The sequence below is a fragment of the Streptomyces sp. NPDC000348 genome, assembly GCF_042898795.1.
GTDB lineage: Bacteria > Actinomycetota > Actinomycetes > Streptomycetales > Streptomycetaceae > Streptomyces.
The window spans coordinates 1-56,270 of record NZ_JBIAZD010000003.1; the positions used below are offsets into that span (position 1 = coordinate 1).

Below are 56,270 nucleotides of genomic sequence, written 5' to 3' on the forward strand. Positions count from 1 at the left end.
GGGGGGGGGGGGGGGGGGGGGGGGGGGGGGGGGGGGGGGGGGGGGGGGGGCGGGGGGGGGGGGGGGGGGGCCCGGGGGGGGGGGGGGGGGGCCCCCCCCCCCCCCTCGGCCGGGTGAGGCCGTGTCAGCCGTTGCGCTTCCAGCGCGGCTTGTCCTCGCGGCGGCCGAAGGAGCCGCCGCGGTGGTCGTCACGACGGCCGTACGGACGGTCGTGGGAGCCGGAGTGGAAACCGGGGCGGTCGCCCTGGCGGTCGCGGTTGAACGGACGGTCGCTGCCGCGGTGGCCGCCGCGGTCGTCACGGCGGAAGCCGCCACGCTCACCGCGGTCACGGTCACGGTTGAAGCCACCGCGGTCGTCACGACGGTCGTCACGGCGGAAGCCGCCGCGCTCACCGCGGTCACGGTCACGGTTGAAACCGCCACGGTCGTCACGGCGCTCGAAGGAACGCCCGCCACGGTCGTCACGACGGTCGTCACGGCGCTCGAAGGAACGCCCGCCGCGGTCGTCACGACGGTCGTCACGGCGGAAGCCGCCGCGCTCACCGCGGTCACGGTCACGGTTGAATCCACCGCGGTCGTCACGGCGCTCGAAGGAACGGCCACCACGGTCGTCACGGCGCTCGAAGGAACGCCCGCCGCGGTCCTCACGACGCTCACGCCGCTCGTACGGCGCCGGTGCCTCCGTGCGCTCCACGCGCTCGGTCCGCTCGACGTCCCGCGCGGTGGGCTGCTCCGGCAGCGCGGCCTCGGCCTCGGCCGCCTCGGCGACCACCGTCTCGACGTCCTCGCCCCGCTCGCGCGCGACCCGGGCCAGCAGCCGGTCGGCCTCCTCGCGCAGCTCGGAGGCGCGGCGCTGGGCCCGCTCCAGCTCCTTGGTGAGCTGGGAGACCTCGCGCTCGGCCTGCTGCGCCGCGTTACCGGCCGACTCGGCCTGCACCTCGGTCATCGACCGGGCGCCGGTGATCTCGGCGACCTCGGGCTCGAAGGCGGCGCCGCCCTGGATGATGTGGCGCGTGGCGTCGACGCCCGCGTCCTCCATCAGCCGGAAGATCTGGCGCCGCTGGTGCGGCAGGGACAGGGAGACGACGGTGCCGGTGCGGCCGGCGCGCGCCGTGCGGCCCGCGCGGTGCAGGTAGTCCTTGTGGTCGCCGGCCGGGTCCACGTTGAGGACCAGGTCGATGCCGTCGACGTGGATGCCGCGCGCGGCGACGTCGGTGGCGACCAGGACGTTCACGTAGCCGTCCTTGAAGTCGGCCAGCGTGCGGGTGCGCGCGCCCTGGGTCATGCCGCCGTGCAGCGCGTCCGCCTTCACGCCCGCGTCCCGCAGCTGCTCGGCGACGCGGTCGGCGCCGAGCTGGGTGCGGACAAAGATGATGGTGCGGCCCTTGCGGGAGGCGATGGCCGCGGTGACCGGCGCCTTGTCCTTGGGCTTCACGACGAGGATGTGGTGCGACATGGTCGTCACCGCGCCCTGCGCCGCGTCGACCTCGTGGCTGACCGGGTTGTTCAGGTACCGGTCGACGAGGGTCTTGATCTCGTTCTCCATGGTGGCGGAGAACAGCATCCGCTGGCCGCCGGCCGGAACCTGGTCGAGCAGCTCGGTGACCTCGGGCAGGAAGCCCAGGTCGGACATCTGGTCGGCCTCGTCGAGGACCGCGATCTGCACGTTCTCCAGGGAGCAGGCGCCGCGGTTGATGATGTCCCGCAGACGGCCCGGGGTGGCGACCAGGATGTCGACGCCGCGCTCGAGGGCGTAGATCTGGTTGCCCATCGAGGTGCCGCCGCAGACGACCTTCATCTTCAGCCCGACGACGTCCCCGTACGGCTGGAGCGCGTCGGCGACCTGCATGGCCAGCTCGCGCGTCGGCGTCAGGATGACGGCACGCGGCTTGTGCTTCTCGGTCCGGCCGCCGGCCAGCGTGGCCAGGGTCGGCAGACCGAAGGAGAGGGTCTTGCCGGAGCCGGTGCGGCCCCGGCCGAGGATGTCCTTGCCGGCCAGGGCGTCCGGGATGGTCGCGGCCTGGATCGGGAAGGGGGTGGTCACGCCGTTCTGCGCGAGCTTGCGCACGACGCCCTCGGGCAGGCCGAGGTCGGCGAAGGTGAACTCGGGGGCCGCCACCTCGGTGGTGACGTCGATGTCGGTGTCCTCGGTGTTCTCGGGCACGACGACGTGATCAGTACTGGCGATGGGCATACGAATGCGAAACCTTCCGGAGTCTCTTCGGCACGCGCCCGTCAACTCCGTGATTCGCGATTCGCAATACGACCGCCTCGATGCGGTCCACCACGGCAAGGGAGAGAGTACGCGCCACACGGCGCGCTCTGCAGTGGCGCCGGGCAAATAGGATCAAACGATCTGCCACCATACGCACCCGGGACCCCCTAAGGCAAACCGGCAGGTGAGAGCGGGGTCCGGCGGGTGGGGAAGCGCGGGGAGAAGGGGCTCAGACGGGCTCCCCCGCTTCCGGCGCCGGTTCCCGCTGCGCCAACTGCGTCTCGGGCGGCTGGTGCGCCGACGAGGAGGGCTCCGCCTGCGTCGGCTCCGGTGTGACCGACGGCTCGGGCGGTGTCGGCGAGGGCTGCGGATCCGGCGTCCGCGAGGGCTCCGGAGGAACGGGCCCCTCGCCCGGGGCCGGCCCCGCGGGCCCGTCCGGCCCGTCGCCGGCCGGCGCGGACCGGCTCGCCCCCGCGGACGGCGAGGCCGCCGCGGACGCCGTCCTCCCCGCCCCGCCCTTCTTCCTCCTGGCCTCGCGCCCCTTGCCCTTGCCCTTGCCGTCCCCGCGGGCCCCGTCGGCCGACGCGGCGCCGTACCCGGCACCGCCGTCCGACACCGCGGCGCCCCCGTCCGGCGCCTCACCGCCCGGCCTCTCCTCGGAGTGCGACGGTCCGGCACTCCCGCCCGCACCGTCCTCACCCACGCTCATGCAGCCGGCGGCAGCGGCGACGGCCACGACCGTGGCGGCCAGGCGGACGGGTACGTACAAGCGGCGCACGGGGCCACCTCCGATGGGAGTACGGGGTCAACAACCCCAACTCCCACCACCCGCAAGAAGACACGCGCACGACCCGGAGGGTGTCGTTCGGATCCCGCCGCGGACACGGGGTCCGGCACCGACGAGGTGGTGCCGATTCCCTGCGGCCCGATCCGAACGACACCCCCTATCCGTAGCCGAGCGCGTGCAGCCGGGCATCGTCGATCCCGAAGTGGTGCGCGATCTCGTGCACCACGGTGATCTCCGTCTCGGCGACGACGTCCTCCCGGGACTCGCACATCCGCAGCGTCGGCCCCCGGTAGATGGTGATCCGGTCCGGCAGCACCCCCGCGTACCACTCGCCCCGCTCCGTCAGCGGAGTCCCCTCGTACAGCCCGAGCAGCTCCGGATCGTCCGCCGGCGGCTCGTCCTCCACGAACACCGCGACGTTGTCCATCAGTCGCGTCAGCTCCGGCGGGATCCGGTCCAGCGCCTCGGCGACCAGCTCCTCGAACATCTCGCGCGTCATCTCCAGCACAGGGCCATTGTCGGGCACGAGCCGTCCGTACGGGTCGCGCGCGAGCCCCGCATATCCGGCCACCGACGTGGGCATACGGGACCAATGGCCCGCGTCCCCTCCGCCGTCCCGAACATCCTCCTTCGCCTCCCACGGGCCCCGCGGGCCCTCACCCGCCGCCGCTCCCGCCGGCCCACCACCGCGACGCTCGTCCTCGCCCCGCAGCCGCGCCCCTGGACGCGCGCGGCCGGCCTCGTCGCCGTGGTGGTCCTCGGCGCCTGGCTCGGCCTGCTGATCGTCGGCAACGTCCGGGTCCCCGTGGGCCCCATGAACACCACCATGACCCTGCGTCCCTCGGTCACCGGCGGCACGAAGATCAACATTTCCCCGCTGGGCGCCCTCCAGCTCGACAGCCACATCGCGCCCGTCCGCCTGGACGTCAACGTCGACCAGCTCGACCCCGAGCGCTCCCAGGCTCTCGTCGACCATCCCGAACGCCTCTCCGGCCTCCAGGACGAGGTCACCCGGGACATCACCCACGGCACCGCCGACCTCGCCGTGCGCTCCTGCGTCGCCGTGGTCACCGGCGCCACCGCCCTCGGTCTCGCCGTCTACCGCCGCCCCCGCCGCGCCCTCGCCGCCGGCGGCCTCGCCCTCGGCCTGCTGGCCGCGTCCGGCGGCACGGCGTACGCCACCTGGAACCCCGACTCCGTCCTGGAACCCAGGTTCTCCGGCCTGCTCTCCTCCGCCCCGTCCCTGGTCGGCGACGCGCGCAGCATCGTCACGGAGTTCGACGTCTACCAGAAGGAGCTGGCGCGCCTGGTCACCAACGTGACCAAGCTCTACGACGCCACCTCCACCCTCCCCGCCTACCAGCCCGACCCGACCACCATCCGTGTGCTGCACGTGTCCGACATCCACCTCAACCCGGCCAGCTGGAAGATCATCGCCTCGCTGGTGGAGCAGTACCGGGTGGACGTGATCGTCGACTCGGGCGACACGATGGACCACGGCACCGCCGCCGAGAACGGCTTCCTGGACCCCGTCGAGGACCTGGGCGCCCCCTACGTCTGGGTCCGCGGCAACCACGACTCGCTCGTCACCCAGCGCTACCTCGAGGGCATGGGGAACGTCCACGTCCTCGACGACGGCAGGGCGAAAACCATCGCCGGCCTGCGCTTCGCCGGCATCGGCGATCCGCAGTTCACCCCCGACCGCTCGAAGAGGACCGGGGCCGAGCAGTCCCAGGAACTGGCGGGCGCCCGTCTCGCCTCCGCCCTGCGCGACCAGCGGACCGCCGGCACCCCGGTGGACGTGGCGATCGCCCACGAACCGTCCGCGGCCCGCGAGGTCGACGGCACCGTGCCGCTGGTGCTGGCCGGCCACATCCACCGCGAGGAGACGGAGGTCATGAAGTACGGCACCCGGCTCCGCGTCGAGGGCTCCACCGGCGGCAGCGGCCTGCGCGCCATCGAGGGCAGGTACCCGGATCCGATCGAGACGTCAATCCTCTACTTCGACCGCGACACCCGCCGCCTCCAGGCCTGGGACTCGATCGAACTGGGGGGCCTCGGCCTCACCACGGCGGAGGTCAGCCGCCACCTCCCGGAGGAGAACCAGCCGGGCGCGAGCACCTCGCCGTCCCCCTCCTCCGGGACCCCCTCGGCCACCCCGCGGACGCCCGCGCCGTAAACCGTTTTGGCGAACCCTCCCGCCATCCCATATGCTTCTCACGTCCCCGACGCGCTGAGAAGCGCCCAGGCGGGCCGATAGCCCTCATCGTCTAGCGGCCTAGGACGCCGCCCTTTCAAGGCGGTAGCACGGGTTCGAATCCCGTTGGGGGCACGCACCACCCTGTGCGACACTGTCGTACGACACGCTTGGTCCTGTGGAGCAGTTTGGAGTGCTCGCCACCCTGTCAAGGTGGAGGCCGCGGGTTCAAATCCCGTCAGGACCGCTGGTGTTTCACGTGAAACACCGCGGCTGGGTAGCTCAGTTGGTACGAGCGATCGCCTGAAAAGCGATAGGTCGCCGGTTCGACCCCGGCCCCAGCCACAGCAAAGGCCCCGATCCTCGATCGGGGCCTTGTTGTGTGCCCCGGCAAAATCATTGGCCGCGAATTTTCGCGGGATGAGATCCTGGAGTCCGTATGTCTACGCACTCTGCCCCCGCTCTCGGCTCCCTCGCCTCCCGGCTCACCGAGTTGTCGCTGCGCGACGCGCACCGGCTCGGACGCAGGCTCGAAGGCGCCCGCAAGATCCGTAAGCCGGAGGCCCGCGCCGCCGTGCTCGCCGAGATCGAGGCGGAGGTCGCCGCCTCCGAGGAGCGGATGGCCGGGCGGCGCGCCCGGGTGCCCGCGGTCACGTATCCCGAGCAGCTGCCCGTCAGCCAGAAGAAGGACGCGATCGCCGAGGCGATCCGTGATCACCAGGTGGTGATCGTCGCGGGTGAGACCGGGTCCGGCAAGACCACGCAGATCCCGAAGATCTGCATGGAGCTGGGCCGGGGTGTCCGGGGCATGATCGGGCACACGCAGCCCCGCCGGATCGCCGCACGCACGGTCGCGGAGCGGGTGGCGGAGGAGCTGGACACGCCGCTGGGCGAGGCCATCGGCTGGAAGGTCCGCTTCACCGACCAGGTGAATCCGGACGCCACGTTCGTCAAGCTGATGACCGACGGCATCCTGCTCGCGGAGATCCAGACCGACCGCGAGCTGCGCGCCTACGACACGATCATCATCGACGAGGCGCACGAGCGGTCGCTCAACATCGACTTCCTGCTCGGCTATCTCGCGCAGCTGCTGCCGAAGCGCCCGGACCTCAAGGTCGTCATCACGTCGGCGACCATCGATCCGGAACGTTTCTCCCGGCATTTCGGGGACGCGCCGATCATCGAGGTCAGCGGGCGTACGTATCCGGTGGAGGTGCGGTACCGGCCCCTGCTGGAGGAGGACTCGGAGGACGCCGACCGCGATCAGATCACCGCGATCACGGACGCCGTCGAGGAGCTGATGGCCGAGGGTCCCGGCGACATCCTGGTGTTCCTCTCCGGCGAGCGGGAGATCCGGGACACGGCGGACGCGCTCACGAAGAAGCGGTACCGGTCGACCGAGGTGCTGCCGCTGTACGCCCGGCTGTCGCACGCCGAGCAGCACCGGGTGTTCCAGCAGCACAGCGGCCGCCGGATCGTCCTGGCGACGAACGTGGCCGAGACGTCCCTGACCGTGCCGGGGATCAAGTACGTCATCGACCCCGGGTTCGCCCGCGTCTCCCGCTACAGCCATCGCACCAAGGTGCAGCGGCTGCCGATCGAGCCGGTCTCGCAGGCCAGCGCCAACCAGCGCAAGGGCCGCTGCGGCCGTACGTCGGACGGCATCTGCATCCGGCTGTACAGCGAGGACGACTTCCTGGCCCGTCCGGAGTTCACGGACGCGGAGATCCTGCGCACCAACCTCGCCTCGGTCATCCTGCAGATGACCGCGGCCGGCCTGGGCGAGATCGAGAGGTTCCCGTTCATCGACCCGCCGGACCACCGCAACATCCGCGACGGCGTGCAGCTGCTCCAGGAGCTGGGCGCGCTCGACGCGGCGCAGAAGGATCCCCGCAAGCGGCTGACGCAGACCGGGCGGAAGCTGGCGCAGCTGCCGGTGGACCCGCGGCTGGCCCGCATGGTGCTGGAGGCGGACAGGAACGGCTGCGTCCGTGAGGTGATGGTCATCGCCGCCGCGCTGTCCATCCAGGACCCGCGGGAGCGGCCCGCCGACAAGCAGACGCAGGCCGATCAGCAGCACGCCCGGTTCCGGGACGAGTCCAGCGACTTCCTCGCGTACCTCAACCTGTGGCGGTACGTCCGCGAGCAGCAGAAGGAGCGCGGCTCGTCGTCGTTCCGGCGGATGTGCAAGCAGGAGTACCTGAACTTCCTGCGGATCCGCGAGTGGCAGGACATCTACACGCAGTTGCGCACGGTCGCCAAGCAGATGGGCATCCACCTCAACGAGGAGGACGCCCCCGACGACCGCGTCCACGTCTCCCTGCTGGCCGGTCTGCTGTCGCACATCGGCATGAAGGACGTGAAGGAGTCCAAGGACTCCGGTGCGGGCGCCGGCCGCAAGGACGGCGGGCGCAACGAGTACCTGGGCGCGCGGAACGCCAAGTTCGCGATCTTCCCGGGCTCGGCGCTCTTCAAGAAGCCGCCGCGGTTCGTGATGTCGGCCGAGCTGGTGGAGACGTCCCGGCTGTGGGCGCGGGTCAACGCGAAGATCGAGCCGGAGTGGGTGGAGCCGCTCGCGGAGCACCTGCTCAAGCGCACGTACAGCGAGCCGCACTGGGAGAAGGACCAGGCGGCCGTGATGGCGTACGAGAAGGTGACGCTGTACGGCGTGCCGATCGTGGCGCAGCGCAAGGTGAACTACGGCCGGATCGACCCGGTGGTCTCCCGGGAGCTGTTCATCCGCAACGCCCTGGTCGAGGGCGACTGGCGGACGCACCACAAGTTCTACGCCGACAACCGGCGGCTGCTGACCGAGGTCGAGGAGCTGGAGCACCGCGCCCGGCGCCGGGACATCATGGTCGACGACGAGACCCTGTTCGACTTCTACGACCGGCGGATCCCCGAACACGTGGTGTCGGGGGCGCACTTCGACTCGTGGTGGAAGCACAAGCGGCACGAGCAGCCGGACTTCCTCGACTTCGAGCGCGAGATGCTGATCCGCGAGTCGGCGGAGGCGGTCACCAAGGCGGACTACCCCGACTCCTGGCGGCAGGGTCCGCTGAAGTTCCGGGTCACGTACCAGTTCGAGCCGGGCGCGGACGCCGACGGTGTGACGGTCCACGTTCCGCTCCAGGTGCTGAACCAGGTGACGGACGAGGGCTTCGACTGGCAGATCCCGGGGCTGCGCGAGGAGGTCGTCACGGAGTTGATCCGTTCGCTCCCCAAGCCGATCCGGCGGAACTACGTGCCGGCGCCGAACTACGCGAAGGCGTTCCTGGAGCGGGCGGTGCCCCTGCAGGAGCCGCTCACGGTGACGATGGCCCGTGAGCTGAAGCGGATGGTCGGGGTGCCCTTCGAGGCGGAGGACTTCGACTGGTCCCGGGTTCCGGACCACTTGAAGGTGACGTTCCGGATCGTCGACGAGCGGCGCCGCACGATCGCCGAGGACAAGGACCTGGAGGCGCTCAGGCTCCAGCTGCGGCCGAAGGCCCGCAAGGCGCTCTCCCAGGCGGCCGCCGCGACCGCCCAGCGTCAGGGTGGCGAGTCCCTGGAGCGCAGGGGGCTGACGGACTGGACGATCGGTTCGCTCACCCGGGTGTTCGAGACCCGTCGTGCCGGTCAGCCGGTGAAGGCGTATCCGGCGCTGGTCGACGACGGTGACACGGTGTCGGTCCGGCTGTTCGACACGGAGGCCGAGCAGGCGGAGGCGATGTGGAAGGGCACGCGCCGGCTGATCCTGCTGGGGATTCCGGTGAACCCCGCGAAGTTCGCGTCCGAGAAGCTGACGAACGCACAGAAGCTGGCGCTGTCCGCGAATCCGCACGGTTCGGTGCAGGCCCTGTTCGACGACTGCGCGACGGCCGCGGCGGACAAGCTGATCGCCGACTTCGGCGGGCCGGTGTGGGACGAGGAGTCCTACCGGAAGCTGTACGACAAGGTCCGCGCGGAGATCGTCGACACGACGGTCCGCGCGGTGGGCCAGGTGCAGCAGGTGCTGGCGGCGTGGCAGGCCTGTGAGCGCCGTCTGAAGGGCGTACGGAGCCCCGCGCTGCTGCCCAACCTCCAGGACGTCCGGGAGCAGCTGGACGGGCTCGTGCGGCCCGGTTTCGTGACGGAGGCGGGGCTGCGCCGGCTGCCGGACCTGATGCGCTATCTGGTGGCCGCGGACCGGCGCCTGCAGCAGATGCCGACGAACGTGCAGCGGGACACCACGCGCATGGCGAAGGTGCACGAGATGCGGGACGAGTACGCGTGGCTGCTGGAGCAGCTGCCGCAGGGGCGGCCGGTGCCGCGGCAGGTGCTGGACATCCGCTGGATGATCGAGGAGCTGCGGGTCAGCTATTTCGCCCACGCGCTCGGTACGGCGTACCCCGTGTCGGACAAGCGGATCGTGAAGGCGATCGACGCGGCGGTGCCGTGACGGGTCCCGCACACAGGGTGAGTTCGACCAGGAGGCTCCACCTCCTGTACAGTCCTTCTCGCAGCGCAACGCAGGCGGAATCCGATCGAGACTCCGTCGCGTGAAAACTGCGAAACCTGGTCCTGTGGAGCAGTTTGGAGTGCTCGCCACCCTGTCAAGGTGGAGGCCGCGGGTTCAAATCCCGTCAGGACCGCAGTTCGGAAGGCCCGCATCCCGCAAGGGAATGCGGGCCTTCCGCATGAGGGCACGGCCGGGGCCGCGCCCCGCGGCGGAGCCGCGATCGGACGCGGCACATCCCGTCAGGACCGCGGCCGGCGGAAGAGCCCGGGCCTTACGGACCCGGGCTCTTCCTCGTGCGGGGCGCACAGGGCCCCGCTGCCGCCTTGACGGGTTCGCCGCCCCCCGGTACTCCAGGAAGCGGGGCACCCCTCCGTGCGGTCCCTGGAGGTGGCACATGACGGCATCCGCCGGGCACGGGACACGGGCACCGCTCCGGGCACACCTGTCGACCGCGTCGTCGTACCGGCACCCCACCCGCCACTGCCCGATCCGCCACCACCTCCTGCGGCCGGTGACGGACTCCGCGCCCGAGCCCTCGGACACCCCCGGCCCGCCGGGGAACATCCCGGCCTCAACGCCCTTTCCCTCTAGCGCATATGCCACGGGCTCAACAAGCCGACTGGTATGTGACGGGTGTCACCGCATAAGTTTCGGGATGCTCGGTGCTTACACCTCTCCTACAACAGGTCAATTTAATATGTGCAATTGCACCACTCGAAGAGGTCCGCGCCGGCCTGCGCACAGGTGATCCCCCACTCGTCCCCAGAGTCCGACAAGCCCGCGCACAGAACGTTCTCCGGATGCCGTCAGGGCCGAGCCGGTCCCCCAGGAGCGCACAAAAAAGATCGCGCTGGACCCGGCGGGGTCCAGCGCGATCGACGACGCACCCTTGTTCAGTCGCCCGGAAGGCTCTGACCGGCTTGGGCGAGGGGCCTGTTGGGGCAGTCCCCGCGTCGCTTGGAGCCAGGGTTCCCGGGCGTCCCGGCCGGTGGGGGACCAGCCGGTCGTGCCCGGTTCATGCGGTTGTTCAGGCCTCGCTGCGCTGCTGCGGAATGCCCGCGAGCAGTGCGCGGACCTCGGCCTCGCGGTAGCGGCGGTGCCCGCCGAGCGTGCGGATCGACGTGAGCTTGCCTGCCTTCGCCCAGCGCGTGACCGTCTTCGGGTCGACGCGGAACATGGTGGCGACCTCAGCCGGGGTCAGCAGCGGCTCGGCATCAGGGGTGCGAGCGGTCATGAGCGGCCTCCTCGGGAGAACCGAACCTTCTCGGTTCTTTCCTCTAAATTCTGCACCTTGACCCGCGTTGCCCGAAATGGCGGACGCGAGTCGAGTCGGTTATAGGACGAACGGCTTGTCCTCGGCACTACAACTACACCATCTGTCCAGCCACGTCGGCCAAACCGATGGAATTGCCCTCCCAGGTGTTCATCAGCCGCGGAAGCCGATGGACCATGCCATAGCGGACAGTCACGCTGTTGTGACGATCAGTCACAGCAACGATCAGGAGTCACCGGACCCCCCAAAGCACGCAATACCGAGATTCCGCCCACAGTCGAGCACATCAGGACGGAGGAGCCCTCCCCGGACTCCTTGTCCTATTTTGGCATGAGGGTGGGCAAGGGGCGCAAGGGCCACGTAAGTGCGGTCCGTCACGCTTGACACGCTTGGGACTTACGCCCGGATCGGCGGCTACGTCCGTTCCCGGACGCGCGCTGACGGAACCTCAGACACCTCAGGGCGAAGACAAAACCCCAAGAAGGGCGTTTGGTCAAACGTCAGTTCGCCGAGCGCAGGTCGCGGACCGACCGCCAGCGCTCCACGAGGCGCCCGTAGGCGGCTCCGGCGCCCTCCTCGTCACCGCGCCGCAGCGCCGCGATCCCCTCGGAGACGTCCGCCGCCGAGTGGTCGCCCTCGAGCGTGCCGGCCGGCAGGGCGTGCACCAGTCCGCCGTAGTCCAGCTCGACCAGCGAGCGCGGGTGGAACTCCTCCAGCCAGCGCCCGACGTCCACGAGGCCGTCGATCAGCAGGCTCTCGTCCATGGCGTCCCTGAGCGCCCGCAATCCCCGCGCCACCCGTCGGCGGGCCTGGACCATGGGGGTCCGGTAGCGCAGGAAGGGCGCCTCGTCGGTGGAGCCCTTGCCGTACTCCCGCTCCTCGTCCGCGAAGAGCACGAACCAGTTGATCGGCACCTGCCAGGTCGCGGTGCGGATCCACGGCCGGGCGTCGGGGTGGTCGGCCAGCCAGCGCTCGTAGTCCCGGGTCGCCTGGTGCCGCACGACCGGGGGCAGGAGCGCGTCCAGGACCGGCAGCGGGAAGTCCTCGGCGAGCTCGCCCAGGGCCTGCCAGCCGCGCAGCCGGGTGCGCCAGGGGCAGACGCAGACCACGCCGTCGGCCTCCAGGACGAACGCGTCGTCGCTCTCGTGCACCGGCACCGGCACCGGCGGGGTGGGCGCGAGGTCCGCCAGGGCCCGGCGGAGTTCGTCCTGGTACGAGGGGCGGTCGGGCCGGCGGGCGTAACGGGCCCAGTGGCCGCGCTCCGGCTCCGGGAAGGCGGCCAGCGGTTCGTACACGCGCAGGTAGGTCGCGTAGGGGACGATCACCGAGGACACCTTGGGCACGCCTGCTCCCTCCCCCGAGGACCGTCGCGAAAACCTGCCGGGCCCCCGCCCGGACGGGTGGGAAACCCCGCAAACCGCCGCACGGCGGTACTCCGGACGGAGGTGATCCGGGACACGGTGCCGCCGGCGGGCGCGTGAGGATCTAATCTCGTGCCACAGCCCCCGCCACCTCTACGGGGACCGACCCCACCCGCCGCTACTTACTCAGGAGTCACCACAGTGACCGACGTATCTGACGGCGTCCTGCACACCCTGTTCCGCTCGGACCAGGGAGGCCATGAGCAAGTCGTGCTCTGCCAGGACCGTGCCACCGGCCTCAAGGCCGTCATCGCCCTCCACTCCACCGCACTGGGCCCCGCCCTCGGCGGTACGCGCTTCTACCCGTACGCCTCCGAGGAGGAGGCCGTCGCCGACGCGCTGAACCTCGCGCGCGGAATGTCGTACAAGAACGCCATGGCCGGGCTCGACCACGGCGGCGGCAAGGCCGTGATCATCGGCGACCCGGAGCGGATCAAGTCCGAGGAGCTGCTGCTGGCCTACGGCCGGTTCGTCGCCTCGCTCGGCGGCCGGTACGTCACCGCCTGCGACGTCGGCACCTACGTCGCCGACATGGACGTCGTGGCCCGCGAGTGCCGCTGGACCACCGGCCGCTCCCCGGAGAACGGCGGCGCGGGCGACTCGTCCGTGCTCACCTCCTTCGGCGTCTACCAGGGCATGCGGGCCGCCGCCCAGCACCTGTGGGGCGACCCCTCGCTGCGCGACCGCAAGGTCGGCGTCGCGGGCGTCGGCAAGGTCGGTCACCACCTGGTGGAGCACCTGCGGGCCGAGGGCGCCGAGGTCGTGATCACCGACGTGCGCGAGGACGCCGTGCGGCGGATCCTCGACCGGCACCCCCAGGGGGTGTCCGCCGTCGCCGACACCGAGACGCTGATCCGCACCGAGGGCCTGGACGTCTACGCCCCGTGCGCGCTCGGCGGGGCGCTGAGCGACGACAGCGTGCCGGTGCTGACCGCCGCGGTGGTCTGCGGCGCCGCCAACAACCAGCTCGCCCACCCGGGCGTGGAGAAGGACCTCGCCGACCGCGGGATCCTCTACGCGCCGGACTACGTGGTGAACGCCGGCGGTGTCATCCAGGTCGCCGACGAACTGCACGGCTTCGACTTCGACCGGTGCAGGGCGAAGGCCGCGAAGATCTTCGACACCACGCTCGCCATATTCGCACGTGCGAAGGAGGACGGGATTCCGCCGGCCGCCGCGGCCGACCGGATCGCCGAGCAGCGGATGGCGGAGGCGCGCCCGGTGCGGTGACGCGTGCACGGGCGGTCCGACCCGGGACGCTTTCGCACATATGAGCGGTACCCGCCGGAGGGCACTTGGAGAGAACTCTCACTTCTCCCGGCGGGTCGACCGTCCAGAAGTGGTTAAAATCGCGGTTGACCAGCGAGGACGGGGCGCCTCGAAGGTCCTGGGCGCGGGCACGTCATGCGGGCGACGTACCGTATGGGCGCGGGCTCAGGTACCGTGGAAGCCCTACGGACCGGACTCTCCGATGAGAGTCCGTTCTGGACCATGAACGCGTGTCAAGACTCTGGGGCCGTCGAGCCCCGTCGTTGAGGGGGTCGAGCCATGGGGCGCGGCCGGGCCAAGGCCAAGCAGACGAAGGTCGCCCGCCAGCTGAAGTACAACAGCGGTGGGACTGATCTCTCACGCCTGGCCGAGGAGCTGGGCGCATCGCCGTCGAACCAGCCACCGAACGGTGGCCGTTTCGAGGACGATGAGCAAGACGACGACCTGTACGCACGGTACGCCGACCTCTATGAGGACGACGACGAGGACGAGGACGGCCCGTCCTCGCAACAGCGTCGCGGCGCTTGACCTTGCGCTGAAACACCAGCCCGGTCGGTGACTCCGGTCACCGACCGGGTTTAGTGCTGCCCCGGCCGGCCGTGGCCGTCCGATGGGCCGCCCGCACGTTCACCGCGCGGGCGGCGCACCGTCGCTCACTTCGCGTAGTCACCGACGAGGGCCGCGCCCGTGGTGTGCTCGCCGCGGTCGGTGATCTCGCCGGCCACCCAGGCCTCCACCCCGCGGTCGGCCAGCGTCGCCAGCGCCACGTCGACGGAGTCCTGCGGCACGATCGCGATCATGCCGACGCCCATGTTCAGCGTCTTCTCCAGCTCCAGCCGCTCGACCGAACCGGTCCGGCCGACCAGGTCGAACACCGGCGCGGGGGTCCAGGTGGAGCGGTCCACGACCGCGTGCAGCCCGTCGGGGATCACACGGGCCAGGTTGGCCGCGAGCCCGCCGCCGGTGACGTGGCTGAAGGCGTGCACCTCGGTGGTGCGGATCAGCGCCAGGCAGTCCAGCGAGTAGATCCTGGTGGGCTCCAGGAGCTCCTCGCCGAGGGTGCGGCCCAGCTCGTCGATCCGGCCGTCCAGGGCGAGCCCCGCCCGGTCCAGCAGCACGTGGCGGACGAGGGAGTAGCCGTTGGAGTGAAGACCGGAGGACGCCATGGCGATCACCGCGTCACCCGTACGGATGCGATCCGCGCCGAGCAGCCGGTCGGCCTCCACGACGCCCGTACCGGCCCCGGCGACGTCGAAGTCGTCCGGACCCAGCAGACCGGGGTGTTCGGCCGTCTCGCCGCCGACCAGGGCGCATCCGGCCAGCACGCAGCCCTCCGCGATGCCCTTGACGATGGCGGCGACGCGCTCGGGGTGGACCTTGCCGACACAGATGTAGTCGGTCATGAAGAGCGGCTCGGCGCCGCACACCACGATGTCGTCCATGACCATGGCGACCAGGTCGTGGCCGATGGAGTCGTACACGCCCATCTGCCGCGCGATGTCGACCTTGGTGCCGACGCCGTCCGTGGCGGAGGCGAGCAGGGGCCGCTCGTAGTTCTTCAGGGCGGAGGCGTCGAAGAGGCCGGCGAAGCCGCCGAGGCCGCCGAGGACCTCGGGGCGCTGCGTCTTCTTCACCCACTCCTTCATCAGCTCGACGGCGCGGTCGCCCGCCTCGATGTCGACGCCCGCCGCTGCGTAGCTGGCACCAGTGTTCTGGGACATGACTGTGAGAGCTTTCGTGTCGTCCGTCAGGGCTTACGGGCGGCGGATCGCGTCGACCGAGGCCGGGGCGGCGGTGCCGGCGGCCAGCTCGGTCTCCAGGAGCTGCTTGCCGAGGAGCTCGGGGTCGGGCAGCTCCATCGGGTACTCGCCGTCGAAGCAGGCGCGGCACAGGTTCGGCTTGGCGATGGTGGTCGCCTCGATCATGCCGTCGATGGAGATGTACGACAGGGAGTCGGCGCCGAGCGAGGTGCCGATCTCGTCGATCGTCATGCCGTTGGCGATGAGCTCCGCGCGGGTGGCGAAGTCGATGCCGAAGAAGCAGGGCCACTTCACGGGCGGCGAGGAGATCCGGATGTGGACCTCGGCGGCGCCCGCCTCGCGGAGCATCCGGACCAGGGCGCGCTGGGTGTTGCCGCGCACGATCGAGTCGTCCACGACGACCAGGCGCTTGCCCTTGATGACTTCCTTGAGCGGGTTCAGCTTCAGGCGGATGCCGAGCTGCCGGATGGTCTGCGAGGGCTGGATGAACGTACGTCCGACGTACGCGTTCTTGACCAGGCCGGCGCCGAAGGGGATGCCGGACGCCTCCGCGTAGCCGATGGCGGCCGGGGTGCCGGACTCCGGGGTCGCTATGACCAGGTCGGCCTCGACGGGGGCTTCCTTCGCGAGCCTGCGGCCCATCTCGACGCGCGAGAGGTACACGTTCCGGCCGGCGATGTCGGTGTCCGGGCGGGCCAGGTACACGTACTCGAAGACACAGCCCTTGGGCTTCGCTTCCGCGAACCGGGAGGTGCGCAGCCCGTTCTGGTCGATGGCGACGAACTCGCCCGGCTCGATCTCGCGCACGAAGCTCGCGCCGCAGATGTCGAGGGCGGCGGACTCGGAGGCGACGACCCAGCCGCGCTCCAGGCGGCCGAGGACCAGCGGGCGGATGCCCTGCGGGTCGCGGGCCGCGTACAGGGTGTTCTCGTCCATGAAGACGAGGCTGAAAGCGCCCCTGACCTTGGGGAGGACCGCGTGCGCGGCCTGCTCCACGGTCACCGGCTCGCCGTCGGCAGCGCGCTGGCCGGCCAGCAGGGCGGTGATCAGGTCGGTGTCGTTGGTGGCCGCCACCTTGGGGGCGCGGCCGTTCTCCTTGGGGAGCTCGGCGACCATCTCGGCGAGCTGCGCCGTGTTGACCAGGTTGCCGTTGTGGCCGAGCGCGATGGATCCGTGCGCGGTGGCGCGGAACGTCGGCTGGGCGTTCTCCCACACGGAGGCGCCCGTGGTCGAGTAGCGGGCGTGTCCGACCGCGATATGACCCTGGAGCGAACCGAGAGAGGTCTCGTCGAAGACCTGGGAGACCAGGCCCATGTCCTTGAAGACGAGGATCTGGGAGCCGTTGCTGACCGCGATACCCGCGGATTCCTGGCCCCGATGCTGGAGGGCGTAGAGCCCGAAGTACGTGAGCTTGGCGACCTCTTCGCCCGGAGCCCAGACACCGAAGACGCCACAAGCGTCCTGGGGGCCCTTCTCGCCGGGGAGCAGGTCGTGGTTGAGTCGTCCGTCACCACGTGGCACGCCACCGAGTGTAGGCGAGATCGACCACTGGTCCGAATGCGGGATATGCCCCCGGCCGTGGATCAGCGCTCTGCGACGGCCCGGACACTGGTGCCGTTCTCGCTGGTCAGCGTGAGGGTTCGGCCTTCGATCCGGTAGTCCGCGGTCCCGTCGAACAGCTTCGTCAGCGCCCTCTCGTCGTCCATGAGTGAGTCTTCGCACATCATTCGGGTCAGGGACGGCACCCCGAGGGTGATATGGCCGTCGCGCACGGTGGCGTCGGCGTTCACGTGGTTGCAGCCGAGGCGGCCGGAGACGGTGCCCTCCTTGTCGAAGGTCAGGTGGGCGCGGCCGTCGACGGCGGGGGTGGTGAGGGTCCACCTGGTGCCGTACAGCGGGGCGTCCCCGGCCCTGCTGAGGCGGACGGTGTCGCCGGAACCGGTGGTGAGGGTGAGGCGGTCGTCGTCCACCTCGGACCTCAGGGCGCCGTCGGCGAGGGTGCGGGAGAGGGCCCGTTCGGCGTCCATGGGCTTGTCGTCGCAGGCCATCTCGGTGGACGCGGTGTCGCTGAGCGTGATCCGGTCGCCGTCGACGGCGGCGCCGGCGCCGAAGGTGTTGCAGCCGTAGCTGCCCTCGGCCCGGCCGTCGCCGTCGAGGGTGAGGTGCGCTCCGTCGGGGGCGCGGTGGGTGGTGCCGTCGACGGTGAGGCTGTCGATGCTCCAGCGGACCCCGGTGACCGGCGGCTCCTCGTTGCCGCAGGCCGCCAGGAACGGGACGAGCACGGCGGCGGTGGTCAGGATCGTCATGCGCTGCTTGTGCCTCTGCCTGTACATGCCGATTCGACGGGGGCGGGGAGCGGACGGTTCCCCTTCCTCCCCCGGCTCATCCCAGCAGCGGCAGGTACGGTCCGAGGTCCGCCCGTTCCCCGCTCGCGCTCACCTGCGCCCCGGCCACCGCGTCCTGCCAGGCCGTCCGTCCGCCGGCCAGCCGGATCCAGGTCAGCGGGTCGGTCTCGACGACGTTCGGCGGGGTGCCCCGGGTGTGCCTCGGCCCCTCCACGCACTGCACGACCGCGTACGGCGGGATCCGCACCTCCGTGGAACCGCCGGGGGCCCGCACGGCGAGCGCGTCGGCCAGCAGCCGGGTGCAGGCGGCCAGGGCCTGACGGTCGTACGGGACGTCGAGGCCGGGCACGGCGGCGTTCAGGTCGTCGGTGTGGACGACGAGCTCGACGGTGCGGGTGACGACGTAGTCGGCCAGGGTCAGGGCGCCCGCGCCGGTGGGCAGCAGCCGGCCGCCGGGGGTCCCGTCGAGGCGGGCGGTGAAGCGCTGCTCGGCGTCCGCGAGGTGGGCGTCGAGGTCGGGGTGGTCCGCCGCGAGCCGGCGGGCGGTGCCGGCGATGGCGTCCGCGTCGGCGGCGACGGCCGACGGCCAGTCGGCCGGCCGCCCGTCCTGCCGCGCGGGCGCCGGCTCCGCCAGCAGCCGGTCCACGGCGGTCAGCGCCATGGCGATGTGCGCCACCAGCTCCCGTACGGTCCAGTCGCCGAGCCGTGTCGGCAGCGCGAGCTGCTCGGGGGTGAGGGTGCGCACGGCCGCCCGTACGTTCCCGAACTGCGCCAGTACGGCGGCGCGGGTCCTGGCGGGGTCGTAGGAGCGGGCGCGCTTCTTGGCCGGTGGCATGGCGGAAGCCTATGCGGGGCGACGGCGGGTGCGCCGAAGCCCCCGGCCGGCGGACCGGACGGGGGCTTCGTGCCGCGGGGGCGGGAGGATCAGGCCAGCAGCGCCGGGATCGTGCCCTCGTGGGCCTCGCGCAGTTCGGCGAGGGGGAGCGCGAACTCGCCCTGGAGCTCCACCGCGTCGCCGTCGACGACGCCGACGCGGGTGGCCGGGAGACCGCGCGCGCCGCACATGTCGTTGAAGCGGACCTCCTCCGAGCGCGGCACGGCGACGATCGCGCGGCCGGCCGACTCGGAGAACAGGAAGGTGAAGGCGTCGAGCCCGTCCGGTACGACCAGGCGCGCGCCCTTCTCCCCGAGCAGCGCCGACTCGACCACGGCCTGGATCAGACCGCCGTCCGACAGGTCGTGCGCGGAGTCGATCATGCCGTCCCGGGAGGCGGAGATCAGGATCTCGGCGAGCAGCCGCTCACGCTCCAGGTCGACCTTCGGGGGCAGACCGCCGAGGTGGTCGTGGACGACCTGGGACCAGGCCGAGCCGCCGAACTCCTCACGCGTGTCGCCGAGGAGGTACAGCAGCTGGCCCTCCTCCTGGAAGGCGACCGGCGTGCGGCGGGCCACGTCGTCGATGACGCCCAGCACGGCCACCACGGGCGTGGGGTGGATGGCCGCCTCACCCGTCTGGTTGTAGAGCGAGACGTTGCCGCCGGTCACCGGGGTGCCGAGCTGCCGGCAGCCGTCCGCGAGACCGCGCACGGCCTCCGCGAACTGCCACATGACGGCCGGGTCCTCGGGCGAGCCGAAGTTCAGGCAGTCGGAGACCGCGAGGGGCTTGGCGCCGGTCGTGGCGACGTTGCGGTACGCCTCCGCGAGGGCCAGCTGCGCGCCCGCGTACGGGTCGAGCTTGGCGTAGCGGCCGTTGCCGTCGGTGGCGATCGCGACGCCGAGGCCGGACGCCTCGTCGATGCGGATCATGCCGGAGTCCTCGGGCTGGGCGAGGACGGTGTTGCCCTGCACGAAGCGGTCGTACTGCTGGGTGATCCACTGCTTGGAGGCCTGGTTGGGCGAGCCCACCAGCTTCAGGACCTGGTCCTTCAGCTCCGCGGAGGTCCGCGGACGCGGCAGCTTGTTCGCGTCGTCCGCCTGCAGCTCGTCCTGCCAGGACGGGCGGGCGTACGGGCGCTCGTACGTCGGGCCCTCGTGGGCGACCGTGCGCGGGTCGACGTCGACGATCTTGCCGCCGTGCCAGTAGATCTCCAGGCGGTCGCCGTCGGTCACCTCGCCGATGACGGTGGCGATGACGTCCCACTTGTCGCAGATCTCGAGGAAGCGGTCGACCTTGTCGGGCTCGACGACCGCGCACATGCGCTCCTGCGACTCGCTCATGAGGATCTCCTCGGGCGAGAGCGTGGAGTCGCGCAGCGGGACGTCGTCCAGGGTGACGCGCATGCCGCCGGAGCCGTTGGAGGCCAGCTCGCTGGTGGCGCAGGACAGGCCCGCGGCTCCCAGGTCCTGGATGCCGACGACCAGCTTCTCCTGGAACGCCTCCAGGGTGCACTCGATGAGGAGCTTCTCCTGGAAGGGGTCGCCGACCTGGACGGCGGGGCGCTTGGAGGGCTTGGCGTCGTCGAACGTCTCGCTCGCCAGGATCGAGGCGCCGCCGATGCCGTCGCCGCCGGTGCGGGCGCCGTACAGGATGACCTTGTTGCCCGCGCCGGACGCCTTGGCGAGGTGGATGTCCTCGTGCCGCATGACGCCGATGGCGCCGGCGTTGACCAGCGGGTTGCCCTGGTAGCAGGCGTCGAAGACGACCTCGCCGCCGATGTTGGGCAGGCCCAGGCAGTTGCCGTAGCCGCCGATGCCGGCGACGACGCCGGGCAGGACGCGCTTGGTGTCCGGGTGGTCCGCGGCGCCGAAGCGCAGGGGGTCCACGACGGCGACCGGGCGGGCGCCCATCGCGATGATGTCGCGGACGATGCCGCCCACGCCGGTGGCCGCGCCCTGGTAGGGCTCGACGTACGACGGGTGGTTGTGCGACTCGACCTTGAAGGTGACCGCGTAACCCTGGCCGACGTCGACGACGCCGGCGTTCTCGCCGATGCCGACGAGCAGGGCGTCGCTCTCGGGGGCCTTCTCGCCGAACTGGCGGAGGTGGACCTTGGAGGACTTGTACGAGCAGTGCTCGGACCACATGACGGAGTACATGGCGAGTTCGGCGCCGGTCGGGCGGCGGCCGAGGATCTCCACCACCCGCTCGTACTCGTCCTTCTTCAGGCCCAGCTCGGCCCAGGGCAGCTCGACGTCGGGGGTCGCGGCCGCGTGCTCGACCGTGTCCAGAGGCGTCCGGCTCATGCGTTGACCAGCTTCTTGAGGATCGAGGTGAAGAACGGCAGGCCGTCGGTACGGCCCGTACCGATCAGCGGCTCGACGGCGTGCTCGGGGTGCGGCATCAGGCCGACGACGTTGCCCGCCGCGTTGGTGATGCCGGCGATGTCGTTGAGCGAGCCGTTGGGGTTGCCGCATCCATCAGCGGCTTCGCCGCGGACCACGTAGCGGAACGCGACGCGGCCCTCGGCCTCCAGCTCGTCCAGCGTCCGCCGGTCGGCGACGTAGCGGCCGTCCATGTTCTTCAGCGGGATGTGGATCTCCTGGCCGGCCGTGTAGTCGGCGGTCCAGGCGGTGTCCGCGTTCTCCACCCGCAGCTTCTGGTCGCGGCAGATGAAGTGCAGGTGGTCGTTGCCCAGCATGCCGCCGGGGAGCAGGTGCGCCTCGGTGAGGATCTGGAAGCCGTTGCAGATGCCGAGGACGGGGAGTCCGGCCCTGGCCTGGTCGATGACGGTGTCCATCACCGGCGAGAAGCGCGCGATGGCGCCGGCCCGCAGATAGTCGCCGTAGGAGAAGCCGCCGCAGAGCACCACGGCGTCGACCTGCTTGAGGTCCTTGTCCTTGTGCCAGAGGGCGACGGGTTCGGCGCCGGCGACGCGGATCGCGCGCTGGGTGTCCCGGTCGTCCAGGCTGCCCGGGAAAGTGACGACGCCAATACGAGCGGTCACTTCGCGGCCTCCGCGACTTCCTCGACCCGCACGGTGAAGTCCTCGATCACGGTGTTGGCGAGGAAGGATTCCGCAAGATCGTGGATACGGGCGAGCGCGGCCTCGTCGACCGGCCCGTCAACTTCCAGTTCGAATCGCTTTCCCTGACGGACGTCCGAGATCCCTTCGAAACCCAGTCGCGGCAGTGCGCGCTGCACCGCCTGGCCCTGGGGGTCGAGGATCTCCGGCTTGAGCATGACGTCGACTACGACGCGTGCCACTGGCACTCCCGGTGTGTGGTGCTGAGCAGGTTCCTTCAGACTACCCGCACAAAATTTCTACGCGGGTAGAGTTGTAGGAATCTACGTGATCGCCATCACGATTCGGCATCGCGGGGAGACTCCAAGGAAAAGATCCGGGAAAGATCTCCGTTTGCCCGCACATCCCTATTGCGCCCCGGACACGCGGACGGATTAAGTCGGGCTTCACATTTCATTGCCGGGCACTGTACAAATGAATTGTCATTAGCAGATACTTTGCCCGATTACAGCGGACAGCCGACATCTCGGCGATGTCCCGGCACGTCATCACGGACGTCCGGACGAGAGGTGTCGCACGAAGGGACCGATATTCGTGGCGCAGAAGGTCGTGGTCACTCTCTTTGACGACATCGACGGCTCGGAAGCGGCGGAGACGATCGCCTTCGGACTGGACGGCACGTCGTACGAGATCGACCTCAACGAGACCAATGCCAGGAAACTGCGGCAGGCCCTCGAGCCCTACGTGGACGCCGGCCGCAAGCGGTCACGCTCCGGCAGGGCCTACCGGCAGACGGAGGTCGCCCCGGACCCGGCGGCCGTCCGCGCCTGGGCCCAGGCCAACCAGATGGACGTCCCCGCGCGCGGACGGATCCCCAAGAAGGTCTACGAGGCGTTCGCCGCGGCGCGGTGAGCCGGCCGGGTGGCCCGCCCCGAAGGCCGGTCACCCGCCCCCCGCGGAAACCGACTTGCGCAGCACCCCCGCTGATCGGCTAGAGTCTGGAACACGCCGAGGGGCAAGGCCGAAAGGCCCCGCTCACGGAGTACTTGCGGGTGTAGTTCAGTAGTAGAACATCCCCCTTCCAGGGGGAAGGCGCAGTGTGCAATTCCTGTCACCCGCTCCACACCGCCGTACCGATCACCCTCGGGGATCGGGTAGGCTGGTGCCAGCGCCGATCGGTGAGAGCCGGTCGGAGGCAATGCGGACGTAGCTCAGTTGGTAGAGCGCAACCTTGCCAAGGTTGAGGTCGCGAGTTCGAGCCTCGTCGTCCGCTCTGGATCAAGGCCCCGGTCATCGACCGGGGCCTTTGCCGTGTCCGTCGCGCACGGCCGTCTGACATTTGTCATGCCCCGTGATGACAGCCCGCACTGCCGGGCCGCCCCGGCCGCCGGGATGCTCGGAGCATGGAAGCGGACGAACACGAACACGTGATTGAGGTCACCGGCCTGCGACGTGTCTACGGGGGCGGGTTCGAAGCGGTGCGCGGGATCGACTTCTCCGTACGGCGCGGAGAGGTCTTCGCCCTGCTGGGCACCAACGGCGCCGGCAAGACCTCCACCGTCGAACTGCTGGAGGGGCTCGCCGCTCCGGCCGGCGGGCGGGTCCGGGTGCTCGGCCACGATCCGTACACCGACCGCGCCGTCGTACGGCCCCGCACCGGCGTGATGCTCCAGGAAGGCGGATTCCCCTCCGAGTTGACCGTCGCCGAGACCGCCCGGATGTGGGCGGGGTGCGTCAGCGGGGCCCGCCCCGAGCGGGAGGTGCTGGCGCTGGTCGGGCTGGAGGCGAAGGCCGGCGTCCGGGTGAAGCAGCTCTCCGGGGGCCAGCGGCGCCGCCTGGACCTGGCGCTCGCGCTGCTCGGCGACCCCGAGGTGCTCTTCCTCGACGAACCCACCACCGGGCTCGACGCCGAAGGCCGCCGGGACACCTGGGAGCTGGTGGACGCGCTGCGCGACGGCGGTACGACCGTGCTGCTCACCACGCACTACCTGGAGGAGGCCGAGAACCTCGCCGACCGGCTCGCGATCATGCACGACGGGCGCATCGCCGTCACCGGCACCCCGGCCGAGGTGACCGCCGCCGAGCCGTCCCGGATCACCTTCGAACTGCCCGAGGGCTACTTCGTGGGAGACCTGCCGCCCCTCGCCGCACTGGGCGTGAGCGACCACACGGTCGACGGCCGGACCGTCCGGCTGCGCACCCGCGAACTGCAGCGGGCGGCCACCGGACTGCTGGTGTGGGCGCAGGGCGCCGGGGTGGAACTGCACCGGCTGGACGTGCGGTCGGCCTCCCTTGAGGAGGCGTTCCTCGGGATCGCCAAGGACGCGTCGGCGGGGACGACGGCGAAGGAGCACGCGGCATGAGCACCACCACGACCACACCGGTGGGCCGGATGACCTCTCTCGCCCGCGCCGAACTGACGCTGTTGGGGCGGAGCAAGGGCACGCTCGTCGCCGCGCTCTTCGTACCGCTGGTGCTGCCGCTGAGCGTGCGGTCGGCGGCCGAGGAGATGGACCTCGCCGGGGCGGGACTGACCCCCGGCACCGTCGTACTGCCCGCCGCCGTCGGCTTCTCCCTGCTGTTCGCCGTGTACACCGCCCTCGTCGGCGTCTTCGTCGTCCGCCGCGAGGAACTCGTCCTCAAGCGGCTGCGCACGGGCGAGCTGCGGGACGCCGAGATCCTCGGCGGGTCCGCGATGCCGGCCGTCCTCACCGGGCTGGTGCAGTGCCTGGTGCTGACCGCGGCCTGTGCGGTGCTGCTGGACATGTCCGCGCCGTCCGCGCCGCATCTGGCCGTCCTGGGCCTGCTGTTGGGGCTCGTGATGTGCGCCGCGCTCGCGGCGGTCACCGCGGGTTTCACCCGGACCGGCGAGAGCGCGCAGGTCACCCCGATGCCGCTGACGATCGTCTCGATGCTCGGCTCCGGCATGTTCGTCCCGCTGGAGCTGTTCCCCGACCGGCTGGCCTCCTTCTGCGAACTGCTGCCGCTGACCCCGGTCGTCACCCTGGTGCGCGGCGGCTGGACCGGCGGCCTGTCGGCCTACGAGGCCCTGGGCGCCCTCACGACGGCGGTGGCCTGGACCCTGTCGGCGGTGTTTGCTGTACGGCGGTGGTTCCGCTGGGAGCCGAGGCACTGACGTGCGCGAGGGCGGGGAGACACGGGAGATGGGCGGGCCGGACGGCTGGTGGGGACGCAAGAGCACACCGGCGAAGGTCGAGACGTACACGCGGTGGTCGTTCCACTCGTTCGCGCTGATCGAGTTCGTGTGCGCGAGCGGTCCGGTGATCGGCCGGGTGGGACCGCGGCTGGGGGTGCTGCTGATGTCCCTGGCGGCCGTGCACAGCGTGTTCTGTGCCGTGGCCGCCTCCCGCGCCCTGGACTGGCTGCGCGGCGGGCGTGAGCAGCCCGTCCGGACGCTGTGGGGACTCGGTGCCACCACCGCCGTGCTGGGCGTCGCCGCTCTCCTCGTCGCCGAGCACGGACCCGCCGGTGAGAGCGTCGACGGAGCGGCCGGCGGGGTCTACGCGATCGTGATGGTCTTCGGCACCGGCGCGCTCGCCATCGGCGTCCGCGGCCGGCGGCGGGTGTCCGCCTGTGTGACCGGCTTCGCGGCGGGCACTGCGGCGGTCTCCCTCGCCCTCGGCATGCCCGTCGCCGTCGCGCTGGTCACCGCCCTGGTGGTGCTGGCCGGCGGCGGCTTCTTCGCCTTCACCTACCTCTTCTCCGTCTGGCTGCTCAACGCCGTCTACCAACTGGACGAGGCCCGCGAGACCCGCGCCCGGCTCGCCGTCGCCGAGGAGCGGCTGCGGTTCGGGCGGGACCTGCACGACGTGATGGGCCGCAACCTCGCGGTGATCGCGCTGAAGAGCGAACTGGCCGTACAACTGGCCCAGCGGGAACGGCCGGAGGCCGTGACGCAGATGGTCGAGGTGCAGCGCGTCGCGCACGAGACGCAGCGGGAGCTGCGGGAGGTCGTGCGCGGTTACCGGGAGGCCGATCTGGCCGGTGAGCTCGGCGGCGCCCAGGGCGTGCTGACGGCGGCCGGCATCGACTGCGTGGTCACCGGGCCGACGGCCGGGCTGCCGGCCCCGGTGCAGTCCGCCCTCGGCTGGGTCGTACGGGAGGCGGCGACGAACGTCCTGCGGCACGGGGACGCGCGGCGGTGCACGGTGGGGGTGCGGGTGCTGCGGGGGCGTGTGGTGCTGACGGTGGAGAACGACGGGGCGCCGGACGGCGCCGTCCCGGGCCGGGGGTCCGGGCTCGTCGGGCTGCGGGAGCGGTTGGCGGAGATCGGCGGGACCCTGCGGGCCGGGCCCGCGGGGGACGGCCTGTTCCGGCTGACGGCCGAGGTCCCGCTGCCGTCGGACGCCGGACAGTCCGCCGCCGTGCCCGCCCCCCGCTCCGTGAACGAGGTCACCTCATGACGTCACCGAGACCCCTGCGCCTGCTGCTCGCCGACGACGAACACCTGATCCGGGGCGCGCTCGTCGCGCTGCTGTCGCTCGAGGACGATCTGACGGTCGTCGCCGAGGCGGCCTCCGGGCCGGAGGCGCTGGCGATGGCCCGGGCGCACACTCCCGACGTCGCCGTACTGGACCTGCAGATGCCCGGCGCGGACGGTGTGAAGGTCGCCACATCCCTGCGGGCGGAACTGCCCGACTGCCGGGTGCTGATCGTGACCGGTCACGGGCGGCCCGGGCATCTGAAGCGGGCGCTCGCGGCGGGTGTGCGCGGGTTCGTCCCCAAGACCGTCAGCGCCCAGCGCCTCGCGGAGATCATCCGCACGGTGCACGCGGGAAACCGTTACGTCGACCCCGAGTTGGCCGCCGACGCGATCGCCGCCGGTGACTCCCCGCTGACCGCGCGCGAGGCCGAGGTGCTGGAGCTGGCGGCGGACGGGGCGCCCGTGGCGGAGATCGCGGAGCGGGCCGCGCTGTCCCAGGGGACCGTGCGGAACTACCTCTCCTCGGCCGTCTCGAAGCTCGGGGCGGAGAACCGGCATGCGGCGGTCCGTCTCGCACGGGAGCGAGGTTGGGTATAGTGGGTCTCGCGCCACGGCGCATGCGAACGTAGCTCAGTTGGTAGAGCGCAACCTTGCCAAGGTTGAGGTCGCGAGTTCGAACCTCGTCGTTCGCTCAGGATCAAGGCCCCGGTCATCGACCGGGGCCTTCGTCGTGCGCTCAGCTCCAGGCGGTGCCGGTGAGACGCTCGTACGCCTCCACGTACTTGGCGCGGGTGGCGTCCACGATGTGCTCCGGCAGCGGCGGCGGGGGCTGCTCGCTCCGGCGGTCCCAGCCCGACTCGGCGGAGGTCAGCCAGTCCCGCACGAACTGCTTGTCGTACGACGGCTGCGCGCGGCCCGGCTCCCACTGCTCGGCCGGCCAGAAGCGGGAGGAGTCCGGGGTGAGCACCTCGTCCGCGATGACCAGCCGCTCGCCGTCGAAGCCGAACTCGAACTTGGTGTCCGCGAGGATGATCCCCCGGTCGCGGGCGATGTCCCGGGCGCGGGAGTACGCGGCGAGGGTCGCCTGGCGCAGCTGGGCGGCGGTCTCCGCGCCGACCTGGCGGGCGACCTCCTCGTAGGAGACGTTCTCGTCGTGCTCGCCGACGGCGGCCTTGGTGGCCGGGGTGAAGATCGGGGCGGGCAGTTCGGAGCCGTCCACCAGGCCCTCGGGGAGGGCGAGGCCGCAGACCGTACGGGACTCGTCGTACTCGACCAGGCCCGAGCCGGTGAGGTAGCCGCGGGCCACGCACTCCACCGGGACCATGTTCAGGGACTTGCAGACCAGGGTGCGGCCCGCCCAGTCGGCGGGGGCGCCGGCCGGGACCCCGGTGCTCAGGACGTGGTGCGGGAGCAGGTCGGCGAGCTGGTCGAACCACCACAGGGAGAGCTGGGTGAGGATCCGGCCCTTGTCGGGGATCTCGGTCGGCAGCACCCAGTCGTAGGCGGAGATGCGGTCGCTGGCGACCATCACGAGGTCGCCCGCCTCGCTCCGGTACAGCTCGCGCACCTTGCCGGTGTGCAGGTGCACCAGACCCGGAACCTGGATCGGCTCGGGCTTTTCGACGAATCCGGACACGGTTCCTCCCCGTGGTTCTGTCTGAATACGTCGATTCTCCCGTACGGGGCGAACGGCCGCGGCCCGGGGTCAGTCGCGTTTGCAGATGCGGTCCAGGAGGTTGGCGGTGGCGCGCTGGACGCGGGGGTCGGTGTGGCCCGGGCGGTCCAGGGCCGGGGACCAGGCGAAGGTGCCGGAGGCGAAGACCCAGGCGCCGGAGGGGGCCCGGTAGAGGGACGTCTCCTGGTGGCGGCGGACGCCCCGGCGGTCGGTGTACGGGGAGTGGGCGAGCAGGACGCGCTCCTCGTGCGCGGGCAGCGGGGTGCGCGGGTGGTAGCGGTCGGCCTCGGCCGCGACCATGCCCTCGATGCCGTCGCCCTCGTGCGCGCCGGTCCCCTCCCACATCCAGTGGCCGGCGTTGCGGACGATCAGCGGGTGCGGCTGCGGGACGGGGCCGGCGTACTGGACGCCGAGCAGCTGCTGCTCGGCGCGGTCCTGCTCCCGCCACAGCGCGGGTCTGCCCGGACCCCGGCGCTTGCGGCAGGTCAGCAGGCGGGCGGGGCCGGACGGGGAGGGAGCGAGCTCCACCTGCCAGTACATGGTGTTGGCGGAGAGGAAGACGAGGGACGTGCCGTGCTCACGGGCGTGTTCCACGGCGGTGCGCATGGGCACCGACCAGTACTCGTCGTGGCCGGGGAAGACCAGGCCCCGGTAGCGGGTGGGGTCGATCCGGCCGGCGTGCAGGTCGCGGGCGTCGGCGTAGGCGAGGTCGTAGCCGTAGCGCTCGACCCAGCGGATGACGTCGTAGGCGTGGCCGACGTGCAGCGGGAGGCCGGCGCCCGCGTACGGGCGGTCGAAGGAGACGGTGGTGGCGGCGTCGTCCTCGCCGAGCAGCCGGCCCTGCTCGTCCCAGGCGTGGTAGAGGCTCGCGCCGGTGCGGCCGTCCTCCGGATAGAGGTTGTACGCCTGCCAGGTCACGTCGGGCAGGACCAGGAGGAGGTCGGCCGGGCGGTTGTCGCGGACGGTGAACGGGATGTGCGAGCGGTAGCCGTCGGCGGTGGTGAGGACGGCGACGTACGCGCCGACGCTCCAGTACGACGGGATCGGTAACCGCCAGGACAGCCACCAGTGGTGGCAGGAGACGGTGCGGTCGGCGGTGAGCGGCGCGGGCTGCACGATGCCGGAGAGACGGGGGCTGGAGGTGATCTTGGTGGCGCCGTGGCCGCCGTAGTGGCCGATGCGGTAGACGTCGACGTCGAACGGCTGGGGCGGGTCGACGGTGATGCGGAAGTCGATGGACTCACCGGGGGCGACCGCGCCGGTGGAGGCGAAGCCCTTGATCTGGCGGCGCACGTCGTCGGCGGCGCGGGGCCCGACCGAGCCGGAGGCGCGGGGGGCGGGGATCCTGGGCCCGCCCTGCCGCGGGACGCGGACGGCGGCCCGTTCCGGACCGGCGTACGGATCCGGGTCCACGTACCAGGGGACGACCTGGCCGCTGTCGCCGAAGTACGTCTCGCTGCCGCGCAGCCACGGGAGGGGGCCCTGTCCGAAGGGGTCGTTCACGGCGTGCGCCCGTGCTCCCGACTCCCAGCGGCGGATCTGTTCCGAACCCATGATCGCTCCCCTCCCTCGTGCCCCCGTCGCGGTGCGGTGCGTGGTGCTGTCCGGCAGTCGCCTGACGGATGATGCCTGCCGTCAGTTATGTGCTTGTCGTATGTCGCGCGCTCTTGCCAGTGGTCGCGAACGGTCCAAGCACATCACATGACGCGCGCACTCCGTCACCATTCGTTTTGAATTGACCGAAAGCGGAAGGGTGAGCTCCGGGCGGGAGGCGGGGAGTACGGCTCAGACGAGCCGTACGGGCTTCTCGGGCCGTATGCCCTGCCGGGTCAGCCACAGCCGGAGGGCCGCGGGGTCGCCGTCCTCGATGAGGGCCAGGATCCGGGGGGAGAGGTCCGTGGCCCGTGCACCGCCGAGGAGGAGCGTGGGCCCGTCGAGCCAGTCGAGTCCGGGGACGGCGCCCGCGGTGTCCATCGCCGCGCAGCAGACCATCGCCGTGAGGTGATCGGCGAGCAGCTCACGGGCGGTGCGCGGGGGCCGGAGCGGGAAGAGGGGGAGCGCGCGGTCGTCCCGGAGCGACGCGGGGTCGGTGCCCTGCGGGGCGGGGACGGAGGTCGCGGCGGCCTCCTCACGGGCCAGCTCGGCGGTGAGCCGGGCGGCGAGGGCGGCGCTGCGGGGGGTGGCGCCGGTCAGGTCCTCGTCGTCCTCCGCGGCGGGCGGGGCGGGTTCCGCCGGCGGGGGCGGTGAGGTCGTCAGGTGGGCGAGGACCCGGGAGAGGGTGGGACCGTCGGGGGCCGGGGGCTCACCGGGGGCCGGGGGGACGCGGAGGGCGTCCAGGACGCGGTGGAGGCGGGCGGCGTCGGTGCGCCACTTGCGGTCGACGACCTCCTCCGGATAGTCGCCCCAGTGGACCGGGGACCAGTCCGGACCGGTCCGTGCGGGCCCGCCGTGGAAGAGGCGGGCGGCGAGGAGCGAGGCGGCCTCGTCCACCGTGCCGGGCTCTTCCAGCAGGTCGCAGGCGGGGCGCTCGCCGAGACGGGAGGCGAAGCCCTCCGCCAGCCGGTCCCGGCGGGACAGCTCGGTCAGCGCCGCCACCACCCCGGCGTTGAGCCGTGAGGGCCAGCGGCCCATCCGCCAGGCCGGCAGCGCGACCCGGGTGAGCAGCCGGTCCCAGCCCGCGTACGCCAGACCCACCTGCTCCTGGGCGACGATCCGCAGCCCGTAGTCCACGGTCTGCGCGCGCTCGGCCGCCGCCGCGGCGACTCCGCGCTCCATCTCGGCGGCGTGCCCCCGGCAGCCGCGCAGCAGCAGGCGGGTGACCCAGCCGACGCCCGCGAGCACCCCGTGGGCCACCGGTCCCCGGCGGGGTGCCGAGGTCACGGCCACCGCGGCGTCCAGCCCTTGCACGAAGCGCCGGGCGGCGGCTATGTCCGGGTGCGCCGACGGTCCCGTACCGGCGACGACCGGGGCGAGGACCGCGCGCAGCTCGCCCACGCGCATCCACCACAGGAACGGGGAGCCGATCACCAGCACGGGCGCGGCGGCCCCGCCGCGGGCGGGCCGTCCCGCACCGGACGCGCCGCCGTGCTCCCCGGCGGGCGGAGGGCCGTGGGCCGGGTGGGTGCGGTCCTCCAGCCAGCTGTCGCAGTCCGGGGTGAGCGCTATCGCGGAGGGGGCGGGGACGTCGAGCCGGTCGGCGAGGTCCCGCACCATCCGGTACAGGTCCGGGGCCGCGTCCTCGGCGATCGGGACCGTGGGGCTCATGGCGGGCCGGGCCCGCGCGACGACCAGGGCGACACCGGCGGCGGCGAGCAGGACCAGCACCGCGACCGGCGTGAGCAGCCGGCGGACGAGGTCCCAGCCGCCGCCCGGCAGATGGCCGGTGGACCCGCCGACGAGCAGGATCACGGCGGCGGCGGCCGGCAGCAGCGCGACGGCCAGCGCCCGGCTGCGCACGCGCAGCACGGCCAGCGCGTGCGACCGCGCGCTCTGCGCGCCCGCCCCCGCTCCGCTTCCGCTCATGGCCCGACCTCATCCCCTCCCGGCGGTCCTGACGCTGTCCCGGCGTTGCCCACTCCCCCACTGTGGCACCCGCCACCGACATCGCAATGCCGATGGGCCAAGTGCCGGAACGCTTGCGCGGCACCATAGTTGGGGCCCCGGCTGTCGTCAGCCGGATGGCGTATCGCTCACCCGATGGAATGGCTTTGGGGAAAGGTGGACGACGGACGGCAAGGGTCAGGCCCCGGATCCTGAGACGGATCCGGGGCCTGTGGGGTTCATCCGCACCGGGAGGCGGCCCGGCGCGTCCGGCTACGCCTCCCGCGCCGCCTTCGCCGCGATGTCCGTACGGTGCCGGGAGCCGTCGAGGCCGATGCGGGACACCGCGCGGTAGGCGCGGTCGCGGGCCTCGGTGAGGTCCTTGCCGGTCGCCGTGACGGACAGCACGCGCCCGCCCGCGCTGACGATCGCGTCGCCGTCCCGCTTCGTCCCCGCGTGCAGCACGTACGCGTGCGGGGCGTCCTGGGCGGCGACCTCGTCCAGGCCGGTGATCGGGTCGCCCGTGCGCGGGGTGCCGGGGTAGTTGTGCGAGGCGACGACCACGGTGACCGCGGCCTCGTCGCTCCAGCGCGTCGGCTCCAGGTGGGCGAGGTTGCCGGTGGCGGCGGCCATCAGCAGACCGCCCAGCGGGGTCTTCAGCCGGGCCAGGACCACCTGGGTCTCGGGGTCGCCGAAGCGGGCGTTGAACTCGATCACGCGGACACCGCGCGAGGTGATCGCCAGACCGGCGTAGAGCAGCCCGGAGAACGGGGTGCCACGGCGCCGCATCTCGTCCACGGTCGGCTGGAGCACCGTCTCCACGACCTCGTCGACCAGCTTGGGGTCGGCCCACGGCAGCGGGGAGTAGGCCCCCATGCCGCCGGTGTTCGGGCCCTGGTCGCCGTCCAGCGCGCGCTTGAAGTCCTGGGCGGGCTGGAGCGGTACGACCGTCTCGCCGTCGGTGATCGCGAAGAGGGACACCTCGGGGCCGTCGAGGAACTCCTCGACGACCACGCGCTCACAGCCTCCGGCGTGCGCCCGGGCCGCCTCGACGTCGTCGGTGACGACGACGCCCTTGCCGGCCGCGAGCCCGTCGTCCTTGACGACGTACGGGGCGCCGAACGCGCTGAGGGCCGCGTCGACCTCCTCGGGCGTCGTGCAGACGTAACTGCGGGCGGTGGGCACGCCGGCCCCCGCCATGACGTCCTTCGCGAAGGCCTTGGAGCCCTCGAGCCGCGCGGCCTCCCCGGACGGGCCGAAGACCGGGATGCCCGCGTCGCGCACGGCGTCGGCGACACCGGCGACGAGGGGCGCCTCCGGGCCGACCACCACGAGGTCCGCGCCGAGCCGGGTGGCCAGCGCGGACACGGCCGCGCCGTCGAGGGCGTCGACCTGGTGCAGCTCGGCCACCTCGGCGATGCCGGCGTTGCCGGGGGCGCAGTGCAGCGCGGTGACGTCGGGGTCGAGGGACAGGGAGCGGCACAGGGCGTGTTCGCGGGCGCCGCTGCCGATGACGAGGACCTTCACGGGGTCAGCCTAACGGCAGCCGGCGGATTCGCTTTGTGCGGGCTTCCGAAGGGGTGGGCGGACGCCGTTCGTGCGTTCCTCCGAAGACCTAGTCGTTCGTGAGCTCCTCGACGACCGTCGCGCCCAGCTCGCGGACGAGCAGTTCCTGCCCGGAGAGGGCGGACTCGTCCAGGTCGGGGTCGTCGTCCTCGGGAACGTCGTCCTCCGGCGAGACGGGGGGCGGCGGTTCCGGGGCGGACGGGCGGGGAGCCGGGGCCGGGGCGGACGCGGGGGCCGCCGGGACGCCCGCCGTCGGCCGCGCGGGCGCGGCGGCCGGGGCGCCCGTCTGGGGAGCGGGGGGCCGCTGGCCGCCCGCGCCACCGGTACCGGTGGCGCCGTACCCGCCGCCACCGCCGTATCCACCGCCGACGGGTGGCCCGGCCGGGGCCGGGGCCGTCATGCCCCCGCCGCCGGCCGGGTCGACGACCGCCTCGATCTTCCACTGCACGTTGAACTGCTCGGCCAGCGCCTGACGCAGTACGTCCTCGCTGCCGCTGCTGAGGAAGTTGTCCCGCGCCCCGGCGTTCACGAAGCCGATCTGGAGCGTCGTGCCGTCGAAGCCGGTCACCTGGGCGTTCTGGCTGAGCAGGATCCAGGTGAAGCGACGGCGGTTCTTGACCGTCTCCAGGATGTTCGGCCAGAGCATGCGGGGGTCGAGCCCGCCACCCCCACCGCCCGGGGGCGCGGACGCCGTCCGGGGGGCAGGTGCGGAGGCGGGGGCGGGAGCGGGGGCTCCGGCCGGGGCCGGGGCGGGCGCCGGGGGCTGGGCCCCGCCCGCCGGGGCGGCCGTGGGCCAGCCGCCCGGCCGACGGCCGCCACCGGCGGAGGCGGCGGTGGGCCAGGCACCGGGGGCGCCGGCCGCGGGCGGAGCGCCGGACGGCGCCGGGGCGGGCGCCGGGGGCTGCTGAGCCGGCGCGGCGGGAGGGGCCGGCGGCACGGGAGCGGGCGGTACGGGAGCGGGCGGTGCGGGGGCCGGACCGGGCGCCCGTACCGCGGCCCGGGCGGCGGCGGGGCCGCCTCCCGGCTCGACGGAGCCCTGCCCCGGCGCTCCCCCGTGGACCTCCGGCCCGGGGACGTACGCCGCGGCGGGCACACCGGCGCCGGCGCCGCCCGCGGAGAAGTTCACCCCGCGCTCGATCCGGTCCAGCCGGGCCATGACCGAGCGCTCGTCGCCGTAGGCGGCGGGCAGCAGCACGCGCGCGCAGATCAGCTCGAGCTGGAGGCGCGGCGAGCCGGCGCCGCGCATCTCGGTGAGCCCCTGGTTGACGAGGTCGGCGGCGCGGCTCAGCTCGGCGGCCCCGAAGGTGCCGGCCTGGGCCTGCATCCGCTCGATCACGTCGGCGGGGGCGTCGATGAGCCCCTTCTCCGCGGCATCGGGAACGGCGGCGAGGATGACGAGGTCCCGCAGCCGCTCCAGCAGGTCCGCGACGAACCTGCGCGGATCGTTGCCGCCCTCGATCACCCGGTCGACGACCTCGAAGGCGGCGGCGCCGTCACCGGTCGCGAAGGCCTCGACGACGGAGTCGAGCAGCGAGCCGTCCGTGTACCCCAGCAGGGAGGTGGCCATGGCGTACGTCACACCGTCCTCGCCCGCGCCGGCGAGGAGCTGGTCCATGACGGACATCGAGTCACGCACGGACCCGGCGCCGGCCCGCACGACGAGCGGCAGCACGCCCTCCTCGACCGGGATGTCCTCCTTCCCGCACACCTCGCCGAGGTACTCCCGCAGCGTGCCGGGCGGCACCAGCCGGAACGGGTAGTGGTGCGTGCGCGACCGGATGGTCCCGATGACCTTCTCCGGCTCGGTGGTCGCGAAGATGAACTTCAGATGCTCCGGGGGCTCCTCGACGACCTTGAGCAGCGCGTTGAAACCGGCCGACGTGACCATGTGGGCCTCGTCGATGATGTAGATCTTGTACCGGCTGCCCGCGGGCCCGAAGAAGGCCTTCTCGCGCAGGTCACGGGCGTCGTCCACACCACCGTGGGAAGCGGCGTCGATCTCGATGACGTCGATCGAACCGGGTCCGTTGCGCGCGAGGTCCCGGCAGGACTGGCACTCCCCGCACGGCGTCGGGGTCGGGCCCTGCTCGCAGTTCAGGCAGCGCGCCAGGATCCGCGCGCTGGTCGTCTTGCCGCATCCGCGCGGACCGCTGAACAGGTACGCGTGATTGACCCGGTTGTTCCGCAACGCCTGCTGCAACGGGTCGGTGACATGCTCCTGCCCGATGACCTCGGCGAACGACTCCGGGCGATAACGGCGGTACAGCGCGAGAGACGACACGCATACGAGGTTATAGGCGCCCACCGACAACCGGACCGGACGCCCGGAACGCAAGCGCCCCCCACGCACCCGCCAGAGCCGACCTACCCTTGCTGCCTTCCGGCCCTGGGGGAGTTCAGTCAGATAGCGCCGCGTGAGGGGCTAAGCAGAGGTTACCCCATGTCGCGGGCGAGGAACGAGTTCGCGAGCACTCCCCTCGGTCATGTAATGTTCCCACCGGAGGATTCGCCTAGAGGCCTAGGGCGCACGCTTGGAAAGCGTGTTGGGGGCAACCCCTCACGAGTTCGAATCTCGTATCCTCCGCCAGTGCCTCACCGGGCACGTTGTCGAAGGGCCCCACCGCTTGCGGTGGGGCCCTTCGACATGCCCCGGTTTCAGTCGGCGTCATCGGACGCGGGTGGACCGGCGCGGACGCGTCGCCGGTCCGGGACCGAGCGCCCGCCCGTCCGCCGAGGACGACGGTCTTCCGTACCATGGACGCCGTGACAGTCCGTGCGCAGTCTCACCGCGCGCCCTCACCACCGAGGTGGTGGCCGGCGCTGCTGGTGCTCGGGCTGCTGGTCGGGTTGTTCGGCATGCACGGCCTGGCACCGGGCGGGACCACCGCCGCCACGGGGCATCACTCCTCCCCCGCCGCGCACACGGACCTGGCGGTCATGAGTGCCGAGTCCGTCTGTGATCACGACGACGGCGGCGGACACGCACAGCACGCCGACCCGACGTGTGCCTCCGGTGCCGTCGGGGCGGGACCGGCTCTTCCCGCGCTCCTCCCCGATCCCGTCGGCCGGGCGGGTTCGCCGGTGAGCGGCCTGCGGTCCATGGCCGCCGGGCCGGAGGGCGGGCGCGCTCCTCCCTCGCTCGCCGAGTTGCAACTCCTGCGGATATAGGACGAGGCCCCGCCGTGTCCGCCGCTGCCGCGTGCGCCGCGGCCGGCAGGTGCACGGCCCTCAGCCATGTCCCGCGCCCTTCGGCGCGCTCCCCCCTCCGCACCGCAGGAGTTCACGCATGACCAGCACTCGTTCACTCATCCGTCGCGCCGGCCTCGTCGCCACGGCCGTCGCCGCCTCGCTCGTCCTCGCCGCCTGCGGCGGCGACGGCGGGTCCGACAGCGGATCGGCCGCGCAGACGTCGGCCTCGGCCGGTGCCGAGGACACCGCCGGCGCCCACAACGACCAGGACGTCGACTTCGCGCAGGGCATGATCCCGCACCACCAGCAGGCCCTCCAGATGGCGCGGATGGCCGCCGCCCAGGCGTCCTCCGCCGAGGTCAAGGACCTGGCCGCGCGCATCGAGAAGGCCCAGGACCCGGAGATCGAGACGATGTCCGGCTGGCTGGAGGCGTGGGGTGAGGACGTGCCCTCCTCCATGCCGGGCATGGACCACGGCATGGACCACTCCGGCGGCTCCGACATGCCCGGGATGATGGACACCGAGGACATGGACCAGCTGATGGACACGTCCGGCAAGGACTTCGACACGATGTTCCTGACCATGATGGTCGAACACCACGAGGGTGCCGTGGAGATGGCCACCACCGAGAAGGAGAAGGGCCGGTACGGGCCGGCCAGGAAGATGGCCGACGACATCATCACCGCGCAGAACGCCGAGATCGAGGAGATGAACGAACTCCTCGGCAAGAGCTGACGACACCCGCACCGGGGGGCCGGGCCCGCGTCCGCGCAGCCCGGCCCCCGTGCGGACGCGTCGTGCGCCGGTCCCCGAGTCCTGCTCGCCGCTTCCTCCTCGCGCCTCACCGAGAGATCCCCAGCATGAAGATTCGTTCCCGCGCGGCCGCCGCCCTCACCGGGGCCGTCCTCACGGCCGGCCTGGCCGCGTGTTCCCCCGGCTCCGACGGCTCGTCCGGCACAACCTCGGCCGACGGCTCCGGCAGCCTCGCCGTCAGTCACGTCCACGGCCTGGGCATCGACCCGGCCGACGAGCGCCTGTACGTCGCCACCCACGAAGGCGTGATCGCCGTGGCCGACGACGGCACCGCCGAGCGGGTCGGTGACACGGCCGACTACATGGGCTTCACCGTCATCGGCCCGAAGACCTTCCTCGGCAGCGGCCACCCGGCCGAGGGCGGCGGCGGCCACGGCAACCGCGGCCTGATCCGGTCCACCGACTCGGGCAGGACCTGGAAGACCCTCTCCCTGGGCGGCACGACCGACTTCCACTCCCTGGAGTACGCGCACGACACCGTCTACGGCTACGACAGCACCCGCGGCGTCCTGCGCGTCAGCACCGACCGCACCACCTGGGACAACCGTGCCGAACTGGCTGCCCTGGACATCGCGGTCAGCCCGGAGGACCGCGACGTCGTGCTGGCGACCGGGGAGGACGGCGTCGCCAGGAGCACCGACGGCGGCCGGACCTTCGGCGCCGGCTCCGGTCGGGTCCTGGCCTTCCTCTCCTGGCCCACCGCCGAAGCCCTGTACGGCGTCGACCTCGGCGGCGGTCTGCACCGCAGCGCCGACGGCGGCGCCACCTGGGAGAAGACGGGCACCGCTCCGGGCGGGCAGCCCCAGGCCCTGACCGCCGTCGGGGCACGGCACGTCCTGGTCGCCACACAGGACGGGGTGTACGAGTCCCGCGACGGCGGCGGCACGTTCACCGAGCGCCTGCCCGTGTCCCCCGCCGGAGGGCACTGAGGACGCCGCGCACCGTCAGTGGCCGTGCCCGGCTTCGCCGTGTCCCTCGGCGGCTTCCTGGGAGGTGGGCGCGGTCGCCGTCGGTTCCCGAGTCGGCTGAGGACTGGGCGTCGTTGCGCCGGACGTTCCCTCAGTGGAGCCGGATTCGTGCTGATGTCCCTCCGTCCCGCCCGTTTCCGGCTCCGCTTCCGCCGCGGGCTCTTCGCCATGGCTGTGGCCGTGCCCGTCGCCGCCCGGCTGTGCGGCCATCTCCTGGGCGATGCCCTGCAGACCGACGAAGGCGACGGCGGCCGTCACCGCCACCAGGACCCCGGCCGGACCGAGGATGTTGCGCCAGCGGGTGGGCTGGTGGCGCAGCACGTAGGCGATGAAGGAGAGTGCCAGGCCGAAGGGGATGAGCATCGCCGCCCGTTCGGGAAAGTCCTCGAAGTGCTGCAGACCGCCGCTGAGCATGCCGATGCCGAACGACAGCGCGAGGGAGGCCACCACCACGCCACAGACCTTCGCGGGGCCGGGGCGGTTGCGGGTGAGGACGAACTCGTTGAGCACGGTGGCGCAGAGGAAGACAGCGGCGCCTACGACGGCGATGAGGGTGTAGCGGGTGGGATCGAGCGGGTGGTGCACGATGGCGCCGCTGATCAGCCCGGCTCCGACGAAGGTCGCGGCATACCCCAGATAGTCGCCGAGCAGCGGAGTGCGCTTGGGGGCCCGGCGACGCCCGCGCCGACCGCCGGTCCTGTTCGCGGGCTCGTGTTCCGCGCGGCGCGGCGCGGGTGCGGTGTTGTCTCGGTCGACCGAGTGCGAGCCGTTCTGCGCGGCCTGGCGGGAGGGGTACGTGGGGCGGGTCGCGTAGGGCGGTGCCGACAGCGAGCGTGGGTCGGCGAGGTGGTGCTGGGACATGGGAACAGTGACACCCTTCGACACGGGCCGGCTGCAGCGCGATACGCCGTACGTCCGTACGGCGCAGAGGGCGCCGGGTGGCGGCCCGGAGAACACGGACGGGGGGAGAGCGGTCGGGCAGGCCCCTCGGCGGGGCGGCGGACCGGAACTGTGAACCGCTCCGAGGCAGTGTGGTGCCGTCGGTGCGGGTCCTCCCTCTAAATCCGCAGGACTCCCAGCGCGTGGGGTGAGGTGTACGCGCGGAAGCCGAGCAGCCCGGCGGCGGGCGGCGCCGCGTGCGTGGCGGCCGTGGTCCCGGCCGCGAGCTGAGCCGTCGGTACCGACCACGACCCGGCGGGTACGGAAGCCCAGCAGTCGGCCTCGGGCAAGGAGTCCGAGTCCACGGTGGCAGGGGCAGTCGTGCGGTGCGGGGCTTCGCCGGGCGTGTCCGGCTCGTGTCCGTGAGTCCGGGCGCGGGATGCCGGGTCCGCCGGGCCGAGGTCGAGATGCCGGGCGGTCGTGTGTCCGGTGACACCGTCATGGGCGTCGGCATGCGCCAGGGTGTGGACGACACCGAGGCCGATGAGGAGCAGGCCGAGCAGCAGCAGGCGCGCCAGGAGACTCCCGGCCGCCCTCGGTCCACTCGTCACGTCGCCCCTCGTCCGCACCCCTGGGCGGAGTGCTCGTCCTCGTGCCGGCGGCATCAGCGTACCCAGGCGAGGGCGCGGCGCGTGGCGGCCGGGGGCGTGCGAGGGCAAGGGCGTCGACGGCGCCGCTGGTGCCGGAGCCGGACATGGCGGCCTTGGTCGCCATGTCACCCGGAAGTACCTCGGCGACACCGCCGACCGCCTCGCCGGCTCGTCCGGGGGACGACGCGAAGCCGCCCTGGGCGCGGGATGTCATCGGGGGGCGGTGGCGGTGCGGCGGAACAGGACGGCCGCTGCGGTGATGAGGGCGGCCAGCCAGGCGAGGGTGATCAGCAGGGGGCCGGTTTCGTCGAAGGCGGGGGTGAGGGCGGCGTCGATCAGGACCCGGTCGGCGCCGTAGCCGGGCAGGACGCGGGCCCAGTCGGGCGGGGCGGGGCGGAGCATCGGGCTCTGTTCGATGCCGAGGTCGATGAAGGGCAGCAGAAAGGCGACGAGTACGCCGCCGACCCGGCCGAAGAGCGGGCCGAGCAGGACGCCGATGAGGGCGTAGGTGAGCGCGATCAGCACGCTTGCGGCGATGTACGGACCCCATTGGCGGGCGTCGAAGACGGTGGCGGTGACGACGAGGGACGCGGCGGTCGCCAGCAGCGCGCCGAGGGCGACGACGACCAGGCGGGAGACGAGCAGCGTCAGGGGGTGGAAGCCTGCGAGGGTCAGGCGCCGGTCGCCGGAGCGGGCGTCCAGGACGGTGAACAACCCGGCCAGCGTGGCCAGGGAGGCGATGGCGATCGGGGCCATGACGCCGCCGTGGACGTCGGGCAGCCACACTTCCTGGGAGAGGGCGCGGCCGCTTTCGCGCACGGTCAGGGTGGTGGACTCCTCGGGGGTGGTGGCCACCGCGAGGAGCACGAAGACGACGGGTACGGCGATGAGCAGCGCCCACAGCACCCGGTTGCGGGCGGCCTCCCGCAGCCCCGTCCGCACCCCGGCGGAGAGCTGTTCCGCCGCTGATCCGGGCCGGGTGCGGTGGCGGGACCGGGCGGTGCGGCCGGTGGCGGTGATCACCGTCCAGCTGATCACCACGGCCATTGCGGCCCAGGCCAGGGCCCAGCCGAGATCCCCGACGCGTCCGCTGTGCCGGGAGGGCAGGTCCACCATCCACAAGGTCACGAAATGCGTCGGCAGCGCCCTGGTCACTGGAGTGTCGGCCGTGCGCAGCACGGGTCCGAAGAACACGTCGAGGATCCACACGAACAGCACCAGCACGGTGCCGTTGACCGGGCTGCCGACCAGGGTGCCGACCAGCGCCCCGATCGCCAGGTAGATCACCGCGTACATCAGCGTTCCGGCCAGGACCCGCCCCGGATCGTCACCGATACCGGTCCGCGCCGTCAGAGCCAGCAGGGCCGCCGCTGTGGCGATCAGCGCCAGGCCCAGGCCGGTGGTCATACGGGCTGCCACCAGCCGTGCGGGGGCGAGCCCGGCCAGGACCAGGCGGCGGTCCGCGGCACGGGCGGCGTGCACCTGGAAGTACATGGCGATCGCGGCGATGAACCCCGCGGCCCATCCGGCCGTGGCGGTCTGCAGTGCCGGTCCGCCGGGGCCGCCGAGCAGTTCGGCCGCGTCCGCCAGCGGACGGGCGGCCACCACGACGAACACCACCGGTACCAGGACGAGCACCAGCAGGTTCACCGGGGTGCGGGCGGCCTCGGCCAGGAAGCGCCGTTCGAACAGCGTGGTCGTCATCGGGGCACCGCCCGTCCGTCCCGCAGCCGGATGATGCGGTCGAAGCGTTCTTCGTCGGTCACGAAGTGACTGATGATCAGCACCGAGCGTCCCGCCCGGCGGCGTCCGCCGACCAACTCCCAGAATCTCAGGTAGGTGTCGAAGTCGAACCCGGCGTACGGCTCGTCCAGCAGCAACACCTCCGGGTCGGCCAGCAGTGCCAGTCCCAGGTTCAGCTTGGAGAGGGTGCCGCCGGACAGGCGGTCGGTGCGCGTGGCGGCATACCGCTCGAACCCCAACGCCTCATAGAGCTCCCGGCGGGCGCGGCGCTCGGCCTGGTCGGTCAGACCGTAGGCGCGGCCGAAGAGCTCGAAGTGTTCGTCGCAGGTGAGGCGTTCGTAGACCACCGGCTCCTGCGGGCAGTAGCCCAGCCGTCCGCTGCGGGTGACCGTGCCGGCGTCGGCGGACAGTGCCCCGACCAGGATCTTCATCAGGGTGCTTTTGCCGGACCCGTTCTCCCCGACCAGACCGACCACCTCGCCGGGGGCGAGCGCCAGGTCAACCCCTTGCAGCACCCGCACCCGCCGCCGGGCGGGCCACACACCGCGCCGGTAGGACTTCTCTATCCCGGCCGCCGCCAGCACCGCCCGCTCTCCGGGCGGCTCGTCGTCACGACGGGAGTCGGCTCCTTTCATGTGCCACCTCCACGGGCCGGATGATGCCGCCGCCCCTTCACAGGCCGGGGGCGCCCCACAGCGGGAACCAGCGGCCCAGGTCCCGCTCGACCCGCAGGTCGTCCTTGATCACTGCCCTGACCTGCAGTTCCAGCGGGTTGTCGCGTTTCTCGCCGGGCAGCGGGGCGAAGGGGTAGAAGGTGCCGCGCTTGTAGAGGTAGACCAGCGCCAGGGGGCGCGGCCCGGCGTCCCGGAAGGAGACCAGCGAGCAGAGGAGCTGGGGGCCGAAGCCGCTGTCCTGCAGCGCGGTGTTCACCGCGTGCAGATCGCCCACCAGCGCCGGCAGGGCGTCGGGAGCGCGGCGGGAGAGCAGCCACGAGTACCCGTAGTCGTCACGGCTGAACTCCACCGGCACCCCCGCCCGCTCGGAGTCCGCGTCCAGCAGCGCCCGTACCTCCTGCCGGACCTGCGCGAAGGCCCCGCCCTCGATGGAGGCGAAGCACACCGAGCCCGCACCGGTCGGGGTGAAGCCGACGGCCGCCTGGAGCGTGATCGCCGCGGAGGGCAGACCGAAGAGCTGGTCCAGGTCGGGCTTGACCGGCTTGGACCGGCCGAGCAGGGAATCCAGGAAACCCACGGGTTCTCAGCTCCTTCTCAAGGCGTCCGGCCGCCCGGTCCGCCCAGCTCGGCGGAGATCTCCGCGAGGGCCGCCAGGCGGCGTTCCAGGCTGGGGTGGGTGGAGAACAGGTTGGCCACCGCCGTTCCGGGGCCGAGGGCGGGGGTGAAGAAGAACGCGTTGAACGCCTGGGCGGTGCGCAGGTCCTGGGTGGGGATACGGGCGATGTCCCCGCTGACCTTGGTGAGGGCCGAGGCCAGGGCGGAGGGCTTCGCCGTCAGCATGGCCGCGGCGCGGTCGGCGGCCAGCTCGCGGTAGCGCGAGAGCGCGCGGATGAGCAGGAAGCTCAGCGCGTAGACGAGGGCGGAGACCGCCATGACCGCGAGGAACGCGACGGCGGTGTTCTGGTCGCGCTGGCGTCCGCCCAGCAGCTGGGAGTAGAAGGCGAAGCGGACGACGAGTCCCGCGAGCACGCCCAGGAACGAGGCGATGGTGATCACCGCCACGTCGCGGTGCGCGACATGGGAGAGCTCGTGGGCGAGGACGCCCTCGAGCTCCTCGGCCGTCAGGCGGCGCTGCAGTCCGGTGGTGACGCAGACGACGGCGTGGTCGGCGTTGCGGCCGGTGGCGAACGCGTTCGGCAGGTCCATCCCGGAGACGGCCACCCGGGGTTTGGGCATGTCCGCGCTGGCACACAGCCGGTCGACGACGCCGTGCAGCCGGGGTTCCTCCTCCGCCGTGACGATGCGGCCGTGCATCGCGTAGAGGGCGATCCGGTCCGCGTACCAGTACTGCGCGGCCAGCAGCCCGGCGGCGATCACGACCACCAGGACGACGGACTCGAGCAGCACGATCAGCGCGGCGACGAACGCCACGTACACCAGCCCGAGCAGGAACATCGTGACCGCCATGCGGGCGGTCAGCTGCCGATCGGGCTCGAAGCGGCTGCGCATCGCGTCCTCACCCCGGGATCAGACCCTCGTCGGACAACAGCTGCCGGACCTGCGCGAGGCTGGTGCCCTCATCGGGCAGCACCAGGTCGGACGGCGTGATCTCCTCGTCCGGCAGCGGCGTGCCCAGGCTGCGCACCGCGTCCAGCAGGGCCGACAGCGCGGTGGTGAACGTCGCCCCGTCGCCCGCGTCGGCGGCCGACTGCAGCGCGGAGTCCAGCTCGTTGAGCCGGTCCAGGTGCTCGTCGGCGATCTCGTACTGACCCTCGCCGAGAATCCGCATGATCATGACGTCGCCTCCCTGTCCGATCCGCCCTTCGGGGCGGCGGGACCCTCCACCGCCGCCGGCGCGGAAGCGGCGGGCAGCCGTGCCTTCATCCGGGCCAGCTCGATCTCCACGTCCTGACCCGCGCTCATGCGCTCGAGTTCGGCCTGGATGTCGTCACGCCCGGCCGGCAGCGTGGCGTCCTCCAGCGTCCCGGAAGCGATCAGCTCGTCCAGCGCACCCGCGCGCGCCTGCATCTGCTCGGTCTTGTCCTGGGCCCGCTGCATGGCCAGGCCGACATCGCCCAGTTCCTCGCCGATGCCGGTGACGGCCTCGGTGATCCGGGTCTGGGCCTCGGCCGCGGTGTAGGTGGCCTTGATCGTCTCCTTGCGGGTGCGGAACGAGTCGACCTTCGCCTGCAGGCGCTGGGCGGCCAGGGTCAGCTTCTCCTCCTGCGCCTGCAACGACGTCTGCTGCTCCTCGAGGTCGGTGATCTGGGAGGCCACGGCCGTACGGCGGGTGAGCGCCTCGCGGGCCAGGTCCTCACGGCCGGCCGCGAGCGCCTGCTGCGCCTGGTCCTGCAGCTTGCCCGTGGACTGCCGCAACTGGTTCACCTGCAGCTCGACGCGCTTGCGGCTGGTCGCCACGTCGGCCACGCCGCGCCGTACCCTCTGCAGCATCTCCAGCTGCTGCTCGTAGGAGTAGTCCAGGACCTCACGCGGGTCCTCGGCCCGGTCCAGCGCCTTGTCGGCCTTGATCCGGAACAAGGCGGCGATGCGGTGAGTGATGCTGGTCATGACGACCGCCTTCCTCTCGCCTCTCGGACTTCGGGGGATGCGGGGGAGACCGGCCGGGCCGTCCGCGGGCACGTGCGCGAGACGCCTGCCGCCGCGGATCACCGCCCCGGCCTCGGTTCTTCCATTGTCCGGGCACACTGCCGTCCCGGCAGCTCCGCTCGCCCGGGCCGGTCACGGCGTCCTCCCGGCCGCAGCCGTGCCCTGAGCCGTGCGGGTGTCACGCGGAGTGTCGGCGAAGGCGTGGACGAGGGCTGCGGCGACGCAGCCGGCACCCCACAGGCCCCAGGCACCGTCGCGGATCACGGGCCCGCAGGACCGCGGGAATCCCCGGCACGGTGGTGAAGGCGCGGGCCCACCGGCCGCCGTTCCGCTTCCTCCGGTGCGGCGCGCCGTCCGCGCGGGCGGGCCGGCGGTGGACGGCGGGGCCCGTCGGGGGCGGCCGGGCGGGCGATGCCGTAGACGATGCCCGCCAGGATCAGCGCCCCGACCGGTGATGCGGTGACGGCGGCCATGGCACTCACCCCGGCCCGGGCGGTCAGGGCCGCCCGGTTCCGGTGTGGTGGTCGTGCTTGCGCAGCGGGTCCTCGTCCCGGCCGTCGCGATGCCGGTCCTGGCCGTCGTGCATGCCCTGGCCGTGCATGCCCTTCATCATGAAGAACATCATCAGCGGGCAGGCGGCGACGAGCGCGAGCCACACCAGGCTCTCCAGGGACGCGCCGACGATCAGGGCGCCGACGACGACGATCGCTGCGGCGAGCGCGTACATGCCGTAGTTGCGTTTGTCGTTCATTACGAGCCTCCTTCAGCGGAGGACCGAGGCCGCGACCGGGGGGCGGCCGGGTGTTCAGGGTGTGGCGGGAGGACCGGCGTGCAGCGTGTCCAGGCGGCGCCGGTACTCCTCCTCGTCGATCTCCCCGCGGGCGAACCGCTCGCCGAGGATCTGCTGCGGTGTGGCCGCGGCGGAGGGGTGAGGGGTGTGGGCGTGTTCGTGAGACCGGCCGGCGGCACGGAGGACCAGCACGAAGGCCGTGACGACCAGTGCCCAGAACGCGACCATGCCGATCGTCATCCCGAACCAGCCCCACCCGCTCATATCGTCGGCATACCAGAACGTCATCGCCACTCACCTGCTTATCGGCGACCGGGTGCCGGACGGCCTCCCGGCGGACTTGATGCCTTCACCTCCATCATCGCTCTGCCCGGTGGGGCGGTCCGGGGCCGGACGGTCCGGGACGGAGAGCCGTTCAGCCCCTACTCGGCAGGGGTACCCGGGCGCAGGCTGGAGGGTGACCCGTCAGGGGAGGCGAGAAGCCCATGGGTGCCGTCGATGTCGTCGTGATCCTGGCGTCGGCCGTACTGGTCGCCGCGCTCGGCCGGTACTTCTTCGGGCCGCGCCGGGCCGGTGCCGCCCGGCTGGAGGGCGGGGTGCAGCGGGTGGAGGTGACGGTGCGGGGCGGCTACAGCCCCGACGTGATCAAGGTCCGCCAGGGCACGCCGGTGGAACTGGTCTTCGACCGGCAGGAGGCCGGCGAGTGCACTTCCCGGGTGGTCTTCCCCGACCTCGAGGTCGGCGCGGGGCTGCCCGCCCACACCCGCACCACCGTGCGGCTGCATCCGGAGCGGGCGGGCTCCTTCGGCTTCGCCTGCGGCATGAACATGATCCACGGCACACTGCTGGTCGAACCCGCGGAAGGGTCCGCACCGCCCTCCCCGGACGGTCACGGTGCCACTGCCGCCGCTGCTCCCGCCGTCGGCGGGCCGCCGACGGCGGGTGGGGAACGGACGGCGGCCGAGGCCGAGGCCGCGGACGCCGCCGAGCGGCGGGCGGAGATCGGGGACCTCACCCGAAGGGTGCTGACCGGCGCGGTGTTCACCGCCCCGGTGCTCTTCGCGGTGATGGCGCACGAACTCTTCGGCGCGGACTGGGTGCCCGGGTGGATGCTGAACCACTGGCTGCAACTCGCCCTGATCACCCCGGTGATGTTCTACACCGGGTGGCCGATCCATGCGACGGGCTGGCTGACCCTGCGCCACCGGGCCGCCGACATGAACTCCCTGATCACCCTCGGCACGTCCGCCGCCTACGGCTACAGCCTGCTGGTCACCCTCGCCCCCGGCCTGCTGCCAGAGGACCTGCGGGAGGTGTATTTCGAGGCTGTCGGAGTGATCCTGACCCTGATCCTGCTGGGACGGCTGCTGGAGGCCCGGGCGAAGGCCGGAACCGGCGAGGCCATCCGCGCCCTGCTGGGTCTGCAGGCCCGAACCGCCCGCGTGGTGCGCGACGGCACCGAGCGCGAGATCCCCGTCGAGGAGGTGGTGGTCGGGGACGAGCTCGTCATCCGGCCCGGGGAGAAGATCCCCGTCGACGCCGAGGTGCTCTCCGGTTCCTCCGCGGTGGACGAGTCGATGGTCACCGGCGAGCCGATGCCGGTGACGAAGCGCGCCGGGGACCCGGTCATCGGGGCCACTGTCAACGGCACCGGGTCCCTGCGGGTGCGGGCGGCCAAGGTCGGCGCGGACACGATGCTGGCCCAGATCGTCCGCCTGGTGCAGCGGGCCCAGGCGTCGAAGGCCCCCATCCAGCGGCTCGCCGACGCCGTGTCGGCGTACTTCGTCCCGGCGGTCATCGCCGTCGCGATCGGCACCTTCGCCGTCTGGTTCACCCTCGGCCCGTCCCCCGCGCCGACTCTGGCGCTGGTCTCCGCGGTGGCGGTGCTGATCATCGCCTGCCCGTGCGCGCTCGGACTGGCCACTCCGCTGTCGGTGATGGTCGGCACCGGCAAGGGGGCCCGGGCCGGCATCCTGATCCGCTCCGCCGAGGCCCTGGAGACCGCGCACAAGCTGGACACCGTGGTGCTGGACAAGACCGGCACCGTCACCGCGGGCAAGCCGGTCCTGACCGACGTCCACCCCGTCGGCGGATTCGACGAGACGCTGCTGCTGCGGCTGGTCGCGGGGGCCGAGGCCGACAGCGAGCACCCGCTCGCGCGGGCGATCGTCACCGGCGTGCGCGAGCGCGGTCTGGACGTGCCCGCGGCGAGCGGCTTCGACTCGGTGACCGGCAAGGGTGTCCAGGCCACCGTCGACGGACACGCCGCCCTGGTCGGCACCGCCCGGCTGCTGGGCGACGTCGGCATCGACACCACCGCCCTGACCCCTGTCGCGGCCGGCCTGTCCGCCGAGGGCAGGACCCCCGTCCTCGCGGCGGTCGACCAACGGCCCGCCGGTGTGCTGGCCGTCGCCGACACCGTCAAGGACGACTCCGCCGCCGCCATCGCCGCCCTGCGGCGCCTCGGTGTCGACGTCGTGATGCTCACCGGCGACAACGCCCGCACCGCCGCGGCGATCGCCGCCCAGGTGGGCATCGGCCGGGTGCTGGCCGAGGTGCTGCCCGAGCACAAGGCCGACGAGATCCGCCGCCTGCAAGGCGAGGGCCGCACCGTGGGCATGGTCGGCGACGGCATCAACGACGCCCCCGCCCTGGCCGCCGCCGACGTCGGTCTGGCCATCGGCACCGGCACCGACGTGGCCATCGAGGCGGCCGACATCACCCTGATCTCCGGCTCGCTCGGCGGAGTCGTCACGGCGATCCGGCTGTCGCGGGCGACCATGCGCAACATCCGGCAGAACCTGTTCTTCGCCCTGGTCTACAACGCCGTCGGCGTCCCGCTCGCCGCGGGTGCCCTGTACCCGCTGTGGGGCCTGCGCCTCAGCCCGGTCATCGCCGCCGCGGCCATGGCGCTCAGCTCGCTGTCGGTCGTCACCAACGCCTCCCGGCTGCGCCACTGGCACACCCCGCCGCTGCCGAGGACCCGGCCCGCGGGCGTCCGGCCCCGGGTCGAGTCCGCCGCCGACCGCGCCCCGGCCGAAAGCACGGCCGCCACGGCCGACCACGGGCACCACCACCTCGCCTCCAGGGGCGACGGCATGATCACGGATCCCGTGTGCGGCATGCAGGTGGACAGAGCGACCGCCGCCGAACACCGGCGAACCGATCACGGCACCTACTCCTTCTGCTCCGCCCACTGCGCCGCCACGTTCGACGGCGCCCCGGACCGCTACACGGCCCCCGCACCCGGCGGAACGCGCGAGGGAGGCGCACCCCGATGACCACCACGCCGGCCGTTCCCCGCCATGCGCACGACCAGCACACCGAGGCACTCGGTCGTACCGGCCACAAGGCCGACCACCTGGTCCGGCTGAACAAGATCGAAGGCCAGATACGCGGTATCTCCCGCATGGTCGACGACGACCGCTCCTGCATCGACGTCCTCACCCAGATCAGCGCCGCCACCCACGCCCTGCAGGAAGTCGCCCTCGGACTCCTCGACGACCACGTACGCGGCTGCGTCACCGACGCCGCCCGCACCCGTCACGCCGACGCCGAGGAGAAGTTCGAGGAACTCACCGGAGCCCTGCGCCGCACACTGCGCCTGTGAGCCGCACCCGCCGCCGTGGCCCCTCCGTCCCGGGCGTGACCGGAGCCCGCCGCCGCCGAACGAGCCGGTGCCCCACTTCGACCCGGATGCGAACCAGCGGGTGGGCATGGTTCCCGCCTGGCCGGCGCGCGCTGCGCACGAGCCGGAAGAGCCCTGCCGGATCCGGACCGGTGAGCGAAGCACGCTTCCCGGCCGGGCACACGCGGCACCCGCCGCCGACGAAGCCCCGGTGGGTGACTCAGGCCTCGATGGCGCCCAGTTGCCGCAGCAGGCCGAGGTCGTCGGTGTTCCACCAGCTCTCCGCGATCCTGCTGCCCCGGCAGCGGAACATCGCGTGGCCGGTGGCCGAGAACTCCCGCCCGGTGGCTTCCATGCCCAGGAACTCCCCCGTGTGACGGCCCTTGAAGGAGAACCGCGCGCTCACCATGTCTCCCTCCGCGATCAGGTCCTCGATCGTGACCACCGGTTCGAGTGCCGCGTGGAGCTTCCGGTTCGCCGCCTTGGACTCCTCGCGCCCGATGACACCCTCCGGCAGGGTGGGGTCGTGCTCCTGGTAGTCGGGCGTGCAGAGCGTGTCCTCCGCGTCGAAGTTCCTCTTGTTGGCCACTTCCTCGAAGAAGGTGCGGACCACGGTCTTGTTCAGCTGCTCGTCCCGGAGGACGTCGAGGTCCGTGAACGTGGGCTCCTGGTCGCAGGCCGCCACCATCTCCCGGAAGATCCGGTCCGTCTCCGGCAGCCGTGAGTTCTCCATCGCCTCCTCGTACGAGGGGAACTCCACGATCTCCACCACGTGCGTGGAGTCGGTGCGGTCCCGGCCGACGATCGAATGGGTGGCCGTCCGTTTGCCCTGCGCCGCTTCGACCCAGTTGTCCATCAGCCTGTTCAACTCGTCGATCCTGCTGGTCCTGCAGTCGATGACCTGGACGAACGTCATGGCGCCTCCCGCAGAGTCGGTGCGCTGGAAACACCCTCAGAATATGCACGGTTCGCACGGTTTGTCCTGACGGGTGATCACTTCCCCGCGCACCGGGGCCTCCCGGGTTCCCGCCCCCGCCGGAGGGGCCCCGGCCGGCCCGCGCCCTCAGCGCATGCCGCGCAGCTCCCGGTCGATGTCCTCCTCGGTGATGGGCCGCCGGAAGTAGGCCTGCCACGCGTCGAGGAGGAGGAACACGCCCCACCCGCCGAGGACCCAGCCCGGCCAGAAGTACCCCGCACCCGTCAGCGCCCACACCACGATCAGGAACGCGTTGATCACGACATAGGCCACGAGGTCGGCGCGGAGTTTGCGCTTCTTCTCCAGCCGTTTGTGGGCCCACTCACGCTCCGGCGTCGTCCGTGGCGAGCGCGTGTCGTCCGGGCCCAGGGGACCCACCATGACCGCCACCTCCTCGGTCCGCGGAGGGCTGCCGCCCCTCCTTCCCATGGTCCCCCGGACCGGCCGGGCATGCCGTTCGAGGAGGAATCCGCCGCCGGCCGTCGTGCCCCGGCCGCGCCGCAGAAGCCGCGGGCGGCGTACGGCCCGGGGGAACCGCCCGGCGCAGGGCGCGACCGGAGGTCAGCCCGTGATCCATACCCGGCGCGTCTCGCTCACCTGGTCCACCTCGGAGACCCGGATCGTCAGTTTCATCGTCCAGGTGCCCTCGAGGGGGAGGGTGAGGTCGTTGGTGGCCCAGTAGCCGCCCCGGTCGGTCAGCCCGGCGTCGACGGGGCCGATGTCCTTCGCCGCGAGGGTGAGGGAGACGCGGAGTTCCGGTACGAAGGCCAGGCCGCCGTCGGCACCGAAGACCACCGCCTGGAGGCCGTTCTCGCCCACCCGGCCCGGGTCCAGCGTGAGCTGCACCGTGCCCCGGCCGCCGGGGGTGCCCACGTCGTAGGGGATCGTGAACGCCGACGCGCCGGGCAGGCCGGCCACCTGCGGCTCGGGCGCCTCGGCCGCCTCTGCCTCCGCGCGGGCGGGGAGGGTGCCGGTCAGCACCGTGGTGACCAGCAGGACGACCACGGCCACCACGGCTTCGGCCAGTACGGAGCGGCGCAGGGCGCGGCGGCGGGGGTCGTCCGGGTCGTCCGCCGGCGGGGTCGCCGGCCCCGGCTCGGGAGGGGGTCCGGGTGCGCCCACCGGTTCCGGTACGCGCTCCCCGGCCACCGCCGGGCGCGCCAACAGGGCCGTCCAGCGGCGGGACAGGGCCGCCGCGAGCAGCAGGAAGCCCGTCGCGGCGAGTTTGACCGTCAGGGTCCGGCCGTACGACGTCTCCGTGAGGGCGGACCAGGAGCCGAGGCCGCGCCAGGACTGGTAGACGCCGGTGACGACGAGGACGGTCACCGAGGCGAGGGCCAGGCGGGAGAAGCGCCTGACCGTGCCGGCCGGCGGCGGGGTCTTCGCGCGGTGGAGGGTGAGGAGCAGGGCCGTCAGGCCGCCGAGCCAGCACGCCGTCGCCAGCAGGTGGAGCACGGACGAGGTCAGGGCGAGGGGGACCTGGACACCGGCGGCGGCGTGTTCGGCCGCCGCCCAGGTCAGCGCCAGGGCGAGGGAGAGCGCCGCGCCGGCCGCCAGTCGGGTCCGGGGGGAGCGGCGCCGGGTGAGCGGTACGAGGAGCGCCGCCGCCGACAGCAGGGCGAGGCGGGTCAGCAGGGCGAGGCCCGGGCGGCCGGTGAGGGCGCCGGTGAACGCCGGGAGGTCGAGGGCGGTCGCGGGGGAGGTGCCGTTCTCGTAGGGGGCGCGCAGGACGAGCAGGGCGGCCGTGGCGGCCAGCAGGGTCCACCAGCCGGTGAGCAGCGGCAGCCGCAGCGGTGCGGGGTCCGGCGGCCGGCACAGCGCCGCGAACGCCGCCGTGCCGATGAGCAGCGCGGCGGCGATGTACGCGAGGTAGCGGCCGGTGTCGTAGAGGCTCTTGGTGACCGGGTGCTCGGCGTGGTCCGCCGGCGCCGCCGGTGCGGTGGGCGAGGGCTTGCCGACGGAGAAGGTGAAGGCGCCGGAGACCGGATGGCTGTCGGCGGAGACGACCCGCCAGGCCACCGTGTACGTGCCGTCGGCGAGGCCGCCGGGCAGGTCCGCGCGGACGGTGTCCGAGGCGCCGTCCGCGTGCCGCGGCTCGCCCGGGCGGATCCGGCGGTTGTCGGGGCCGTAGACGCGGAAGGAGTCCTCGAGCAGGCCGACGGACTCCGTGAAGGTCAGGGTGAGGTGGCGGGGCGCGGACCCGACGACGCTTCCGTCCCCGGGGTCGGTGCCGCGGAGGGCGGCGTGGGCGCTCGCCGGGGCCGCGCCGCCGAGGAGGAGCAGGACCAGCACGGCGCCCAGCAGCACCGGTCCCCGGAGTCGCCGGGGGCTGCGGCCGCCCGGGGTTCCGTCCCGTCCGCCGCCCGCCGCCCCGCTCCCGCGTCGCTGCACGTCGTCCCCGCCTCCCGTCCGTCCGGCCACGGGGTGTGTACGGACGGGCGGCCCTCCGCGTTCACCAGGTGGGCCGGGCCGAGACGCCTCCGTCCACCAGCAGGTCGTGGCCCGTCACCCAGGACGCGAGCCGGGAGGCGAGGAACACGCAGGCGTCGCCGACGTCCTCCGGGCGGCCGAGCCGGCCCACGGCGGACGCCCGCCGCCAGCGGCGTACGCCCTCCGGCCAGGCGTCGGCCAGGCCCTCCCGTTCGATCAGGCCGGGCGAGACCGTGTTGACGCGCACGCCCCACGGTCCGTACTCCTGGGCCGCCGAGCGGGCGTGCATCACCACCGCCGCCTTGGAGGCGCAGTAGTGGGCGTGGGCCGGGGCGGGGCTGTGGGCCTCGACCGAGGCGATGTGGGTGACGGTGCCGCCGCCGTCCTGGTCCCGCATGAGCTCCGCCGCCGCCTGGGTGCAGGCGAAGACGCTGGTGAGGTTGGTGTCCACGACCGCCCGCCACTCGGCCGCCGGCATCCCGGCGAGTTCCCGCACCGGCTGGATCCCGGCGTTGTTGACGAGCGCGGTCAGCCGGCCGCCGCCCCACTCGGCCGCCTCGGCCACCACGCGGCGGCAGGCGTCCTCGTCGGTGAGGTCGGCCCGCAGGACGACGGCCGCGCCGCCCGACCCCCGGATGCGGTCGGCGGTCTCCCGCGCGGACGCCACCGCCGTACGGCAGTGCAGCGCGACGGCCGCGCCCTCCTCGGCGAACCGCCGCGCGATGCCCCGGCCGATGCCGCCGCCCGCGCCCGTGACCAGGGCGACCTGGCCGTCGAGCAGACCCCTTCGGCTCATGGACGGCAGAGTTCCACGATGAGCGCCGCCCGCCCGGGGTGACGCGCCACCAGTTCCGCCGCATCACCGTGCTCGTAGCCCCCGGGGGTGAAGCCGGGCGCCATCGTGCAGCCGAACAGCGTCCAGGCGCCGCCGGCCGCCACCCGCGCGCCCATCCAGGTGCCGGCCGGCACGGTGAGCTGGACGTGCTGGCCGCCGAGGACGTCCGGGCCGAGCACGGGGGTGCGGGAGGTGCCGTCGGGGGCGAGGAGGAGCAGGTGGAGCGGGTCGCCGAGGTAGAAGTGCCAGACCTCGTCGGCGGGCAGCCGGTGCAGGGCGGAGAAGTCGCCGGGGGCGTCGGTGAGCAGCGCGACGATGGCGGTGCCCTCGGGACGGCCGTCGGGGCGTGCGGGACCGGCCCAGGTCTGCCGGAACCGGCCGCCCTCACGGGGGAGGGGCTCCAGTCCGTAGTGGGCGACGAGGTCGTCGGGGGTCACCTGCCGAAGGCTACCTCGCGGGTGAGGAAGGCGAGCTGCGCCTTCTTCTCGGGCAGGTACACGTCCGGGAGGTCGATCTCCGGCAGGACGACCTCGGGGCCGGCGGTGAAGCCCTCCCGGAGGAAGCGGGCGACGGCCTTCTCGTTGGCCACGTCCGGGTCCACCACCACGCGCCGCCGGCCGAGGCCCAGCAGGACGTACGCGGTGACGGCACCCATCAGGGCGGCGGTCCAGCCGGGGCGCGGGCTCCCGGTGCCAGCGGGGGCGAGCAGCAGGTGGATGCCGATGTCGCCGGGTTCGACGGGGTAGCACTCGGCGACCCGGTCGGCCTCCGGTTCGTACGTCTGGAGCAGCGCGGCGGGTTCGCCGTCCTTGAGGACGAGGTACGCGTGGTGGGTGTCGAGGGTGTCCAGGTGGGCGTAGATCCCGGCGACCTGCCCGGCGGTGAGGCCGTTCATGCCCCAGAAGACGGCGCGTTCCCCGCTCACCCAGCGGTGCAGGAGGGGCGCGTCGGCGGCCGGGTCCAGCGGCACGATCCGTACGGCGCCGAAGCCGTCGACGGCCTGCTCGTGGACGGCGGTGCGGGAGGCGTACGGCTCAGACATCGGTCTCCTTCGTCAGCTGTGCCCAGTCGGTGAGGACCGGGGCCAGGTCTCCGGCGAGCCACAGGGGCCGCTGGTCGTGGTGGTGGGGTGAGCCGGGGACGCCGGACGCGCCCAGCGGCACCACCCAGCGGCTGTTCTCCCGGTCGGCCAGGTCCCAGACGTAGCGGGCGGCCGGGCCGCGTGCCGCGAGGTCGGTGAGGCCGGGCACGGGGGAGGTGCACAGCACGCAGTCGTGGTCGCCGGAGAGGCCGGGTTCGTCGTACGGCGGCGTCGGCGGCAGCGCCCGCCAGGGGGCCAGGCGGTGGGTGTCGCCCCAGGTGCCGGCGGGCGGCCGGGCGGCCACCTCCTCCAGGGCCGCGCGGACCACCGCCGGGCGGTCGACGCCGAACAGTTCCTCCGCGGAGAGGAGGTGTTCGAGGGCGTGGCCGACGCGCGGGACGAGGGCGAGCCAGGGGCGGAAGACCTCTGGGTACGGGGGTGGCGTGGCCGCCGCGGCGAAGGCGGGCTGCGCGGCGAGCCGGCGCACGACCGCGCTCCGCACCGCCGCGAAGACGGCGGCGTCGGCGCTGTCCGCGTCCATCCGGCGGTCCCAGCGCAGGAGGCGGTCGCGCAGGGCGGCGGCGGGGGCGGTGAGGGCCGGGGCGTCCGGGGCGGTGGCGGGGCCGCCCGTCGCCGCCGGGCCGTCGAGGGCGGCGAGGAGGTCCAGCAGGGGGGCGGCGGAGGCGAGGTGGGTGTCCATGTGGATGGCCGGCATGTCGGCGGCGGACCAGCGGGCCTGCCGGCCCAGCAGTGCGGTGATGCGGTCGGCGCGGTGCGGCGGGGCGAACTCGACGCCCAGCGGGGTCGCCGGGCCGCGCTGGTTCGCCATCACGGCGATGCCGTCGGTCAGTCCGGCGCGCGGCGGCTCGTGCCAGCCCCGCCACTCGTGGCCGGGCTCCCACGCCGGCACCAGGCGGGTCCGGTTGGCCCCGGAGCGGACCGGGACCCGGCCGGCCACCCGGTGCAGGGTGCCGCCCTCGGTGTCGGCGGCCATGACCACGTTGACCGGCTCGGCCCACAGGTCGACGGCGCGGTCCACGTCGGCGGTCCGGCGGGCCCGCAGCAGCGGCAGCAGGGCGCCGAAGCCGAGGTCGCCGGTGACGCGGGGCGGGTACCGCAGGGCGACGGCCAGCGGGGGTTCGCCGGGCTCGGGCACGCCGTCGTCGAGGCCCTCGGGGCCGCCGATGACGACGGGGCCCCGGTCGGTCTCGACGACCTCGACCTCGACCGGCTCCTCGCCCGCCACCTCGACGGTCTCGGTGTGCCGGGCCGCACGGTGCCACGTCCCGTCCGGGCCGAGCGCCTCCACGCCCGCGCCGGTGCGCCGCAGCCGCTCGCGGTAGAGGTCCTGGTAGTCGGCCATGGCGTTGGTGATGGCCCAGGCGACCGTGCCGGTGTGGCCGAAGTGGGCGATGCCGGGGACGCCGGGCACGGCGAGGCCGACGACGTCGAACTCCGGGCAGGACAGGCGGATCTGCTGGTAGACGCCGGGGTCCTCGATGAAGCGGTGCGGGTCCCCGGCGATGACCGCGTGCCCGGTGACCGTGCGGTCCCCGGCGACCAGCCAGCCGTTGCTGCCCGCGGTGCCGGGACCGTCGGAGGCGAACAGGCCGACGGCGTCCGCGCCGAGGTGGGCGGCGATGTGCGTGCGCCAGAGCTTGGCGGGGAAGCCGGCGAACAGGATGTGGGTGGAGAGCCAGACCGCGAGCGGGGTCCAGGGCTCCCAGCGGCCGGGCCGGAGGCCCACGCGGGCGAACTCGGGGGCGCCCCCGGACACCGGCCCCCCGCCGCCGGCCCGCCCGGCCGGGACCCCGGCGGGACCGCCGGCCGGTGCGTCGGCCCGGGGTCCGGAGCCGGTGGCCGGCCTCCGCGGACCCGCGTCCCCCGTGGGCGCGGAGCCGGTCCAGGACACCGGACCCGCGCTGCCCGCCGGGCCGCCGCCCTCCCCGGCCGGGACCCCGGCGGGCCGGTCCGCCGGACCGGCCGGGACCCCGGCGGGGCCGCCGGCCGGTGCGTCGGCCCGGGGTCCGGAGCCGGTGGCCGACGGGGCGGGGTCCGTGCCCCCGGCGGAGGCCAGGCCCTCGTTCACGCCGGAGACGTACGCGCGGACCCACTCCGCCGTTTCCGGGTCC

General features: G+C 72.9%; 49 protein-coding genes, 8 tRNA genes and 1 other RNA gene (1 of these 58 running past the window's edge). 23 read left to right on the forward strand and 35 right to left on the reverse strand.

Annotated elements, in window-relative coordinates; translation table 11 throughout:
- Nucleotides 1–124 precede the first annotated feature (124 nt).
- The 3 genes from ACFY3N_RS06815 to ACFY3N_RS06825 all read right to left on the reverse strand — a co-directional run bounded on the left by ACFY3N_RS06815 (nt 125) and on the right by ACFY3N_RS06825 (nt 3,510).
- Nucleotides 125–2,194 carry a DEAD/DEAH box helicase gene (locus ACFY3N_RS06815; protein ID WP_390815574.1) on the reverse strand — a complete coding sequence of 690 codons (2,070 nt, stop codon included), beginning with the start codon at nt 2,192–2,194 and terminating at the stop codon, nt 125–127.
- A gap of 250 nt (nt 2,195–2,444) precedes the next feature.
- Nucleotides 2,445–2,993 carry a hypothetical protein gene (locus tag ACFY3N_RS06820; RefSeq protein WP_390815575.1) on the reverse strand — a complete coding sequence of 183 codons (549 nt, stop codon included), beginning with the start codon at nt 2,991–2,993 and terminating at the stop codon, nt 2,445–2,447.
- Nucleotides 2,994–3,159: 166 nt separating this feature from the next.
- Entirely contained in the window at nt 3,160–3,510 is a 351-nt protein-coding gene (locus tag ACFY3N_RS06825; RefSeq protein WP_159534388.1) for a metallopeptidase family protein, read from the reverse strand.
- 84 nt (nt 3,511–3,594) lie between these two features.
- Between ACFY3N_RS06825 and ACFY3N_RS06830 the strand changes: the two genes are divergently transcribed.
- The 7 genes from ACFY3N_RS06830 (at nt 3,595) to ACFY3N_RS06860 (ending at nt 10,427) form a co-directional block, all read left to right on the forward strand.
- Complete coding sequence (locus tag ACFY3N_RS06830; protein WP_390815576.1) at nt 3,595–5,181, forward strand: metallophosphoesterase; 1,587 nt, start codon at nt 3,595–3,597, stop codon at nt 5,179–5,181.
- 80 nt (nt 5,182–5,261) lie between these two features.
- A tRNA-Glu gene (locus tag ACFY3N_RS06835) sits at nt 5,262–5,334 on the forward strand.
- A gap of 37 nt (nt 5,335–5,371) precedes the next feature.
- Nucleotides 5,372–5,446, forward strand: a tRNA-Asp gene (locus ACFY3N_RS06840).
- Nucleotides 5,447–5,470: 24 nt separating this feature from the next.
- A tRNA-Phe gene (locus ACFY3N_RS06845) sits at nt 5,471–5,544 on the forward strand.
- 94 nt (nt 5,545–5,638) lie between these two features.
- Nucleotides 5,639–9,619, forward strand: coding sequence for an ATP-dependent RNA helicase HrpA (gene hrpA / locus ACFY3N_RS06850; RefSeq protein WP_390815577.1), 3,981 nt, complete (start codon nt 5,639–5,641; stop codon nt 9,617–9,619).
- Nucleotides 9,620–9,737: 118 nt separating this feature from the next.
- A tRNA-Asp gene (locus ACFY3N_RS06855) sits at nt 9,738–9,812 on the forward strand.
- Between the two features lie 261 nt (nt 9,813–10,073).
- Entirely contained in the window at nt 10,074–10,427 is a 354-nt protein-coding gene (locus ACFY3N_RS06860) for a DUF6274 family protein (protein WP_390815579.1), read from the forward strand.
- A 279-nt stretch (nt 10,428–10,706) separates the two neighbouring features.
- On the opposite strand, the gene bldC is transcribed toward ACFY3N_RS06860, so the two are convergent.
- Together bldC and ACFY3N_RS06870 are read right to left on the reverse strand one after the other, a co-directional pair.
- Nucleotides 10,707–10,913 carry a developmental transcriptional regulator BldC gene (bldC, locus tag ACFY3N_RS06865; protein ID WP_003949541.1) on the reverse strand — a complete coding sequence of 69 codons (207 nt, stop codon included), beginning with the start codon at nt 10,911–10,913 and terminating at the stop codon, nt 10,707–10,709.
- 539 nt (nt 10,914–11,452) lie between these two features.
- Nucleotides 11,453–12,295: a hypothetical protein gene (locus ACFY3N_RS06870; RefSeq protein ID WP_390815580.1), complete on the reverse strand. Its 843-nt coding sequence runs from the start codon at nt 12,293–12,295 to the stop codon at nt 11,453–11,455.
- A gap of 219 nt (nt 12,296–12,514) precedes the next feature.
- Between ACFY3N_RS06870 and ACFY3N_RS06875 the strand changes: the two genes are divergently transcribed.
- The gene (locus ACFY3N_RS06875) at nt 12,515–13,603 is read left to right on the forward strand and encodes a Leu/Phe/Val dehydrogenase (RefSeq protein WP_390815581.1); all 1,089 of its coding nucleotides are present in this window, start codon (nt 12,515–12,517) and stop codon (nt 13,601–13,603) included.
- Nucleotides 13,604–13,921: 318 nt separating this feature from the next.
- Complete coding sequence (locus ACFY3N_RS06880; protein WP_390815582.1) at nt 13,922–14,170, forward strand: DUF3073 domain-containing protein; 249 nt, start codon at nt 13,922–13,924, stop codon at nt 14,168–14,170.
- A 125-nt stretch (nt 14,171–14,295) separates the two neighbouring features.
- Here the strand turns inward: ACFY3N_RS06880 and purM are convergent, their stop codons facing one another.
- The 7 genes from purM to purS form a co-directional block, all read right to left on the reverse strand.
- Entirely contained in the window at nt 14,296–15,363 is a 1,068-nt protein-coding gene (gene purM / locus ACFY3N_RS06885) for a phosphoribosylformylglycinamidine cyclo-ligase (RefSeq protein ID WP_390815583.1), read from the reverse strand.
- A gap of 33 nt (nt 15,364–15,396) precedes the next feature.
- On the reverse strand, nt 15,397–16,923 hold the full coding sequence (gene purF / locus ACFY3N_RS06890) for an amidophosphoribosyltransferase (RefSeq protein ID WP_390815584.1): 1,527 nt from the start codon (nt 16,921–16,923) through the stop codon (nt 15,397–15,399).
- Between the two features lie 62 nt (nt 16,924–16,985).
- Nucleotides 16,986–17,735, reverse strand: coding sequence for an META domain-containing protein (locus tag ACFY3N_RS06895; protein ID WP_390815585.1), 750 nt, complete (start codon nt 17,733–17,735; stop codon nt 16,986–16,988).
- Between the two features lie 49 nt (nt 17,736–17,784).
- The gene (locus tag ACFY3N_RS06900) at nt 17,785–18,582 is read right to left on the reverse strand and encodes a sterol carrier family protein (RefSeq protein ID WP_390815586.1); all 798 of its coding nucleotides are present in this window, start codon (nt 18,580–18,582) and stop codon (nt 17,785–17,787) included.
- Between the two features lie 89 nt (nt 18,583–18,671).
- A complete protein-coding gene (purL, locus tag ACFY3N_RS06905; protein WP_390815587.1) occupies nt 18,672–20,930 on the reverse strand; it encodes a phosphoribosylformylglycinamidine synthase subunit PurL in 2,259 nt (752 codons plus the stop codon).
- Entirely contained in the window at nt 20,927–21,631 is a 705-nt protein-coding gene (purQ, locus tag ACFY3N_RS06910; RefSeq protein WP_390815588.1) for a phosphoribosylformylglycinamidine synthase subunit PurQ, read from the reverse strand. The genes purL and purQ overlap by 4 nt, the downstream gene beginning before the upstream one ends.
- Nucleotides 21,628–21,891, reverse strand: a complete 264-nt coding sequence (gene purS / locus ACFY3N_RS06915) for a phosphoribosylformylglycinamidine synthase subunit PurS (protein ID WP_006133353.1) — start codon at nt 21,889–21,891, stop codon at nt 21,628–21,630. The genes purQ and purS overlap by 4 nt, the downstream gene beginning before the upstream one ends.
- A gap of 352 nt (nt 21,892–22,243) precedes the next feature.
- On the opposite strand from purS, the gene ACFY3N_RS06920 reads away from it, so the two are divergent.
- The 8 genes from ACFY3N_RS06920 (at nt 22,244) to ACFY3N_RS06955 (ending at nt 26,785) form a co-directional block, all read left to right on the forward strand.
- Nucleotides 22,244–22,561 carry an Lsr2 family protein gene (locus ACFY3N_RS06920; RefSeq protein WP_390815589.1) on the forward strand — a complete coding sequence of 106 codons (318 nt, stop codon included), beginning with the start codon at nt 22,244–22,246 and terminating at the stop codon, nt 22,559–22,561.
- Nucleotides 22,562–22,697: 136 nt separating this feature from the next.
- Nucleotides 22,698–22,772 (forward strand) — tRNA-Gly (locus ACFY3N_RS06925).
- 77 nt (nt 22,773–22,849) lie between these two features.
- Nucleotides 22,850–22,922: transfer RNA gene (locus ACFY3N_RS06930), tRNA-Gly, on the forward strand.
- Nucleotides 22,923–23,052: 130 nt separating this feature from the next.
- Nucleotides 23,053–24,012: an ABC transporter ATP-binding protein gene (locus ACFY3N_RS06935; protein ID WP_390815590.1), complete on the forward strand. Its 960-nt coding sequence runs from the start codon at nt 23,053–23,055 to the stop codon at nt 24,010–24,012.
- Nucleotides 24,009–24,785 carry an ABC transporter permease gene (locus tag ACFY3N_RS06940; protein ID WP_390815591.1) on the forward strand — a complete coding sequence of 259 codons (777 nt, stop codon included), beginning with the start codon at nt 24,009–24,011 and terminating at the stop codon, nt 24,783–24,785. The genes ACFY3N_RS06935 and ACFY3N_RS06940 overlap by 4 nt, the downstream gene beginning before the upstream one ends.
- 28 nt (nt 24,786–24,813) lie before the next feature.
- Nucleotides 24,814–26,073 (forward strand): sensor histidine kinase, encoded by a 1,260-nt coding sequence (locus ACFY3N_RS06945; protein WP_390815592.1) that lies wholly within the window; start codon nt 24,814–24,816, stop codon nt 26,071–26,073.
- Nucleotides 26,070–26,690: a response regulator gene (locus ACFY3N_RS06950; RefSeq protein ID WP_390815593.1), complete on the forward strand. Its 621-nt coding sequence runs from the start codon at nt 26,070–26,072 to the stop codon at nt 26,688–26,690. The genes ACFY3N_RS06945 and ACFY3N_RS06950 overlap by 4 nt, the downstream gene beginning before the upstream one ends.
- 22 nt (nt 26,691–26,712) lie before the next feature.
- Nucleotides 26,713–26,785: transfer RNA gene (locus ACFY3N_RS06955), tRNA-Gly, on the forward strand.
- Between the two features lie 44 nt (nt 26,786–26,829).
- On the opposite strand, the gene ACFY3N_RS06960 is transcribed toward ACFY3N_RS06955, so the two are convergent.
- From ACFY3N_RS06960 to ffs, 6 genes are all read right to left on the reverse strand, one after another.
- On the reverse strand, nt 26,830–27,729 hold the full coding sequence (locus ACFY3N_RS06960; protein ID WP_390815594.1) for a phosphoribosylaminoimidazolesuccinocarboxamide synthase: 900 nt from the start codon (nt 27,727–27,729) through the stop codon (nt 26,830–26,832).
- Between the two features lie 69 nt (nt 27,730–27,798).
- Nucleotides 27,799–29,322: a N,N-dimethylformamidase beta subunit family domain-containing protein gene (locus ACFY3N_RS06965; protein ID WP_390815595.1), complete on the reverse strand. Its 1,524-nt coding sequence runs from the start codon at nt 29,320–29,322 to the stop codon at nt 27,799–27,801.
- A gap of 231 nt (nt 29,323–29,553) precedes the next feature.
- On the reverse strand, nt 29,554–31,290 hold the full coding sequence (locus ACFY3N_RS06970; RefSeq protein ID WP_390815596.1) for a hypothetical protein: 1,737 nt from the start codon (nt 31,288–31,290) through the stop codon (nt 29,554–29,556).
- A 291-nt stretch (nt 31,291–31,581) separates the two neighbouring features.
- Nucleotides 31,582–32,835: a phosphoribosylamine--glycine ligase gene (purD, locus tag ACFY3N_RS06975; protein WP_390815597.1), complete on the reverse strand. Its 1,254-nt coding sequence runs from the start codon at nt 32,833–32,835 to the stop codon at nt 31,582–31,584.
- 88 nt (nt 32,836–32,923) lie between these two features.
- On the reverse strand, nt 32,924–35,155 hold the full coding sequence (locus ACFY3N_RS06980) for a DNA polymerase III subunit gamma and tau (RefSeq protein WP_390815598.1): 2,232 nt from the start codon (nt 35,153–35,155) through the stop codon (nt 32,924–32,926).
- Between the two features lie 47 nt (nt 35,156–35,202).
- An RNA gene (gene ffs / locus ACFY3N_RS06985) (signal recognition particle sRNA small type) lies at nt 35,203–35,301 on the reverse strand.
- 72 nt (nt 35,302–35,373) lie between these two features.
- Between ffs and ACFY3N_RS06990 the strand changes: the two genes are divergently transcribed.
- The 4 genes from ACFY3N_RS06990 to ACFY3N_RS07005 all read left to right on the forward strand — a co-directional run bounded on the left by ACFY3N_RS06990 (nt 35,374) and on the right by ACFY3N_RS07005 (nt 37,806).
- Nucleotides 35,374–35,461, forward strand: a tRNA-Ser gene (locus ACFY3N_RS06990).
- 176 nt (nt 35,462–35,637) lie between these two features.
- Nucleotides 35,638–36,042: a DUF6153 family protein gene (locus ACFY3N_RS06995; protein WP_390815599.1), complete on the forward strand. Its 405-nt coding sequence runs from the start codon at nt 35,638–35,640 to the stop codon at nt 36,040–36,042.
- 118 nt (nt 36,043–36,160) lie between these two features.
- Entirely contained in the window at nt 36,161–36,799 is a 639-nt protein-coding gene (locus ACFY3N_RS07000) for a DUF305 domain-containing protein (protein WP_390815600.1), read from the forward strand.
- A gap of 125 nt (nt 36,800–36,924) precedes the next feature.
- Nucleotides 36,925–37,806 carry a F510_1955 family glycosylhydrolase gene (locus ACFY3N_RS07005; protein WP_390815601.1) on the forward strand — a complete coding sequence of 294 codons (882 nt, stop codon included), beginning with the start codon at nt 36,925–36,927 and terminating at the stop codon, nt 37,804–37,806.
- A 15-nt stretch (nt 37,807–37,821) separates the two neighbouring features.
- On the opposite strand, the gene ACFY3N_RS07010 is transcribed toward ACFY3N_RS07005, so the two are convergent.
- The 10 genes from ACFY3N_RS07010 to ACFY3N_RS07055 all read right to left on the reverse strand — a co-directional run bounded on the left by ACFY3N_RS07010 (nt 37,822) and on the right by ACFY3N_RS07055 (nt 45,476).
- Nucleotides 37,822–38,706: a hypothetical protein gene (locus tag ACFY3N_RS07010; RefSeq protein ID WP_390815602.1), complete on the reverse strand. Its 885-nt coding sequence runs from the start codon at nt 38,704–38,706 to the stop codon at nt 37,822–37,824.
- A gap of 197 nt (nt 38,707–38,903) precedes the next feature.
- Nucleotides 38,904–39,335: a hypothetical protein gene (locus tag ACFY3N_RS07015; protein ID WP_390815603.1), complete on the reverse strand. Its 432-nt coding sequence runs from the start codon at nt 39,333–39,335 to the stop codon at nt 38,904–38,906.
- A 249-nt stretch (nt 39,336–39,584) separates the two neighbouring features.
- On the reverse strand, nt 39,585–41,078 hold the full coding sequence (locus ACFY3N_RS07020; protein WP_390815604.1) for an ABC transporter permease: 1,494 nt from the start codon (nt 41,076–41,078) through the stop codon (nt 39,585–39,587).
- The gene (locus ACFY3N_RS07025) at nt 41,075–41,752 is read right to left on the reverse strand and encodes an ATP-binding cassette domain-containing protein (RefSeq protein ID WP_390815605.1); all 678 of its coding nucleotides are present in this window, start codon (nt 41,750–41,752) and stop codon (nt 41,075–41,077) included. Before ACFY3N_RS07025 ends, ACFY3N_RS07020 begins: the two co-directional genes overlap by 4 nt.
- 37 nt (nt 41,753–41,789) lie before the next feature.
- Nucleotides 41,790–42,368 carry a hypothetical protein gene (locus ACFY3N_RS07030; RefSeq protein WP_390815606.1) on the reverse strand — a complete coding sequence of 193 codons (579 nt, stop codon included), beginning with the start codon at nt 42,366–42,368 and terminating at the stop codon, nt 41,790–41,792.
- Between the two features lie 17 nt (nt 42,369–42,385).
- Nucleotides 42,386–43,300: a zinc metalloprotease HtpX gene (htpX, locus tag ACFY3N_RS07035; RefSeq protein WP_390815607.1), complete on the reverse strand. Its 915-nt coding sequence runs from the start codon at nt 43,298–43,300 to the stop codon at nt 42,386–42,388.
- A gap of 7 nt (nt 43,301–43,307) precedes the next feature.
- Entirely contained in the window at nt 43,308–43,586 is a 279-nt protein-coding gene (locus tag ACFY3N_RS07040) for a hypothetical protein (RefSeq protein WP_390815608.1), read from the reverse strand.
- Nucleotides 43,583–44,359 (reverse strand): PspA/IM30 family protein, encoded by a 777-nt coding sequence (locus ACFY3N_RS07045; protein ID WP_390815609.1) that lies wholly within the window; start codon nt 44,357–44,359, stop codon nt 43,583–43,585. Before ACFY3N_RS07045 ends, ACFY3N_RS07040 begins: the two co-directional genes overlap by 4 nt.
- A gap of 535 nt (nt 44,360–44,894) precedes the next feature.
- The gene (locus tag ACFY3N_RS07050; protein WP_390815610.1) at nt 44,895–45,149 is read right to left on the reverse strand and encodes a DUF2933 domain-containing protein; all 255 of its coding nucleotides are present in this window, start codon (nt 45,147–45,149) and stop codon (nt 44,895–44,897) included.
- 54 nt (nt 45,150–45,203) lie between these two features.
- Entirely contained in the window at nt 45,204–45,476 is a 273-nt protein-coding gene (locus ACFY3N_RS07055; protein WP_390815611.1) for an SHOCT domain-containing protein, read from the reverse strand.
- Between the two features lie 197 nt (nt 45,477–45,673).
- Between ACFY3N_RS07055 and ACFY3N_RS07060 the strand changes: the two genes are divergently transcribed.
- A complete protein-coding gene (locus ACFY3N_RS07060) occupies nt 45,674–48,469 on the forward strand; it encodes a heavy metal translocating P-type ATPase (protein ID WP_390815612.1) in 2,796 nt (931 codons plus the stop codon).
- The gene (locus tag ACFY3N_RS07065; protein ID WP_390815613.1) at nt 48,466–48,798 is read left to right on the forward strand and encodes a metal-sensitive transcriptional regulator; all 333 of its coding nucleotides are present in this window, start codon (nt 48,466–48,468) and stop codon (nt 48,796–48,798) included. The genes ACFY3N_RS07060 and ACFY3N_RS07065 overlap by 4 nt, the downstream gene beginning before the upstream one ends.
- Before the next feature lie 238 nt (nt 48,799–49,036).
- On the opposite strand, the gene ACFY3N_RS07070 is transcribed toward ACFY3N_RS07065, so the two are convergent.
- The 7 genes from ACFY3N_RS07070 to ACFY3N_RS07100 all read right to left on the reverse strand — a co-directional run.
- Nucleotides 49,037–49,732, reverse strand: coding sequence for an ester cyclase (locus ACFY3N_RS07070; RefSeq protein ID WP_390815614.1), 696 nt, complete (start codon nt 49,730–49,732; stop codon nt 49,037–49,039).
- A gap of 147 nt (nt 49,733–49,879) precedes the next feature.
- A complete protein-coding gene (locus ACFY3N_RS07075) occupies nt 49,880–50,173 on the reverse strand; it encodes a 2TM domain-containing protein (protein ID WP_390815615.1) in 294 nt (97 codons plus the stop codon).
- A gap of 180 nt (nt 50,174–50,353) precedes the next feature.
- Entirely contained in the window at nt 50,354–52,099 is a 1,746-nt protein-coding gene (locus ACFY3N_RS07080; protein WP_390816046.1) for a copper resistance protein CopC, read from the reverse strand.
- A 145-nt stretch (nt 52,100–52,244) separates the two neighbouring features.
- Nucleotides 52,245–53,018 (reverse strand): SDR family NAD(P)-dependent oxidoreductase, encoded by a 774-nt coding sequence (locus ACFY3N_RS07085; protein ID WP_390815616.1) that lies wholly within the window; start codon nt 53,016–53,018, stop codon nt 52,245–52,247.
- Nucleotides 53,015–53,494, reverse strand: coding sequence for a cupin domain-containing protein (locus ACFY3N_RS07090; RefSeq protein WP_390815617.1), 480 nt, complete (start codon nt 53,492–53,494; stop codon nt 53,015–53,017). Before ACFY3N_RS07090 ends, ACFY3N_RS07085 begins: the two co-directional genes overlap by 4 nt.
- The gene (locus ACFY3N_RS07095) at nt 53,491–54,099 is read right to left on the reverse strand and encodes a GNAT family N-acetyltransferase (protein ID WP_390815618.1); all 609 of its coding nucleotides are present in this window, start codon (nt 54,097–54,099) and stop codon (nt 53,491–53,493) included. The genes ACFY3N_RS07090 and ACFY3N_RS07095 overlap by 4 nt, the downstream gene beginning before the upstream one ends.
- A protein-coding gene (locus ACFY3N_RS07100; protein WP_390815619.1) for a penicillin acylase family protein crosses the window boundary here: on the reverse strand, nt 54,092–56,270 show its 3' portion. 269 nt of this gene lie beyond the right edge of the window; the window shows 2,179 of its 2,448 coding nt (coding positions 270–2,448); the start codon falls outside the window, past its right edge; the stop codon is at nt 54,092–54,094. Before ACFY3N_RS07100 ends, ACFY3N_RS07095 begins: the two co-directional genes overlap by 8 nt.

Coding starts and splice junctions, on each gene's coding strand:
- ACFY3N_RS06815 (WP_390815574.1), bottom strand. CDS start 2,194: ATGCCCATCGCCAGTACTGATCACGTCGTCGTGCCCGAGAACACCGAG.
- ACFY3N_RS06830 (WP_390815576.1), top strand. CDS start 3,595: ATGGCCCGCGTCCCCTCCGCCGTCCCGAACATCCTCCTTCGCCTCCCA.
- hrpA (WP_390815577.1), top strand. CDS start 5,639: ATGTCTACGCACTCTGCCCCCGCTCTCGGCTCCCTCGCCTCCCGGCTC.
- ACFY3N_RS06860 (WP_390815579.1), top strand. CDS start 10,074: ATGACGGCATCCGCCGGGCACGGGACACGGGCACCGCTCCGGGCACAC.
- bldC (WP_003949541.1), bottom strand. CDS start 10,913: ATGACCGCTCGCACCCCTGATGCCGAGCCGCTGCTGACCCCGGCTGAG.
- ACFY3N_RS06880 (WP_390815582.1), top strand. CDS start 13,922: ATGGGGCGCGGCCGGGCCAAGGCCAAGCAGACGAAGGTCGCCCGCCAG.
- purM (WP_390815583.1), bottom strand. CDS start 15,363: ATGTCCCAGAACACTGGTGCCAGCTACGCAGCGGCGGGCGTCGACATC.
- ACFY3N_RS06895 (WP_390815585.1), bottom strand. CDS start 17,735: ATGTACAGGCAGAGGCACAAGCAGCGCATGACGATCCTGACCACCGCC.
- ACFY3N_RS06900 (WP_390815586.1), bottom strand. CDS start 18,582: ATGCCACCGGCCAAGAAGCGCGCCCGCTCCTACGACCCCGCCAGGACC.
- purL (WP_390815587.1), bottom strand. CDS start 20,930: ATGAGCCGGACGCCTCTGGACACGGTCGAGCACGCGGCCGCGACCCCC.
- ACFY3N_RS06935 (WP_390815590.1), top strand. CDS start 23,053: ATGGAAGCGGACGAACACGAACACGTGATTGAGGTCACCGGCCTGCGA.
- ACFY3N_RS06940 (WP_390815591.1), top strand. CDS start 24,009: ATGAGCACCACCACGACCACACCGGTGGGCCGGATGACCTCTCTCGCC.
- ACFY3N_RS06945 (WP_390815592.1), top strand. CDS start 24,814: ATGGGCGGGCCGGACGGCTGGTGGGGACGCAAGAGCACACCGGCGAAG.
- ACFY3N_RS06950 (WP_390815593.1), top strand. CDS start 26,070: ATGACGTCACCGAGACCCCTGCGCCTGCTGCTCGCCGACGACGAACAC.
- ACFY3N_RS06965 (WP_390815595.1), bottom strand. CDS start 29,322: ATGGGTTCGGAACAGATCCGCCGCTGGGAGTCGGGAGCACGGGCGCAC.
- ACFY3N_RS06970 (WP_390815596.1), bottom strand. CDS start 31,290: ATGAGCGGAAGCGGAGCGGGGGCGGGCGCGCAGAGCGCGCGGTCGCAC.
- ACFY3N_RS07000 (WP_390815600.1), top strand. CDS start 36,161: ATGACCAGCACTCGTTCACTCATCCGTCGCGCCGGCCTCGTCGCCACG.
- ACFY3N_RS07005 (WP_390815601.1), top strand. CDS start 36,925: ATGAAGATTCGTTCCCGCGCGGCCGCCGCCCTCACCGGGGCCGTCCTC.
- ACFY3N_RS07010 (WP_390815602.1), bottom strand. CDS start 38,706: ATGTCCCAGCACCACCTCGCCGACCCACGCTCGCTGTCGGCACCGCCC.
- ACFY3N_RS07020 (WP_390815604.1), bottom strand. CDS start 41,078: ATGACGACCACGCTGTTCGAACGGCGCTTCCTGGCCGAGGCCGCCCGC.
- ACFY3N_RS07025 (WP_390815605.1), bottom strand. CDS start 41,752: ATGAAAGGAGCCGACTCCCGTCGTGACGACGAGCCGCCCGGAGAGCGG.
- htpX (WP_390815607.1), bottom strand. CDS start 43,300: ATGCGCAGCCGCTTCGAGCCCGATCGGCAGCTGACCGCCCGCATGGCG.
- ACFY3N_RS07040 (WP_390815608.1), bottom strand. CDS start 43,586: ATGATCATGCGGATTCTCGGCGAGGGTCAGTACGAGATCGCCGACGAG.
- ACFY3N_RS07045 (WP_390815609.1), bottom strand. CDS start 44,359: ATGACCAGCATCACTCACCGCATCGCCGCCTTGTTCCGGATCAAGGCC.
- ACFY3N_RS07050 (WP_390815610.1), bottom strand. CDS start 45,149: ATGAACGACAAACGCAACTACGGCATGTACGCGCTCGCCGCAGCGATC.
- ACFY3N_RS07055 (WP_390815611.1), bottom strand. CDS start 45,476: ATGACGTTCTGGTATGCCGACGATATGAGCGGGTGGGGCTGGTTCGGG.
- ACFY3N_RS07060 (WP_390815612.1), top strand. CDS start 45,674: ATGGGTGCCGTCGATGTCGTCGTGATCCTGGCGTCGGCCGTACTGGTC.
- ACFY3N_RS07065 (WP_390815613.1), top strand. CDS start 48,466: ATGACCACCACGCCGGCCGTTCCCCGCCATGCGCACGACCAGCACACC.
- ACFY3N_RS07070 (WP_390815614.1), bottom strand. CDS start 49,732: ATGACGTTCGTCCAGGTCATCGACTGCAGGACCAGCAGGATCGACGAG.
- ACFY3N_RS07075 (WP_390815615.1), bottom strand. CDS start 50,173: ATGGTGGGTCCCCTGGGCCCGGACGACACGCGCTCGCCACGGACGACG.
- ACFY3N_RS07085 (WP_390815616.1), bottom strand. CDS start 53,018: ATGAGCCGAAGGGGTCTGCTCGACGGCCAGGTCGCCCTGGTCACGGGC.
- ACFY3N_RS07095 (WP_390815618.1), bottom strand. CDS start 54,099: ATGTCTGAGCCGTACGCCTCCCGCACCGCCGTCCACGAGCAGGCCGTC.